The sequence below is a fragment of the Candidatus Eremiobacterota bacterium genome (assembly GCA_031082125.1).
GTDB lineage: Bacteria > Vulcanimicrobiota > CADAWZ01 > CADAWZ01 > Ess09-12 > Ess09-12.
The window spans coordinates 1-57,671 of the sequence record JAVHLM010000014.1 but is presented as its reverse complement, the minus strand read 5'-3'; the positions used below and the strand labels follow the sequence as shown (position 1 = coordinate 57,671).

Sequence of the window (57,671 nt, the reverse complement as noted above, 5' to 3'; positions counted from 1 at the left end):
TATCTGCTGGACAGAATAGCCCCGGCCCATGAGCTTTGCACCCTCTTCGGCGAGGCTGTCTGCCACCACCTGATCACCCAGAAACTCTCGATACTGGCCGGATACCACGAGACTGCGATTGAAGTGGGCCTGCTGCCTGCCGCTACCTATCAGTGCAAGGATTTTCCCGAAGACAGGATATCGACACTGCTCACCTTCAGAGAGCTGCGGAAAAAAAGACAGATCATCCACATCCCTGAAGAGTACAGGGAGGCTCTGGCCTTTGTCTTCGACGGTATGGATCTGGACAGGGATTTCAGGGAGGGCGATCCTTCCATGCCCTCGGCAGAGACGGAGCTCACCACCCAATTCTTTGATGATGCTCATGTGGCGAGGGTCCGTGTGTCGGCTGCGGGGCGCAGCTTTGAGAAATCAGTGGGGAATTTTGAAGCCCTCGCTGCCAGGAAAGGAATAAGAGTCATGCAGTTCTGCCTGAACCTCGCGGACAGCGCTTCAGGATATGCCGTCAAAGTGCTCCGCTCACGGGGCTATTTCCTCGGAGGATTTCTTCCCCGCTGGTTTGATACGGACGGGCTGCTGCTCCAGAAAGTGCTCGATCTCCCGGCTTATGACTCGATAAGGCTCGCGTCTGACAAGGCACGGAGAATTCTAGAATTGATAAAAAAAGACGCGGCAGAGAATCCCGCCTGCGGCGAAGTGGCAGGAAAGTGGTAAAGCCCCTACCTGTCGCGCTCGACACGCCATCCCGGCTTTGAATAATCCCGGCAGTTCGTGCCGGGAAGTGTCGGGTAAAGAGTGCCGTTATCCCACCTGAGTCCCGGCTTGGAATAGTCTCGGCAGCTGGTCCCGGGAAGAGTGGGATACATTGAGCCGTTCTCAGTCCGCCATCCCGGCCTGGAGTAATCACGGCAGCTGGTCCCGGGAAGAGTGGGATAGACCGAGCCTTTATCCACCTGCCATCCCGGCCTGGAATAGTCACGGCAGCTTGTCCCGGGAAGGGTAGGATAGACCGAGCCTCTGTCAATCCGCCATCCCGGCCTGGAATAATCGCGGCAGCTTGTCCCGGGAAGGGTGGGATAGACGACACAATCATCGCTGCACGCGCACTCCCCCAGTGAAACTAACAGCAAGAGCATGACAAGAAACACTCTCATGGCTCCTCCTTGGTGACGGCCCTTCCAGGCCCATACTTGGATAACGCTTTTCCGCAGAGAGCGAAATCCTTTCATATATAATTATACTCCCGCCGGCAAAAAGTGACAGGCTGAATAACTGATGCGGGCTGCTGTGCCTCGAAGGGCAAGCGTATCCGGGAGCCGCCTGCCCCGGGGCAGGCGGTTTTTTTTACAAAATGTTATCCTTTTTAAAGATTTGTTCATAATTTTCCCCTCCCTGCTTTGCTATAATGATACCAGGGATTTCATGCTTGTTTTCCGGGAGGGATTGCAATGGCAGACGATGATATGACAGTGGGAGAAATAGGCAGCGGCAGCTCGGAAAGCTCTTCGATACAGCGATCCAGTACCCCGTATGAAGGGAGCCCTGCAGGAGGTGTCTCCACGGCAGGCGGCGCGCTGGAGACGGAAAGCGGCTCCGGTGAGTATTCCCCCTCGCTGAGCTCAGGAGTCACCCTCTCCAGTGAAGCCCGGAACGGAGAGAGCTCCACAGGCTCGCCGGCTCTTTCCAGCTTCGCGAGCACCTGGAACGACGCGGTCAGGTCTCCCGGAGAGAATTCCGATAAAAAGGTGAATGAGTCAAAAGAGGCGGCAGAGGCGCAGAACAGCGCATCTGCGCCTTACCAGTCCCAGTCACCGCCATCTGCCAGTGATATCTCCGCCGACAAGAACGCCTCCCAGGCCCGCAGCGAAGCCGGAAAAATCTCTGAGATAGATAAACAGGGCGAGTCGTCACAAAGCACCGATTCAACGAGCAGGGGGCTCTTCAGCAACCTGAGACAGAGATTCCAGGGGAGAATGCAGGGCTCTTCTTACCAGTCAGGCTCTTCCGGGGGCGGCGAGGCTGGGAGCTCCTCTCAAGGCATCTCTCAATCCGTAGGGGCGGCTGCAAGCGGAAGCCCAGCCTCCATACTGGGCGCCGCAGGCGGAACTACCGGTGCGACAGGACTTTCTCCTTCTTCCGCCAGCGCTTCAACGGCAGCAGGCATTCCAGGCACCGCGCAGCAGCAGGCTTCTTCATTGCGGGCCGCGGCGGCATCCGTGCAGAGCCAGGCATCGGCATTATCATCTCATCCTTTTACTGCACCGATGGGTGCAGCGATGAGCGCTCAGGCCGGGTCCATTGAGAATAAGACAGCCTCCGTGGAGCCAGGGAAACAGGCGGCGGAGTAAGTGCTGATCAAGCACGGCGCCGCCCGAAAGGAGAAAAGCCCCGGATTCCTGCACCGGCATCATCACTCAGGGCTCCTCCTGGGATGCCTGCTTATTATGCTCACAGCCCTTCGATCAGATGTTTTTGCAGACGACAAGGCCCCTGAAATATTTCACTTCACCGATGCCCACCGCGCCATGCTGCGGGAAGCGAGGATGGTCTGGGATCCCACCGAGAACGGGGCGCCGACGGTCCACCCTGCGAAGCCCTTCGGCTCTGAAAATCTATATGGTGACATAGCCCGTATATGCGGCCTCACAGAGGATCGGGGCAGCCTTAAATCATCCGGCACTCAGCACCCGGAGACTCGAGCGAAGGCTGAAAGCCTTTTCACCGGGCTTCTCCCGGCAATGCAAATATTGTTAAGCCATGGGGCACTGAAGGAAGGCACCTACACCCTCCGCGTGAGAGAGCCGGTGCTTCTTGTGGAAGGCCTGACGCAGGTCGATTTCGTGCGTTCCGAGGAAGCCGGCAAGGTAGTCGCCATGCCTGTCCCCCGCCTTCGAGACAAAAGCAGCTTTCACTTCACAGACGATCACAGGAGGCTTGTCGTCCTGGCCTCTTTCATGCTTGAGCCGAGCCGCTGGGCGGAAGATAGCCCTGGAGTCTGCCATCCCGTTCCTGCCCTTGACCCGAAGCGACCTTACGGCGACATGACCTATTATCCTCTTGATATCGAGGCGGAGCTCAAGATTCCCCTTGACAATCCCAGGTATGATGACAATACTCTGCCTTTCAGCATTCCAAAGCTCAGGAGGCTGGTGAAGCTCCACCTGGACATGCTTGCGGCACTGCATCTCTACCTGCAGGAGGCAGAGGTCAGGACCGGAGAATATGTGAGAAAAGAAGATTCGGCGGAGTGGCGGAAGCCCTGAAAGCCGATGAGACAATCGAAAAGTTCACAATATGGCAATCCCCCCGGAAGCCTTTTTGTGATATACTGGAGAAGCAATAAGTGTGAGGTATTGTTCTCATGGAGATAAAGGGAAGCTCTTTTCATTCCCCTGCGCCTTTGCCGAAGGTCATTGAAGGCAGTTCCGACGGCGAGGGCCTTTGCATCCGTCAGGACTCGGTCTCCCTGGGAGCCGAAAGCCCTGACGGCAGCGCGCCATCCTTCCTGAAGAAAGCTGCCGGCATCCCCGCCACGGGAGGCACATACACGGGAGACGTCAGGATCTTCAATGACTTTCACTCTGAAATCCTCGGCAACGACAGGAATGTCTATGTCTATCTTCCTCCCGGCTATGAGCAGCACCCCGGAAAAAAATACCCCGTCCTCTACATGGCCGACGGCCAGAATGTCTTCAACAGCGGGACGGCTTTCGGAGGGGTAGAATGGGGCGTCGATGAGACTGCGGAGCGGCTCATCAGGGAAGGAGCCCTCAAGGATGTGATAATTGTTGCCGTGAGCAACACCAAGGACAGGATGAGCGAGTACACCCCCGTGCCCGATCCCGTCCATGGCGGGGGAAAGCTTCCCCAGTACGCCAGGTTTCTCACCGAAGAGCTCAAGCCCTTTATCGACAGCACCTTCAGGACGTCACTGAAACCTGAGGAGACGGGGATAATGGGCTCGTCGCTGGGAGGCCTTTCAGCACTCTATCTCGGGTGGAAATACCCCGCTACCTTCGGCCTCGTGGGAGCCCTCTCGCCTTCGATATGGTGGGCCGGGAAGCAGATCGTCGATATGATAGCGGAAGACCCCGCCTCGAAAGGGCCCTCAAAAATCTGGCTTGACATCGGCACCAGGGAGAGCGACCAGGATGACAACCAGAACGGCATCTGCGACGCCGTCGAGGACACGCGGGATATGGGGAACGTGTTCCTCAGGAAGGGATATGCCTTCGGCAAAGAGCTTTTTTACTTCGAGGACCCCGGCGCCACTCACAACGAATGGTCCTGGTCACAGCGTGTCGATAAGGCCCTCACGGCCCTCTATGGCAGGGAGCAGGAACAATAAGGCCTGGGCTTGCCAGGCAAGCGCTGCCCGCGGCAGGAAAGCCGCGGCAGTAATTACGGGAGGAGAGAAGTCATGGACCCTATCAAGCCTGTCAATCAGAAAACAAGCTGGCCGGCCGGAACCCTTCAGGGATTTGGAACCCTCAGGGAAGGGCCTGCTGAAGATCCCCGCGACATCCTGGAGAAGGGGCAGCCTTCACCCTATCCGTCAAGAAGTGAGATTCTCCGCTACAAAGCGGCCCATAAGACCGCATCCTCTGAATCCGAGGGCTTCCACCTCTATTCCCACCGCTCACACATGGCCTGCCTGGGTCTGGCGCTCGCCCTCCTGGGCTTTGCCGGTGTCGGCTGCGCCCCGACTGCGCAGGCTGCACCGCCACAGGGGCCCGCGCCCCGCGAGCGGGTTATTGATATGAGAAACCCGGTGACCTCCCAGAATCCCAATAGATTCCAGGCCTTCCCCCAGGAAGCTCCGCCGCTTGACCCTGGCCCTGCGCCCCGATGGCCCTCAACGATAAACGTCCCCTCGATGCCCTCCATGGAGCTGCCACCAGGCATGGAGATGCCACCCGGCATGGAGCTCCCGCCTGACATGCAGGACTCAGCCAGCTTCCTCCAGCAGATGATGAAGGCCAAGCAGGATGCCCTGAGGCGCGCCGCCGAGGCCAACGCCACCAATCCCGTGAAACCTGACAAAAACGAGGCAAAAACCGGTACTCTCAGCGTGAATGCCCATGGCTACGAGCAAAACGGTGAATATCATCCCGTGAAGTCAATAAAGATAACGGAATATGGCAACTACAAGAACAGGACCTCCGAGCAGTTCAGCAACTACGGCCATAATCCCGAGCAGAGCCTCTCCCTGGGAACGGCCAAGGAAGGCAAATGGTACACCGTGACGGTGAATTGGGAAGGCGGCGCCTCGAGGACATACGATGTGAAGATGGACGGCACCTCGGAGACTTTCAACGCGTGGTATAACTGACAGGAGAAGGCTTCACCGGGTATCCTTCTTCTTTATCTTCAGGCCACCGATGATCAGGAACTGGTCTTCTTCGACAATCTTTTTTTCATCAGGCTTTTCCACGGGCCCGGCCTCTGCCATCTCAAGCACTCTTTCCCTGAAGTATTCGGCCTCATGGGGATTTGAAAGCTCCGCCGCGATGCTCTCCCTGGTCTCGCCATCCCTCCTGGGATGCATGAAATAGAGAGAGCCGTCGCGATCCCCGGCGAAAATGAATCCGCCTTTGGGCGTGATGGCGGGTCCATGCCACTGGCCCAGTTCCCCGAGGGGAGCGCTGTCCTCCCAGAGGGTCTTCCCATCGGCGCCAAATTTCCTCATGAACACCGTCTTGTGGTCATGGCCCTGAGAGAGCGTGTAAATCTCGTCGTTGATGACCCTGAAGTCCAGCAGGTGGGAATCTTTTGCATCCTTTTCCCACAGAACACTGCCTGTTTCAGCATCGATCTTCGCAAGCCTGTTCCTGGACCACCCGTTGTCAATGCCATAAAGGGAGCTGCCGTCCCTCGAGGGCTGGAAGCCGTAATATTCCTTGCTGGTGATGGCCCACTTCTGAGTGTAGTTCCCCGGCTTCCTGCTTGAAGGGGTGAGGGCTCTCACGCCGCCCCCCTCGATGTTCATTACCATGGTGGCGTCCTTCTGGAAGACGATATCCCGGGGGCGCCCTTCCATGGCCATCACACCCTTTTCCTTGCCGTCGCGGGAGAATTTATGGAGCGCAAAGGCGCCATGATCATCGGTCACGGCGTAGACGCTGCCGTCGGGGCCCTCGAAGACGCCGTGCTTCTGGAGGTGCGGGAGCTCCCTGTGCCAGAGGGGCCTGTTGGTCGAGGGCTCGAGGGCCACGAGGTAATCCTTGTCATCGGAGGCGTTCTGTGGGGAGAGCACGAAGGCATAATTGGCTTTCACCCCGCACCTGAAGTCGTTGACCCTTCCGAAGTCGGCATGGTACGAGGCAAGGTCCATGTCGGCAACAAAATCGAGGCTTTCATCGAAGGACTTCACGTGGGAGGAGAGGCCGTCGGTGATATAGGTCCTCGAGCCGTCGAAAGATGCGGTGATCCTCTGGGCATACTGCTGGCCTATCTTATTCACGTCGGGCTTTTCAATGACTCCCTTTTCTGGGCTCACGAAGACTGCAGTCCCCTTGAGTGTGCCGCAGTTGTTCCTGAGGGGGAGGATCAGGACCTTGTCGCCGCCGGCGCATATGATCTTTTCATACTCGCCTCTCTCCCCTTCCTCGAGGAGCGGGGCTTTCCAGCCTGCTGAATTCCCGAAGAGCACCGGCGTGCTGGTAAACTTCCTGTCGTTTTCCAGAGCCTTCTCGTACTCCTTTGCTGTGGCCCCGAAGAGGCCCGAGGCTGCCGACGCCGCATCCCGCATCACCGCCGCCGTGCCCGGTGTAAACGAATCCGAAGGCGCGGGCGCTGCCATGTCCTGCCCGGGAGGCTCTCCCTTGGGAGCAAGGGGCGGCATTGCCATCGACGGGCTGTGAGCGGTGCCGGGGGGATAGAGTTCCATGCAAGCCTCCTGGTATCCATATTATATGAATTCCCGGAAAAGATCAAGCCTTTACCGCGGAGAGCCGCTGCATATAGTCCCTTCCAGAAATCTGCTGGGGCCCGTGTAATTGGGCTACCCATCTGAAGCGATCATGCGATTGTAGTCTTTGTATCTCCTGCAGGTGATCCATCACTCCGCGGCCGGCATCCCCAAAAGGCCTGGTGAAAAAGCGGGAACAAAGGGAAAGGGGGAGAACTCTTTCACCATGGGGAGCCTTTTCGTGAGCAGCAAGAAGAGGGAGGCCTGCCTCGCCGAGGGGCTTGAGCGCCTCAGCAGGGAGGACTTCGACGGGGCCATCACCTGCTTTGACCGCTATATCAGGGTCAGGCCCCGCGATGAGCTTCCCTACTGTTACCGCGGCTATGCCCATTTGAAGAGAGGATGCTATGACCGGGCCGTCAGCGATCTTACCAGGGCTATCTCGCTCTGGGACTTTCGCACCTTCATGGTGAGCCTTTATTATGACAGGGGCCGAGCCTTTGAAGGGATGGGCGACCTTGAGCGCGCGCAGGCCGATTACGAGAAGTACCTGGAGTTGTCCGATCCGGATAATTCATGGGATGAGAAGGCTGTGGCTGACGCACGAGGCCGTCTCAATGAAATCTACCGGAAAAAGGGCTGGAATCCTAAGTATCCTTCCTTTTCCTGAAGGGGAAGAGGGACTCCAGGCGGATCTCCTTCAGGAATACCCCGTACTTTTTCATGGAGCCCTCTGGCTTTCCCGTGAGCTCGCAGAGAATTCCCCTCACCTGGGCGGCGCTCTGGTTCTGCGCATACCGCATAAGGGCTTTCAGCCCGATATCCCGCCTTTTTCCTCGCACCGACGCACCGCTTCCCGGAATTTTTCTCTCTTTACCCCCCTTTCACCGCTTTCGCCGGGAAATTTCTGGACTTTTCCGGAAATTTCTTGTATAATTCCTTCGGAAGCCGCGGGGCGCCGGGATCTCGCTTCCTATCCTCAATATCGGGATTGCTTATCTCAAAGGGGCCAGAGGTAAACGCCTTAACTGACGATGGAGTGATGCCTCTCCACGAAGCAGCCAGAGCAATGTTTTTCCGGAGTGAAAGTCACCACAGTTTAAAATCAAGCGAGGAGATTGCCCTATGAAACTTGATAAATCGCTGCTTACTTTGTTTTTAGTCTTTCTTGCAGCGCTGCCCGTCTATTCATTCAGCACATTCCGCCCGCTGGGAGGCACGGTGCATGAGAGCATTACCAGAGCTGCAGTCGGCTCTTATTTTACCCAGGAGACATTCGGTTTTATTGATACAGGAAACACCGATCAGGACAGAGTACCGCATTATTTAATGGCGCCGACGCATCATTTCGATGACAACAGCATAGACGGATCGCTTGATTATGCTGATACTCAGTATGTAAACGCGATATCTGCCGCGGGTTCCGCCGATGAAAGCATCACGGGCAGAAATAAGGCACTTGAATATCTGGGCCATCTTTTTCATACCGTTCAGGATTTTTACGCGCATTCCAATTATGTGGAGCTCTGTCTTAAAAAAGGCATAAAGCCGGAAAACATAAAACCGCTTTATCTATTTGGCACACAGTTGAATTCCCCCCCGGCGGGCCTGAAGACCGGTTATTTCTATTTTTCAAACGTTTACAGCAACGAAAAGCTGAGGCCGCGCAAGGTATGTATTGACGGCCTGCGCGCAGAGCATCCTCGCCTTAAATTCGCCGATGACGCCGAATACAAGCTCCTTAACAATTCTTACAAAGGCGCCATCGATTACATGACAGGCGATTACACCCTCATTCACGAGGATGTCAATAAAGACGACGAGTCCACAAGAGAAGGCGCGCTAAAAGTGCCAGGCTCAAATTATACCCTTTATGCTATCGCCAGAAAAGTAGCAATAGAAGAAACGCGCGCGCAGTGGAACAGGTTCATTGAAGAGATAAAGAAGGAATATCCAGGCAAGGCCACCGCCATTATCAACGCGCTCACCGGGAAGGCAAAACCAAAACCGGCTGCGTCTCCGGTTCCGACGCCGGTGCCAACTGGCGGCAGTACGCAGATAGAGGGGGAAAAGCATCTTTCGGTCGCTTTATCTGCAGCAAAGACAACCATCAAGCCCGGTGAGAAAGTCACGGTGAAGGCGAATGTTACGGGTGGGAAGCCGCGCTATGAATATGCATGGATTTTGGACAACAACCCGCCAAACACCAAGCTGAATTCTATGGATCAGATTGATATCACTGTGGGGGGGCCGGGGAGGCATACGCTTCTCGTCATCGTCAAGGACGCTTCAAATCCACGTCTTGAGGCCCGGGATACCGTCGCATTTACCACCCCGGCGCCGGAAACAAAGCCTCTCGCGGTGTCGTTATCTGCAGCCAGGACAACGGCCCGGCCCGGCGAAAAAGTCACCGTGAAAGCAGGTGTCTCCGGGGGGAAGCCGCCCTATGAATATGCATGGACTTTCAGCGGTGTGCCAAGCACTGGATGCAACGTGCCTTCAGTTGATATTACCTTGCCGGGGCCTGGCAAACATACGCTCGTGGTCATTGTCAAAGATGCCTCAAGCCCCCGCCTCGAGGCCAATGGAGCAGTGACGATCACTGCCGTTGCGCCTGCGGCCAGGCCTGAAACAGTGCCTGAGACCAGGCCGGAAACCAGGCCTCTCTCTGTCACTTTATCTGCAAGCAAGACCACGGTAAAACCTGGAGAGAAAGTCGCCTTCACTGCAAAAGCGCAGGGAGGGGTTAAAGATTACAGCTATTCATGGTTTCTGGATGGAAGACTCGCTACAGGAGCACAACACAGTCTTACAAACAACAAAGCCGTTTTCAAGAATCCAGGTGACCATACGGTAAAAGTCCATGTGCAGGACGAGGCGGACTCCGTCCAGGAAGCATCTGTAGTTATAAGGGTAAAAGCGGCTGTACCTGCTCCGCCCGTTGAAAAGCCTCTAAAAGTGACGCTTTCAGCCGGGAAGGCCAGAGCACAAGTCGGCGAGACAATCCAGCTTTATGCCAAAGCGACAGGCGGCTCACAGAAATATACCTACAGGTGGTCGGTGAATGGAAAAACTTACCAGGGAGCAAAACACGAGCTTCCAAGCAACAAGGCCAAATTCAAGAATCCGGGCAAATACACTGTTGCGGTATATGTCACTGATGCCAGGGATTCTGCGATTACTGCAGAGGATGCTGTTGCAATCGATGTGATAGAAGCGCCTCAACCACCGCGGAGAACTCCCGCACCCCCACCGGCACAAAATCCAGACTCGGTATGGAGTCCCTTCGCGGGCCAATGGACCGGTTATTCCAAAGTGGTAAGAAGCAGCAATAAAAGCGATATCGGGCAGAAATTCAAGGCCACCTTGAGCATAGTCCCCTACAAAGACACCTATGCAATTTATATTGGAAGCGACCGATTTGGAAGCCCGGAAGGATACAAAGTGAGCGGAAGCGGCAACACGCTCACTGTCGCATATAAAGGACCTGTGACGGACACTACAGGAAGAACGCACAAGGAAGTCTATTGTGATGCCACACTCAAGTTGACTGTTAATAAAGACAGCCTGACAGGAGGACAATGGATGACAATCACTGATGACTCCACAACTTTCAATATGGTGCTCTCATTAAGCTTTGCAAGATCGAAATGAATAACCTCAGTGTTCCTGAAATAAAGATCCTCTTGCCGGGGCTGAAGGGCTCTGGTTCTGCGCATACCGCATCAGGGCTTTCAGCCCGATATCCCGCCCTTTTCCTCGCACCGACGCACTGCTTCCCGGAATTTTCTTGTATAGTATCTGCGGAGGCCGGGGGGTGCCGAAATCTAGCTTCCTATCCCCATCTCTTCGATTGACAGGACCAGATACTTAGTCTATAATTGAATCATGAAGCGAGTCAACATTCATGATGCCAAGACTCATCTCTCAGAATATATCGATAATCTGAAGGAGAACGACTCACTTATTCTCTGCAGGAGAAACAAGCCAATCGCCGAGATTAAGCTGCTGCAGCAGCCAAAAGAGGGAAAAAGGCCGATGGGACTGGCCAGGAAAATCTTCCATGTTCCTGAGAGCTTTTTTGAAGCTCTCCCTGACGATATCCTGCAGTCCTTTTCAGGAGAGGCTCATGAAACTGCTCCTTGACACATGCACATTCCTGTGGATTATCTCGGGGAGCACGGAGATCTCCCGCAAATGCCGCATCCTGTTCACAGATTCCAGTAATGAGATTTACATGAGCTCTGTTTCTGCATGGGAGATCATCATCAAGAACTCCGCGGGAAGACTGCCTTTGCCCTTGCCGGCAAGGGATTTTGTCCCTCACTACAGGGAGCTCCACGGAATAACGGAACTGCCACTTTACGAAGAGGCAGTTCTTCAACTTTCCAGGCTTCCCGCCGTGCATAAGGATCCCTTCGACAGGATGCTGATATGTCAGTCTATTGCCCACAGCCTCCCGCTGCTTACCCCGGACCCCCTGATCACCCAGTATCCCGTGAGAACAATCTGGTAGCCTGTGAATCCTGCCGTGCCCTCATGAGAGGAGTACCTTCACAAAAGGGGAAGTATCTCCCAGAAAGGCTTACCGGAACAGGGCATGAACCAGGCTCACGGAACTCAAGAGACAAAGGCGCGGCAAAGGCTTCCCTGGAATGCTTTCACAGGGAAGGGCCACCTCGCCGCCGCCATCCTTCTCGTGATCATGCATTTCTTCTTCCTCCTCTCCTTTCTTGAGCCTGCCATCTCGACGCCTGACGCCAACGGCTACCTGGTCCAGGCAAGGCTCATTGCCCGCGAGGGGAGGACTTTTCTCACCACCGAGTCTCCCGTGCAGTATGTCGGTTTCCACTGGCTCTATGACGGGAAGAGGCGCTACTTCAGCAGATATCCCCCGGGCCTTCCGGCGATAACGGCCCCCTTCTACAAAGCCTTCGGGCCGGAGCGGGTGCTTGTGCTCCCTCTCATCATGGCTTCACTGACCCTCCTGGGGCTTTTCCTTCTTTGCCGATCCTGGATTGGTGAATCATGGGCGCTCCTCGCCGCCGCGCTGATGGCGGTAAATCCTTTTGCCAACGAGCATGCCCTTGTTCACGACTCCCATACCTCAGTCTCCTTTTTCCTTGTATGGGGTCTTTACTGCCTCTTCCAGTGGAGGAAAACCTTCTCCCCCCTCTGGAGCTTTACCGGCGGGCTCTTTCTGGGGATAATCCCTGCCATACACTATCCTGAGGCACTGTTTCTGCCTGCCCTTGCGGTATATATGCTGGTCACGGTCAGGAGCCCCGGGCAAGATCTGAAATCCCTGGCGGCATGCCTCTCCGGCGCCGCTCTCCCCCTTCTGCTGCTGGGTCTTCGAAACCAGGGAGCCTTCGGCGCTTTCTGGAAAACAGGCTACGGACTCTCAGATCACCTGGCGGTGTCTTTCGGCATCTCCTTTTTCCTCCAGAACTTTCTTCCCTACCTGCAGAAGCTGATGAGCGAGGGGTGCGGCCTCCTGTTCGTGCCGGGCTTCCTTGGAATCGTGGCCATGAGCGCTCAGGAGGATACCTGGAAAGAGGGGCTCTTCTTCAGCCTCCTTGTGGTCCCTGTCACGGCGCTCTACATGGCATACAGCTTCAGGGCCGATCCTCAGTCAATGCGCTTCCTGATCCCCACTTTCTATCTCTACACGGCTGCGGGAGTGTGGTTCCTGAAGATGGCCTGTGACAGGAGCAGCCTCGCCGCGGTGCCTGCAGTCTCGGCGCTCCTCGTGCTCAATACCCTCTGGGGAATCCCCCTTTCCCTGCATTCGCTTGAGCCACTCCGTTTCAGGAGCGCCATCCTCGCCGGAATAACCACCGTGCTTGAAAAGCATGCCGCGCCGGGGACCGTGGTGATAGCTCCCGATGGCATCAACCAGCACCTCGATTTCCTGGGCCGCTGGCACCTGGCTGACGGAACTTCCCTCACAGACCGCACAACCTTTCCAGAGCCGTTCTATGGCCACTTCACGCCCCGCAGAGGCCCTGAACTGTTCAGGAACGAAGAAGGATTGAAAAAATACAGGGATCTCAAAGGGAAGAACCTCCGGGACGCTTTTTCCGGCGATCTGTGGAGCTGGGCCGGAGGCACCGGCAGGGTCTGCTGGCTTGCCAGGGAGCACGAGCTTGAGAGCCTGAGGCCCTCCCTCGGGGAAAATGAGAAGATGACCGTCATTGAGAGCATTCCCATCCCCAGGGTGCCTTCCCACAGCGACCCTGCCGCAGCGGGGGGACCGCCCGGGCCTCCCCCCGACATGCCCGGGATGAGGGCAGGACCGCCTGGCCCCGTGGGGCCGGGAAATATTTTTGACCTCACCCTTGACGGGAAACCCCTCCTGCTGGTGAAGTGGGAGCGGTAACAAGATGTGAAAATCCTGGACAGCTAAAGGGTTTACAGGTTTTGCAAGGTGAGAAGAACAAGCCGGGAGCAGCTATGGCCTTGACATGTCCACAGTGCCGGAGAGAAAATGACCCTGAAAGCCCTGCCTGCACAGGGTGCGGCACCCCCTTGGTGCTCTATACCCTGGAAAACCGCTACCATGTCCACAGGATTATCAAATCGGGCTCCATGGGGTGCGTGTACCACGCCTGGGACTCAAGGCTCAAGACACCGGTTGCCCTCAAGAAAATGCTCTCTACCTTCGCAACGCCGGAAGAACGGCAGTACGCAGAGGAGCGCTTCAGGGACGAGGCTACGCTTCTCTCGCGCCTCCATCATGGCGGCCTTCCCAGGGTCATCGACTACTTTACTGCGCCCGACCCCGATTCCCCGCAGGCCGCCCACTACCTGGTGATGACTTTCATCGAGGGGAAGGATCTCGACACCCTCATCAGGGAGCGGGGCGGCAAGCCCTTCCCCTTCGACGAGGCAAGGCGCCTCTTCGCGCAGGTCCTGGAAATCCTGGAGTATCTCCACCGGCAGGACCCTCCGGTGATCTACCGCGATATCAAGCCTTCAAACGTGATGCTCCGCGAGGACAAGGTCTTTCTTGTGGACTTCGGTATCGCGCGCCTCTTCATCCCGCAGAAAAAAGGCACGGCCATCGGGACGCCGGGATATGCCGCCCCGGAGCAGTACAAGGGGCAGGCCGAGCCCCGGAGCGACCTCTATTCCCTGGGGGCCCTCATGCATTACCTCTTCACCGGCCTCGACCCCGAGGGAAGCGCGGCGACCCTCTTCACCTTCGAGGCCCCGTCGAAGCTCAACCCCGCTGTCCCTGAATACTTGAGCGACCTCGTGCTCTCTATGGTGGACCTGGTGCCACAGAACAGGCCCTCATCGGCCCGGGAGGTCTTGGCCATGCTCGCGGGGACCTTTGTGCAGCCTGCAGGCCCACCCCCTTCAGCCCTCCCTGCCCATCTCCCCCTGGTGACAAGGCAGATCGCCATCGCCAGGCCGGGAGGCGGCCAGAAGATAACGACCATCATCTATAAGGATATCTTTGATGCCGTGAGGAGAAGGGACCTCGAGGCCGTATCGGAGTTCCTTAACAGGAGCATCCCCGTGAACATCGGCGATCGCGAGGGGCGCACCCCCCTCCATATAGCGGCCTGGTACGGCCAGCTGGCCATTGCGGAGCTCCTCCTCTCCCGGGGCGCCGCCCTCAACAAGTCCGACAGGGAAGGAAAGACGCCCCTCCACATGGCAGCGTGGTACGGCCATCCCGACACGGCAGCCCTTCTCATTGAAAAGGGCGCCAAGGTGAACGCCGAAGATTCCTCAGGGTGGACGCCCCTGCGTCTGGCAGCACAGAACGGCCTGCTGGAAATTGTCGAGCTCCTGGTGAGCAGGGGCGCCAAGGTGAATATTCTCGACAAAGAAGGGCTCTCGCCACTTTACTGGGCACTCTGGACCAATCACAGGGAAACGGCGGAGTTTCTCATCGGCCACGGCGCTGATGTGAACTGGAAAAATGATGAGGGAAGAACATACCTTCACCTGGCGGCGCAGCACAACAGGTGCGACATGGCCGAGGTGCTTCTTTCCCGCCATGCCGAGGTGAATGCCGCCGACCCCCTGGGAACCACTCCCCTCCATCTTGCCGCGAGGGGAGGCTTCACCGTCATTGCGGAAACACTCCTGCTCCATGGAGCCGCCGCTGCACAAGGAGACGGGAGCGCCGTCACTCCCCTCCACGTGGCTGCAGTGTGGGGCCATGAAGACTTCGCCGCGCTGCTCCTGAAAAACGGCCATGAGGTAAATGTCCGCGACGATACAGGGAGCACGCCCCTCCACAGGGCGGCTCAGAACGGCCGTAAGAAAATCGCTGCCATCCTTATCGCAAAAGGTGCCGATATTCATGGGAAAGACAGGGAGGGCAGGACAGCCCTTCACCTGGCGGCGGCTTGCGGCACCAGCGATGTGGCGGCCCTTCTTCTGCTCAGGGGCGCCGACTTCAGCATACCCGACCGCATGGGCATCACTCCCCTCGCCGCGGCAGAGCAGGAAGGCCACAGGAATATCATGTCCCTCATGCTTTACAGCAGCCTCTCCCTCTCAGACAAGGAGATCCCCTTCAACGAGAAAATCACCTCCATGATCATAAAAGGGCAGATGAAGCTCACCGATTTTCTCTCACAGCCCCATATGACTGAGAAATACGCAGCCCTCATCTCCCGGGGGAAAGACCGCTTCATGGCCCTGCTCAAGAAATACCTTGAAAAACAGCCGAAAGAGGGATAAAAAAAGCCCCTCCCGTGAGAGGGGCCTGCTTCAATGAACGGGATAGAAACTATCGCAGAACTTCCTTGAGATTATCGATGACAAGCCTCCCATCGGGGCCGCGGTGTGTTGCCACATCGACGGTAAACTTCCAGGAGCCTCCCAGATCAGAGCCATAGGCCACCACGCGGTGAGTGCCCTCCTTATCTTCCTTGAGGTCATGTTTCAGGCCCCTCTTGAGATCGGCAAAGGAGACTACGCTCCCGCTCTTTTCAAACTTCTGTGCGAATTCCTCGCCTGCCCTCACCTTGACACCGTAGCGCGACGTAATTCCACCCAGGAGGTCGTGCTTTGCCGTATCCGTCACCAGGTGCGCCACACCGTCGCCAATTTTTCCGCCGATATGGGCTCCCGTCTTCGCACCGCCAAGGCTCCCCTTGAGGGCGCCTTTGATTCCCGTATAGAGGCCATGAAGGGCCGGCACCAGGGCCGAGCCAAGGGCGGCACCGGCAATGGGGCCTGCCACGAGGCCGGCGACAGCGCCGGCAGCGCCGGCCACGAAAGCCCCGGCAACGGCGCATGCAGCAATGCCGCTCACCGCTCCGGCAGTACGGAGCACCTTCGAGATATTTGCGGCAGTCTTGGGCACGTCGGCGGTGGCGCTTTCTTTCACGGTGCCGCAGGCCGCGCCGGGCACCAGGCCCGCCACGCCGCCGGTGAGCTTTCCGAGGCCGTAAAGGGCTTTATGGATAAAATTCCTCCCGCCGGGATCTTTCCCTATGACAACGCTGTCCTGTGATTCAGCGGAAGCTCCTTCTTTTCCAGGACAGGCGGGGGTGGAGTGAGCGGGGGTTGGATTGGCAGGGGCGCTTGAGACTGAATGGAGAGAGATCATGCTATACCTCCTGAATGTTTTCTGATCCCCTCCACTTATTGGCAGTTTTTACTGCTCTCATCTTTGTCTGTATATTTATTATAGCACATCCCACTCCGGATGTAAAGGGATTCGATAAAATTTAACAACTGGCGCACTCAGACGACCTGCCGGAAAAGCAGCGGTCCTTCAGGCCAAGAAGCACCGGCCACGTGGAGGGATTCTGCTCCCCGTAAGGAATATATCAGGGAATAACGCCCGGGGAGTCCTGAGAGCAAGCCCGGGAGGAAAATCCCGCACCCTTAAGGAGGAACTTCCATGAGAACCCTGATTGCGCTGTGCACCCTGTTCCTTTTCCTCACCTGTGCCGTTGCCCATGGCGGTACCATAAAAGTCCTCAACGAAAGTGATCCCGGCAGCAAGGTGGACATCGAGAAATACGTCACCAGGGGAAAGATCACCATCTTTGACTTCTTTGCCACATGGTGCGGGCCCTGTAACGACATTGCGCCGTACCTGGAAAAACTCCAGAAGGACCGCCATGACGTGCAGGTCCACAAGATTGACATAAAAGAATGGGGCTCTCCGGTATGCACGCAGTACGACATCAAGTCGGTGCCCAACTTCAGGGTCTACGATTCTAACGGAAAGCTTCAATACCAGGGCAAAGAGGCCTACCAGCAGGTGATACTGATGATCAAGGGCGCCGGGGGAAAATGACAGGAAAGGATCGTTAAGCAATGCTTGACAGTGAGCAGTTAAAAAGAGGGGCCGAAGCCATTGCTGAAGCCGAGGCCATTGTCATCACCGCGGGAGCGGGAATGGGCGTGGACTCGGGCCTCCCCGATTTCAGGGGAAACGAGGGCTTCTGGAATGCCTACCCGCCTTACCGGCACCTGGGGAAATCCTTCATGGAGATGGCCAATCCCCACTGGTTCTCCAAGGATCCCTCGTACGCCTGGGGGTTCTATGGCCACCGCAGGAACCTCTACCGCGCCACAAAGCCCCACGAGGGCTTCAGTATCCTTCTTGCATGGGCCTCTTCAAAGCCCCTCTCGTACTTTGTCTTCACCTCAAATGTGGACACCCATTTCCATAAGGCAGGCTTTGACGGCGACAGGATCGTGGAGTGCCATGGCTCCATAGAATGGGACCAGTGCTTCGAGGACTGCTCCAGTCACATCTTCCCGGCAGCGCCGGAACCGGTCATCATCGATGAAAGCACCATGCAGGCCCGGCCGCCCCTCCCCTCATGCCCTCACTGCAAAGGGCTCTCAAGGCCCAACATCCTCATGTTCGGTGATTTCGGGTGGCTGAGCCACAGGGAGCACGAGCAGTACTCTCGCCTCGAAGAGTGGCTCCGCGCCGTGAAAGGAAAAAAAATGGCCGTCATCGAATGCGGCGCGGGAATCAGCATCCCGACAGTGCGCCATTTCAGCGAATCACTGCTTGACCGGGCCGAGAGCACGACTCTCATAAGGATAAATGTCCGTGATCCCCAGGCTCCCTACGGCCAGGTGAGCCTCCCGGGAGGGGCTCTTGCATCCCTCCAGGAGCTTGACACCCTCATCAAAGCATAAGCCTACCGCTTGCCGCCTTTTTATGGCATCTTGTCGGAGGATATGCTATAATGACGTCAACCTGCATGACAGGAATTCCCTGCCAGCACGCCGGGACTCCGGCAGGAAAAGAACCGGGAGGTAGCTGATGATAAGCCAGTCCGTCACTTCACCGTCTCTCCATGCTCAATCCCTGAATTCCGCGGGGGCCCCGTCACCGTCGCCTGCCGAGGGCCAGGCAGCCCTGAAAGGCGACAGCGTCGCTCTCAGCGGGAACGTCAGGGAGGCCGAGACAGGGCTCATCAAGTACGCGAAGCCTGCGGCGGGGATAGCTTCACTGGCCGCGATGGGGACCATCATGTCGCAGCAGGCAGTCATGCTCCCCGGGACGCCCGCTTCGGTGGTGGCCGGAACTGTAGCGGGGGCCGTGGGAGGCCTCGCGGGAGGCTCTTCCTCCAAGGCAGTCCGCATGCTCACCCTCGCTGTCGAGGGCGCCATTACGGGCGCTGCGGCAGGCATCCGGATAGGAGGATCCCTCGTCTCCGGGATGGAAGCCCTTGTGACCGCCTCGATAGGAGGCGCCGTAGGCCTCGTGGCAGGAGGCATCTCAGGAGCCCTCATCGGCCGCAAAGCCGGGAAAAAGGCGGCGCAGGCCATTGCTACCGCGGGAGGAGCCGTAGCGGGAGGCATTGCGGCTTACTCGGGCATGACTGACCTTACCTTCGCCAAATTCGGCTTCGAGGTGATGGGCAGAATGATCACCGGCCATTAGGACCGCTCTTCACGAACAAAAAGCCCCGCCGCATATGACGGGGCTTTTTTATCAGCCTTTCTGGCGGGCTCCTCTCGCGCTAAGCCTTGACGCCCACTATCTCGTCGGCTTTCCCCGCCGACCCGAGGACCTCGGTATTCTTCCTTATGATCATCTTCACGAGCTCATCCCTTGCCGGCCCGAGATACTTTCTGGGGTCGAACTCCGAGGGCTTTTCCCCGAAAACCTTCCGTATCATCGCCGTTATCACGAGCCTTCCGTCGCTGTCGATGTTCACCTTGCACACGGCGCCCCTGGCGGCCCGCCTGATCTGCGCCTCGGAGATTCCCACGGCATCATCCATCTTGCCGCCGTACTTGTTGATCATGGCCACGTACTCAGGAAGTACAGACGAGGCGCCGTGGAGCACGATAGGGAAGCCGGGGATGCGCTTCTCCACCTCTTCCAGGATATCAAAGCGAAGCGGCGGGGGCTCCTCACCGGGCTTCACCTTGAACTTGTAAGCGCCATGGGAGGTGCCTATTGAGATGGCAAGGCTGTCCACGCCTGTCTTATGGACAAACTCCTCAACCTCTTCGGGCCTTGTGTAATGGGTCTTCTCGTGGGAGACTTCGTCTTCGATACCCGCGAGGACACCGAGCTCGCCTTCTACGGTCACGTCGTGGCCGTGGGCGAACTCAACCACTTTCTTCGTGAGGGCAACATTGTCCTCGAAGGAGTGGGACGACCCGTCTATCATGACTGATGAAAAGCCTGTCTCTATGCATGACTTTGCAAGCTCGAAGGTATCGCCATGGTCAAGATGAAGCACCACGGGGATGTTGCTCCCGTAGTCATTGCGCGCCATCTCGACTGCCCCCATGGCCATGTAGCGGAGAAGAGTCTGGTTGGCATACTCCCTGGCCCCCTTGGAGACCTGGAGTATCACGGGCGACTTGCTCTCGGCGCATCCTTTTATGATGGCCTGGAGTTGCTCCATGTTGTTGAAGTTGTAGCCGGGAACGGCAAAACCGCCGGTGATGGCGTGCCTGAACATCTCCCTGCTGTTGGTGAGCCCCAGCTCACGGTAGCTTACAGCTTTTGCCATAGTATCATACCTCTCTTTCCGGGGAATCAGGGCTCCCCTCCCTTATTTTGCAGCGTTCACTTACTTTTCGCGTCCTTCAGATGAGAACAGCCTGATCAGCTCGCTGTGGCCCAGGCGCTTCGCCAGGGCGAAGGCCGAGTCACCGGCGCTGTTCTTGAGGGAGGCATCAGCGCCCCCTTTGAGAAGGAGCCACACGATCTCCTTATTTCCATACCGCGACGCCGTGATGAGGGGCGTAGAGCCGGTGATCTTTTCCGCCGCATTCACCTCGGCGCCATTTTCGATAAGAAGCCTTGCTATCTTGTTGCGGCCGTATTTGGCCACATCGTGGAGAGGCGTCATGCCGTCCCTGTTGATTGCGTTCACGTCGCTCCCCCGCTTCACGAGAAGCACTGCTGAATCATAATGGCCCATATAAGCCGCATGGTGAAGGGCTATATTGCCACTGTTGCTCCGCATATTCACGTCGGCGCCATGAGCAATGAAGAGGGAGAGCACCTCTACAAGCCCATGGAGGGCGGCATTGTGAAGAGGCGAGCGCCCGAAATTATCCTTGTGGCTTATCAGCGAGGGATCCTTGGAAAGCATGGCCTTCAGCTTGATAAGGTTATTCTCCAGCACGGCCTCGTCAAGCTCGTGATGAAAAGTGGTTCCCCATATCTCGGTATGCTGCTCCCCCTCCATGACTCCTCCTTGCCGTGCTCTGCCTTCCAGTAAATATTCAGCCACAGGCCTCGAAAAACCTGTCGAAATGGTAACATTTGCTTAATTGCATTAGATCATCACGGGGTGGTATCCTTATAAGGGAGATTTTTATTTTACTGTGTACAGGGGAGAGTGCCGCCATGATAAGAGACGTATCGCAGAACTTCCAGGACCGCGCAAAGCCCATCGAAAGCCCCAGGAAGGAAGCGGCAAAAGAGGGAGAGCCCGCCGAGCCGCAGGATTCAATACTCATCTGTGACGGAAAGGCTCTTGGCGAGGCCGCCGGGCAGGCCGGCACCGCGGTGAGCACCGCAGCTCCCACGCGGCTCCAGCGCCTTGGGACGGCCATAAGTGAAAAAGCCCACTCCCACGCGGAATTCCTCGATGAGCACAAGGTCCTCAATGACTCCCTCGCCACCATGGAGACTATTGCCAAGGGTATCAAGGCCTTTCCCAAGTTCATCTACCCTTCGTTTTACAAGATGACCTCCCAGGAGGCGGGGTTTGTGATGAACACCCTCGACAAGCTCCCTCTCAAGGATGTGAACTCCGTCACCAGGATGGAGATACTGCCTGACCTCCAGGACGCCGCGGGCCTTGCCTACCGGAGCCCCGCCGATCCCCTTATCCAGCTCTCGCGCTCCCAGATGGACCTCTCCCCCCACTGGGCAGAAACGGTCACCATCCACGAGACGGGCCACACCAAGGACTACGGCACCGCCCTTTTCGGCCTTTTCGGTCATGAGAGCTCAAAGAGCCCCCTGTGGGGAAAGCCCCCTTACATCTCCGATTATGCCAAGACCAACCACTGGGAGGACTTTGCCGAGACTTACGCCAACTACCACCTCCACCCCGAGACGCTCAAAGAGCAGTGCCCTGAGAAATACGCCCGCATGGAGGAACTGGAGAAGCTGGGCACCTTTGACAAGCTCATCGACCAGAAAGCCTTCAGGGAAACCGGGAAATACATAGGCCAGAAGCTCGGAGGGATCCCCTACCTCCGCACGGGAGTGAGCCTCCTCTCCTACATGATTGGCTTCATGCAGATAATAAAAGGTGTCGGCGAGCTGGAGCAGGCCCACAAGTCTGGCGACGTGCAGAAAAAGATGGACGGGACCCTCAACATCGCCGCAGGCGCGTGCTTCGCTTCAAAGCTTTTCTGCGTCGCAGGCCTTGCCGTTGACGGTGCAAAACAGGCCCTCGACAGGGCCATCACCAAGGGAGAAATCACTGCCGAGCAGGGCAACGCCGTCGTGCAGAGCACCGTCGGCGCCATAGGCGGCCCCCTGGCGGCAATTGGGAACTGGATCAGGGAGAAGATATTCCACCATGCTCCCCACCAGGGAGAGGCCCCGCAGCAGAAGCCCCCTCAGGAGGGCAAGGATATCACCATCGGCACGCTTGCCAAGGCGGCAAGCATAGGAATCGGCGGTGCCGCGGGTTCTCTCGCGGGCGGAATCGTGGGCCCCTACCTGGGAGTTATGGCAGGATTCAGCGTGGGAGGCCCCCTGGGAGGCGTCATAGGCCTCCTTGCCGGGACGATGGTAGGGGTTTATACCGGGAACAGGGCCGGCGGCGATATCGGAGGCCTTATCGGGGATCTCATGGTATCCCACAAAGCTGCCAGGGAAGCGCCATCACCGGGATAAAGCCACCCCGGGGAATCCTTTCAGCCCTCGAGAGGGATCGAAGGCAAAGCTTCATCGGCTGCAGTGCCGTATAAAAGCACGGGCTTCACTCTGCCCGGCACAGAGAGTATCCTCACAGAGACCCCGAAGACTTCCTCTATGATCTGCCCCGTAAAGACCTGCTCCACGGGGCCTGACTCTCTCACCTCGCCGTGTGAAAGAAAGACAAGGCGGCTGCAGTATGCCGAGGCGAGGTTCAGGTCATGGAGCGAGGTGATGATGGTAATTCCCTGTTCCCGATTCAGCTTCTTGAGCAGTTCCATGAGCTCGAGCTGGTAGCGGATATCGAGATGGGACGTGGGCTCATCAAGGAGAAGAATTGACGCCTCCTGGGCCAGGGCCTGGGCAACCATCACCCGCTGGAGCTCTCCCCCCGAAAGGGCTGTCACGGCGCGGTCAGCGAGCTCCCGGGTCCCCGTAAAGGCCATGACCTGCCTTACCACCTCCTCGTCGCGGGCCGTGGCAAATCCAAGGGCGCCCTGGTGCGCGAAGCGGCCCATCATGACAAAGTCGCGGCAGGGAAAAGGGAACTCGCCGTAAAAGTCCTGGGGAACAAAGCTGATGAGGCGCGCCCTCTGCCGGGGGCTCAGAGCCGACACGGCAGCCCCGTTGCAGGCGACCTCTCCCCGGGCGGGAGCGGCCACGCCTGCAAGAAGCCTCAAGAGCGTTGACTTTCCCGAGCCGTTGGGGCCCAGCACGCCATGGATCAATCCCCCCTCAAAGCAGAGTGTCACGCTCCTGAGGGCTTCGTGGCGCCCATAACGGAAATCGAGATCTTTCACCTCAAGCTGTCCCACGGCAACCTCCTTACCCCTCGCGTCGGTCCCTTCTCATCTTCATAATCCAGAAAAATATGGGTGCCCCGCAGAGTGCCGTGATGACTCCCACGGGAATCTCCTCTGGAGCGAACATGGTGCGCGCAACAGTGTCGGTAGCCATAAGAAAGACGGCTCCTCCGAAAAGGCTTGCCACGAGGAGCAGGCGGTGATCGGGCCCCACAATCCTCCTCATCACATGAGGTATCATGAGGCCTACGAAGCCCACGAGGCCGCACACCGACACCGCTGCCGCCGTCACTAGAGAAGCGGAGAATATGATGATGACTTTCGCCTTCTCCACGGGAAGCCCCCTGCTTGACGCCGCTTCATCTCCCATGGAGAGCACGTTGAGGTGGTGGGAGCACCCGTAAAGGACGAGAGTCCCCAGGAGCCAGTATGGCGCCATCAGTGCGACGTAGCTCCAGCTCTCCCTCCCTGAGAAGCTCCCCATAAGCCAGAAGACAATCCGCGGGAGGTCCTCGCCTGCGACTGTCATGAGAAGAGAGATAAGGGCCCCGGCAAAGGCTCCCACGATGACGCCGGAGAGCAGAAAGGTGTCAAGGGGGAGCCTCCCTTCCCTCAGGGAGATCCCGTACACCAGAAGCATGGCGCCAAGGGATCCCAGAAAAGCCATGAGAGGGACCGCAGAGATCCCCCCTATGGGCTGCCCGAAACCCCATACAATGGAGAGGGAGGCTCCAAGGGCGGCACCCGACGAGGTGCCGATAATATAGGGATCGGCCAGCGGATTCCTGAGGAGGGCCTGGAAGGCTGTCCCCGCCATGGAGAGCGCAGCGCCTGCAAGAACGCAGAGGATGATGCGGGGAAGGCGTATCTGGAAAAGAATGACGCCATGGGGGCTCATCGCGCCCCGTTCTCCGTGCAGCCAGGCACCAAGAAGGCCTGCGGTTTCCTGAAAGCTTATGGGCACCGTCCCCACCGTGAGGGCTGCAGCGAAAACCAGGGAAAAAAGCAGGAAAAAGAGGACAGAAAAGGCGCCGATTCTCAGCCAGAGAGGCCTTCTCTCCATATCATCACCTCATCTTCCGGGTATAGCTGCACTTCGGGGGCAGGGGGGATTTCCTGTCCTGCAGTAAGGTCTTCTGGGGAGGGGTGATCCAGAGTGCCAGGAGCTCCAGGGCCTCGATCATTCTGGGCGTGGGACGGGCGATTATGTCGGGATCGATATGATGGACCCTCCCGCTCCGCACGGCTGAAACAGACTGCCAGGTGCTCCTCCTGAGGACCTCCTCACGCTGCGAAGTCGTAAGAATTATCACCTCGGGGTCCTGCTCCACGACGAACTCAGCACCCACCCTGGGGTATGGCGAGGCTGCCGAAGCGGCGACATTTATCCCGCCGGCACGGGTGATGAGATCATGGAAGAAAGTCTCTTTTCCCGCCGTCATGAGAGGTGAGTCCCAGATCTCCACGAAGACCCTCACGGGCACCCTGCCCCGGGCAGCGACCTTTTTTTCCACGAGCCTTATCCTCCTGTCAATGTCCTGCATGAGGGCCCGGGCCCTTTTCCCGTTCCCCGTGGCACTTCCCAGGATCTCCAGGGACTTCCTGAAATTCTCTATGGTATTGCACTTGAGGAGCAGCACCGGCATGCCGAGCTCCTTGAGACGCCTGGCCGAATCGGGGTTCATTGAGGCGTCGGCCACGACAAGGTCGGGCGAGAGCTTCACTGCCTGCTCCATGTTGACGAGCAGGTCGCCGATACGGGGCAGTCCGCGGGCTTCAGGCGGATAATTGCAATGTCTCGTCACTCCCACCACATTCTTACCCGCGCCCAGGGCAAAAAGAAGCTCTGTAATGCTGGGCGCTGTCGATATTATCCGCCGGGGAACAGAGGGAAAGGCGAGAATATTCCCCGAAGAGTCTTTCACCGAATAGCCTTTGCCCGCGGGAATGGCCATACCATGGAGCGCCCATACCAGCACCAGGACAAGCACTCCTATTCTCACCGCTCTTCCCGGGATTGTACTCCCGGCCCACCTGCAACCCATAAGCCTCTCCATAAAACAAGAATCCCCAGCCTTCACTGAAAAAGCCGAGGATCGCAATAATCCCTCAACCTTTTCTCCGAAGGTCCTCCGGGCACAATCCAGGCAGGTTTCCTGACTTATGGATCACCACGGGCCTGCGCCTTCCCCTGCCGGCAGCACCGAGTGCTGCCTTCAGAGTGGCGTGCTGCAGGCCCCCTCCCCATTTACAGTGGCGGGAACCGTGTTGGACTTAAACCAACTTCCCTTTTCCCTCTCCGGCGACGCCGATCGCCGGAAAGGCACCTGAACTGCCGTGAAAAAAACTCCCTTTATATCCTCTCCTTTATACAGACGCAGATTGCACACCGCTCGGTGTTTACAATGATGACGCCTGGTATGCTCTCTACTGACCTATCTATTGTCGCGGCGCGGCGGGCGCCCCCTGTCGCGGTCGCCCCTTGGTCTTGAAGGGCCCCTGTCCCTGCGGGGAGGCCCCTCCTCGAGGTTATCCGGGGGGATGTTCTCCTCGGGGTTCGCCGAGAGCCCCCGTGCCGTAAGGTTGATTCTCCCCTGGTCGTCTATCTCGATGACCTTTACCGTGATCTCGTCGCCGATCTTGACGGCATCCTCAACGCGGGGGATGCGGCGGTAAGAAAGCTGCGAGATATGGACGAGCCCCTCCTTGCCCGGGAGAAACTCCACAAAGGCGCCGAAATTCATAATTCTTGAGACTCTTCCCAGGTAGATCTCTCCAATCTCTATGTCCCTGGTGAGATCCTCTATCCATTTCCTTGCAGCGTTCCCCGACTCGGGGTTCACCGCCGCAATGAAGACGCGGCCGTCATCTTCGATGTCTATCTTGACGCCGGTTTCCGCTATGATCTTATTGATCATCTTTCCGCCGGGGCCAATGACATCCTTGATCCTGTCAGGGTTGATCATGAGGGTGATGATCCTGGGAGCGTACGGTGAGAGCTCCTCGCGGGGCGCGCTGATGCATTCCTCGATCTTGTTGAGAATGAACATCCGCGCATCGCGGGCCTGGGCAAGGGCTCTCTCCATTATCTCAAAGGATATGCCCTTGATTTTGATATCCATCTGGAGGGCCGTGACGCCTGACCGCGACCCCGCCACCTTGAAATCCATGTCCCCCAGGAAATCCTCAAGGCCCTGGATGTCGGTGAGGACGGCAAAGCCGTCGCCATGCTTGACCAGGCCCATGGCAATCCCTGCGATGGGAGCAGTGATCTTTACCCCCGCGTCCATAAGGGCGAGAGTGCTTGCGCATACACTTGCCATTGAAGTGGAGCCGTTTGATTCCAGCACCTCAGAGACAAGCCTCAGGGCATAAGGAAATTCCTCCACCGAGGGAATCATACCCACGATTGCCCTCTCTGCAAGGGCTCCATGGCCGATCTCCCTTCTCCCGGGGCCTCTCATGGGCTTCACCTCTCCTACGGAGAAAGGAGGGAAGTTGTACTGGTGCATATAGCGCTTTGATTCATCTCCTCCGATACCATCGAGGATCTGCTCCTCGCTCATCGTGCCCAGCGTGAGAATATTCAGCACCTGCGTCTGTCCCCTTGTGAAAAGCCCTGAGCCGTGGGTCCTGGGAAGGATTCCCACCTCGCAGGTAATGGGCCTTATCTCAGTGAGGGTTCTCCCGTCGGGGCGGATCTTTTTCTCCACGATGAGGCGCCTGAACTCCTCTTCCTCGATGGTCTTTTTAATCTGGTCGAAATCAAAGTTCCTGCTGTCGGTGAGGAGCTCCACAAAGGGAGCGCGGGCCTCTTCATCCATGGTCTCCTGGAGAATCGCGAGAAATGCCTCCCTGTTGATGGCTGCCATGGCATTCTCATGGGCTTCCTTTTCTGCAATGATCATCACTTCCGCCACCTTGGCCGTGAGGAGCCTCCGCATCAGAGCTTCAAGCTCCTTGCTGGGCTGATAGACGGGGAATTCACGCTTGGGCTTCCCCACTTTTCCCGCCAGTTCCCCTATAGTGCGGATGACCTTTTTAATCTCCTCGTGGCCAATCCTGAGAGCCTCCATGAGAAGTGATTCTGATACCTCTTCCGCTCCTGCCTCTACCATCATGATGTCTTCCTTTGTCCCCGCCACCACAAGATTGAGGGCGCTCTCTTCCCTCTCCTTGTAAGTGGGATTCACAAGGAAAACGCCGTCCCTGTAGCCGATCCTCACGGCGGCTATCACTTCAGGGAAAGGAATGTCTGAAATGGCGAGAGCCGCCGAGGCCCCGATGATTGCCGGGATATCGGCGTCGTTCTCCTGATCGGACGAGAGAACAAGGGCTGTTATCTGCATGTCATTCCTCAACCCTTTGGGAAACAGGGGCCTGATGGGCCTGTCGATAAGACGGCTCGTGAGAATCGATTTTTCAGAGGGACGGCCTTCCCTCTTGATAAAGCCACCCGGTATCTTTCCCGCGGCATAGAGCTTTTCTTCATAGTCAACCATGAGGGGGAAGAAATCAACGCCTTCCCTGCACCTTTCCGAGCACACTGCCGTCACAATCACCACCGTATCGGCATAGCGAACCATTACGGCGCCGTTTGCCTGCTTGGCCACTTTCCCCGTTTCCAGGACAAGTCTTCTTCCTGCCACATCCACTTCCATGACGCATTGCTTTTCTCCCATACTTTCCTGCACCTTCACTTATTGCTTTCCTCCAATACAGATATAATCGTCACCTGAGTCTCTCCACAGGCAATAGCCATGTCCCGGAACTTCCGATACATGGCGGCATGCAGTGGCATAAGACAGAGGTAAAAGTCTTCAGCTATCTTCTCAGGCCGAGGTTCTTCACCATGGCGCGATACTGCTCAATGTTTCTGCTCATCAGGTAGTTGAGAAGCCTTCTTCTCTGGCCCACCATCATGAGAAGGCCGCGGCGGGAGTGGTGATCTTTCTTGTGCACCTTGAGATGGTCGGTGAGATGATTTATCCTGCTCGTAAGGAGGGCAATCTGCACCTCGGGCGAACCGGTGTCCCGCTCATGAATCCTGTATTTCTCAATAATGCCTTTCTTTGTAACTTCCTCCTGTGCCATTCCCATTCAATCCTCCAATCCAAAATGGTATAAAACTTACATTATTTTAAAGGTGACAGCCTTGTGTTTATAAAACTATTCATTATAATAGCATATCTTGTCAATATTGTAAACAGGAGACGGGGAAGAGGACCAGGGCGCCGGGGCCTTGGTATATTGAGAGGAGAGGGGACCTGTGGCATGGTAAAGGTAAAAATATGCGGCATCACCACTCTGGAGGACGCCCTCATGGCAGTGGAGGCGGGAGCCGACGCCCTGGGATTTGTCTTTGCCCCGAGTTCCCGCCAGGTGACGCCTGAGGAGGCGGCGGCCATCATCAGGAGCCTCCCCCCCTTCCCGGTGAAAATCGGGGTCTTTGTGAACGAAGATCCCGCCGTGGCGGCAGATATCATGAGGAGGTGCGCCCTCCAGGCTCTCCAGTTTCATGGCGACGAGAAACCTGAGGAGGTTGCCCCCTTTTTCCCGCTCTCCATCAAGGCATTCAGGATGAAGAAGAGGGAGAGCCTTGAGGCGATGAAGGCATACAGGGTCGGCGCGGTGCTCCTTGACTCCTACAGCCCGGACAGTGCGGGAGGCACCGGGAAGACCTTTCACTGGGAATGGGCACGCGAGGCGGCCCGGGGCGGCATCCCCCTTATACTCTCGGGGGGCCTCACCGCGGAGAATGTAAGGGAAGCCATCAGGACAGTCAGGCCTTTTGCCGTTGATGTGTCAAGCGGCGTGGAGAAAGGCCCGGGGAAAAAGGACCCGGACCGCGTGAGAAGCTTCATTGGAAACGCAAAAAATGCGCTGGGCACTGACTGAGAGGAGGTATTCCCGCCCGCAAAGAGAATGGTATGATAGACTACACAGCGAGAGTCGGGGTGATTCCTATCAGTAAGCTTTGGGCATTCTTTTTACTAGGCGCGTTGCTTCTTTTCCCGCTGACAGGCTGCGGAGGCTCCGCCAGGCAGGTGGAAAAGCTGGTACAGGCGGGAACAGCGGACCTGGAAAAAGGCGAGGTGGACCAGGCCATCGGGCAGTTTGACAAAGCCCTCGCGCTCTCACCGGAAAATGCTCCTGCCATGTCAATGAAGGGCCTCGCCCTCCTGGAAAAAGGCGAGATCGCACAGGGCTTCGATCTCTGCAAAAAGGCCCTCATCAAGGACTCCAAGAAAGCCAAAGTGAGAGCCAATCTCTCCGAGGCTTTCTATGCCCGGGGGAAGTATGACAGGGCCCTCGCCGAGGCCGAGCGCGCCATGGAGCTTGATCCCTCACTTCCTGAAGGCCCTGCGCTTGCAGGAAGGGCCGAGCTTAGAAGGGGTAATATTGAGGCTGCCAGGAGCCTTATTAAAAAAGGCATAGAGCTCAACGGGGGAAATGCCCGCTTTTATGTCTACCTGGGCGAAACCAACGTGGCAGAGAAGAACTGGACCGCTGCCAATGAGAATTACCGCAAGGCCATCGACCTGACTGCGAAGCTTCCAATCGCCCAGCTCGGCATCGCTCAGGTTCTGCTGGAGCTGGGCGACAAGGAGGGGGCTTTCAAGGCGGTCAGAGAGGCGCTGGAGATCAATCCCAAGATGGCAAAGGCATATGTGATCCGTGCCAGGACTTTCCTCGCTTCGGGAAGCCTCAAAAGCGCCATGGAAGATCTTGATAGAGCGGTGGAGATTGATTCAGGCGACGGCGAGGCTCATGCTCTGCTGGGAAGGGTCCTGATGGAGAGAGGTGAAGCCCAGAAAGCCGAGTTTCACCTCCAGAGGGCCATCGACCTTAATCCCCGGAACGGCGATGCATACTGCAACCTTGCAATTATCAATCTCGCCCTGGGGAAGAAGGACCAGGGCGTTGAGCTCCTGAAAAGGGGGATCGCCGCCTCACCAGAACATTCTCTTGCTTACAGCATCCTGGGGCAGACCTATATCACCGAGGGAAACTACCAGGAAGCCCTCAAGGTATTGAAAAAGAGCATAGAGCTGGACAGTGGAAACAGCCTTGCATACTGCTATCTTACGCGGCTCTCGCTCCTCACGAAAAACACCGGTGAAGCGGAAAAATACATCAGAGCCGCCCTCAAGCTCGACGCCCGGGATGGCCTTTCCCTCTATTACCTTGCCTGCACTCAGGCCCAGCAGGGGAAGACCGCCGAGGCGCTTGCCACGCTGAAAAAAATCGTGAAAGGCGGATTCAGGGATTTCCGGAGAATCGAGAATGACCCGCTGCTGGCCCCGGTGAGATCTTCCGCGGGTTACCGCGAGCTATTGAGGGGAAAATAGGGGAAAGACCTATGCCTGGTGCTTGTTCTGCATGCTCTTCTGCCTGTCGCTCCTGAATTTCTGAAGGAACGCGACAATCATTGCGACGGCGATCTCGTTATAGCCATGGGGCACTATGATATGGGCCTCTTTTTTTGAAGACTCCACGTAAAGGCTGTGCATGGGCGCCACGGTCTCCCGCCATTGCTCCATGGCATCCTCGTAGGTTCTCCCCCTCTCCATGACATCCCTTACAATCCTCCTTATGAGGCGCTCGTCGGAGTCGGTATCCACATATATCCTTATATCCACAAGATTCTTAATGGCAGGGATGGCATAGATAAGGATGCCCTCGAGTATTATTATCTCCGTGGCATCGACATGCACAGTGTCCTTCCTGCGGGTATGGGTGACATAGTCGTACATGGGGCGCTCTATGGGCTCATCACGCTTGAGCATCTCAAGATGCCGGGCTAGCAGCTCTGCCTCTATGGCTTCGGGATGATCATAATTGATTTTTTTCCGCTCTTCGTATTCAAGGGTGCTCCTGTCGTGATAATAGGCGTCCGAGGGGATCAGCGCCACGTCGCCGCCCAGCATCCTTATGACCTCGTTCACCAGCGTGGTCTTCCCTGATCCTGTCCCGCCGGCGATCCCTACGAGAATGTTCTTGTTTTCCCACATGGCTCACTATTCCTTTTCGGAAAAAATCGAACGGAGGGGCGTCTTCATCATAAACTCCCCTATCCTTGGCCGGGCTTGCTTGAGTGCCTCCTGGTGCTCGAGAAGCACCTTCTCGATTCCCTCAGTGGCAATAGCCTTGCAGTCGCGGCACATCTGCTCACCACCGAGACAGCGCTGCCTGAGTGCTCCCGCGGCTTCCCCGTCAAGCACATGAAAGAGAATCATGCCAAAGACGGAGCACACGTCGGGAACCCCCCCATGCTGCTGCTGGTACTTAAGGACAGGGCTTCCGCCCGTGTAAGCCGTCTTTATTTTCTGCTTCACTTCCTTGACCTCATCGGTGACATATATGCAGGTGCTCCGGTCCGAGGCGGCCATCTTTGTGCGGGGGCCTCCGAGGCTCGGGAGAAACCTCAGGTTGAGCTCCCCCGGGGGGAACATTCCGGCCTTGCGCGCGTAACGGCGGGAAACCTGAATATAGGGGTGCTGATCAATCCCGACAGGTACCACTGTGGGCTTGGGCCCTCCAAACTCCTCAAGCTGCGGCAGCAGGATATGGGCCATCTGCACGCCTCCCATGTAAAACACCACCCCTGCATTGATATCATCGCTGAAGCCGAAGACCCCCTTGATCTGGTTGAGGGAAAAATGCCGCGCGATATGCAGGGCAAAGCTGTAGATGGAGGGGTAGTCGGCGCCGGTGAAAATATGAGTCTTTCGTGGATCAAAGCCCAGGGCGATGATGCTCGGGATTACATGCTCATAGGCGTTGAAACGGGCCTTTGCAAGGCTTGGCGCCTTGTCGAAGACGTAGCTCTCATCTTCAGAGATGGGGATGAAGAGCTCGGCGCCGAGCTTCTGAAGTGCCAGATTCTCCTTGAAGAGGGCAAGATGCCCCAGGTGGAGCGGGCCAGAGGGGTTGATCCCCGAGACGACGGCCCATGGCTTTCCGGCCTTGATTGCCTCGACAATACCCTGGAAATCCTTATGGGAGAATATGATACCTTTCTTCATCGAAGGTGTGGCCTCAGGAAGGCTCTTGATGATGTCATCGATGGGCTCGAGGCCGAATTCCTCCCTCTTGGCCTTCAGGTGGTCCTCCTGCTCCCTGAGTATCTCGAGCTTTTCGCTCCTGTCCTTGTCACAGAGTTCTTGCTGTTCCGGGGTTATGCTCATTGGTGGTTATCCTTTTCGTGCGAAATGGCCTTTTCACCTCTGAAGATTCACCAGATCCGATGATTTTCCTCTCGAAGGAGCGCCCGGCCACAGGGCAGACCTCACAGGCCGCGGGGAAATTTCCTGTCCATGCCAGGTCCCGGGACAAAAAGGATTTTTCAGAGAGACGCCGTATTGATACCTGCTTTTTCAATTATCGCTTATCTCGAGGAGGTCGATACTCATGGTGGCACAGACCACAGAAGCCATAATAAAGGAAACTGAATCATACAGCGCGCACAATTACCACCCCCTTCCCGTGGTGCTTGTCAAGGGAGAGGGTATCTGGGTATGGGATGCGGAAGGCAGGAAGTACCTCGACATGCTGAGCGCCTACTCGGCTCTCAATCAGGGGCACCGCCACCCCGCCATACTAAAAGCTCTCGTGGAGCAGGCGGAGAAGATAACCGTCACTTCAAGGGCTTTCCATAACGAGCTGATGGGAAAATTTCTCGGGAAGCTCTGCGAGCTGTGCGGGCAGGAAGCGGCCCTTCCCATGAACACCGGTGCCGAGGCCGTCGAGACGGCCATCAAGGCGGCGAGAAAGTGGGGCTATTACGTAAAAAAAGTGAAGCCTGAAAAGGCCCATATCATAGTCTGTGAAAACAACTTCCACGGGAGAACGACCACTATCGTCGGCTTTTCCTCGGAGCACCAGTACCGCGACGGTTTCGGGCCTTTCACGCCTGGATTCGAGGTGATTCCCTACGGCGATCTGGAAGCCCTCCGCAAGGCCATCACGGCCGATACGGCGGCCTTCATGGTCGAGCCCATCCAGGGGGAGGCGGGGATCAACATCCCGCCCGAAGGGTATCTGAAGAAGGCCCGGGACCTTTGCCGCGAGCGCAGGGTGCTTTTTATGGCCGATGAGATCCAGACAGGCTTCGGCAGGACAGGAAAGCTCTTCTGCTGCGATCATGAAGAGGTGAAGCCCGACGTGCTCATCGTGGGCAAGGCCCTCGGCGGCGGAGTGTACCCTGTCTCGGCGGCCCTCTCATCCAGAGAGGTGATGGATGTCTTCAAGCCCGGCGACCATGGCTCCACCTTCGGCGGGAATCCCCTCGCCTCGGCAGTGGCGATGGCCTCCCTGAAAGTCATCATCGAGGAGAGACTCCCCCAGCGCTCGAGCGACCTTGGCGCCTTTTTCCTTGAAAGGCTCAGGAGCATCAGGAGCCCCCACATCAGGGAAGTCCGGGGCAAAGGGCTCATGATAGGGCTCGAGATAAAGAAAGAGTCCGGGCCTGCCCGCCCCTTCTGCGAGAAGCTCCAGTCCCTCGGCATCCTGGCCAAGGAGACCCACGGTCAGGTGATCCGCTTCGCGCCGCCCCTGGTAATCAAAAAGGAAGACCTTGAGTGGGCTTCCTTGCAGATAGAAAAAGTGCTGACGGAGTAAATCAGGCCTTCGGCGGCTTGTCGGGCCAGGGTATCTCGTTCTGGTGGTCCACGACCCAGTCCACAAAGGTGTTGCAGAGCTTGTCAAGCTTCTTGCAGGTAGGCTCTATGTCCTTTTCGGAGGGCTGGAAGGAGCGGGCCATTTCAACGGTGAAGGTCATGCGCTTGTTGACATGGTGCACGTTTTCCGACGAGCCCGAGTTGGGATAGAGATCGCAGCTCTGCATCACGCGGTAGCCCCCTCCCATGGAATCGTTGAGCTTCTTGCCCAGGGCCTTGTAGGTCTCCACGTTCTCGACGGGCTCATCGGTATGGGCCCAGGGATAGAGAATCATCTCGCCGTAGGCATGAAAATCAATGACGCCCTTGATGTTCTTCCTGCTGAGCTCGAGGTTCATGACGGACTTCACTTCGCTCTCCGAAGCGCCGTCAGGGCCCCGGTAGGTATCGTCGCGCGGGTCGTCGCTTGTGGCTGAGAAATCATCATAATAATTGTCAGGCAGATCGCCCTTGGGACGCCACAGCTCGAAATGGGCGGGATTGCCGTCATGGAAGTTCCTGTTCAGGTCCACGCCTATGGCCACGGGCTGCTGAGCGCCGGCAGGGGTGAGGTTCCCCTCGAAATTGTGCTCGATCCCCTCTTTGTAAATGGGGTTGCGGTTCTTGCGCCACCAGCTGTCCTCTTCACGGGAATATTCATACCCGTCGGGATTCACCATGGGGATGACCCAGATCTCGCTGCTGTCCACACGCTTGCGCACCTTTTCATCGCCGTCGTAGCCTTCCACGAGGCCTTTCGCAAAGTAGAGGGGCACTTCCAGGGTGATCCATTCGCGGGCATGGGTGACGCCGGTAAAGATGACACCGGGCTTTCCGCTTGTATCGCCACCGGCGCCCCTGCTTATCTTGAGGGCCCAGATATCCTTGCCTTCGGCGGATTTCCCCACCGATTCCATCTTGCAGAGGTCGGGCCGCTTGTCGGCCAGGGCCTTCATCTCCTCTACTGCCTGGTCATAGGTATGGTAAGCTTTGGCCTGTGCCAGGGGCTTGTTCTCAAGGTGATCCTTGAACTCCCTAATTATCTTCTCTTCATCGACGCTGCACTTTTCAGGGTCCCGCAGGATATCCTGCTTCTTCAGATAATCGCGGAGCTCCCTGTCATCGATGACACCGTTCTTATTCAGGTCTATCTTGTCGGCAATGTCAATCTTCGAGGGGTGGACGTCCTTGATGCCCTCCCCGTCGACATACTTGAAGCCCGATACGTTCTGCGGGCCGCCCGAAGGTGAAATCGGTGATGAGTTCATAGCTTTTCTCCTGCTCCCGGAATCCCCTCAACTATAATACCACAATACCGGGGGAAGGCACAACCTTTCCATGTTACCATTTGATTAATTTTCAGACAGGGACATGCTTAGTCTCCATGAAGGAAAGGAGGCCCAAGGGGTGAAATGATACAGGTGAGGGAGATGAAGTCACGCAAGGAGCATAAAGGTATGAACTTCAGAGAAGCTGCAATCACTATCCTGCAGGAAGCAGGCAAGCCTCTCCATTACGAGGAGATAGCACGGCTCGTCATTGAGAGGGGCTATATAGAGCCGAAGGGCAAGACACCCCAGGACAGCATCAGCACAGAGCTCAGCCGCGATCTGAGGAAACAGGGGAGCAACTCAGTGTTCATCAAGTACGGAAAAGGCCTGTACGGGCTGAAGGACTATGGCAGCCGCCCCGTGATAGAGCCTGAAGTCCCTCCTGAAAGCCCTCCCGATGAGACTCCCCAGGTGCATATCAGAGTGCACAGCTCAAGGGTGTACTGAGAATCCCGGCCTTATCTGCCGGTGCCGCCGGGAGCACTGTCACACTCTGTGAAGAAACCTTCAATGGCCTCCTCAAGTGACGCTCCCGAAGTGACTTCAAGGGCGTTCAGGTTCCGGTACATGACGTACCGTGCCGAGGGGAACACTCTGGTGAACTCCGGGAGCACCGTCTCGATTCTCACTTTCCTCAGCACATAGATTCTTGTTACCGTCTCCGCTTCTTCCATGGAGGGAGGCTCCAGGGTATCAATGATCCCGGGGGGACCGACAAAAAGAATATTTCCCCGGAGGCGGGCGGCAAAGCCCGTTCCTTTGAGGACAAGAGGGAGGCCCTCTTCGGCCGTCATGTCGGAGAGCTCCACGCTTTTAGTCCCCTTCACCTGGGGCGACGTAATGAGGTCGCGGCCCATTTTGTCGGCAAGAAACTTCAAAATCTTGCCTATCTCTTCATTTTTAAACTCTATACGAAGGCTTTCTCTCTTCTCCACAGGGATCAGTGCCGCCACGGCGGGCTTGCCCTGCTTTTTCAGGGCTGGTGACGTAAGAGCCGGCACCGTCCTTGGCTCACCTGCCGTGGCGCCGTATACCAGGGAAAGGTTCTCCTTGATATTTCTTTTTTTGTCAGCCACCGGCACTTTTTCAATGGGGAGCGCCGGCTCACCACCTCTTTTCACCGAGGCGTCCAGCATCACTGCCATGTCCTCGAGAACGCTCTCACCGGGACGGTATCTCCGCACGCCTGCCACAGGCCCGCCTTTCTTCCCTCCAAGAAATATGTTCCTCTCCATGATCAGCACAAGCCTCTGTTTTCCATTTTTCTCATGGACGGCATATTCGGGGAACGAGACGACATCAATGGCGATGAGGAGGGACTGCTCCTTCTCCCTGGGAGAGAAAGTGAACCTTCTTATAAGGCCGGCATTGACGGAGATCGATTTCTTTGCCTGGCGGTCAAAGACGACGGGTGAGATGAGGAGCACAATGGCCTTCTGGGCCTTTTCCCTGAGCGTCAGCTTCCAGGAGAGGGGCACCGACGAGTCCACGGTGAGCTTCACTGCCGTTGGACTGGTTTCGATCTGCACGTGAGTGACGGTTTTTGCCTGGACCGGCCCTGCGGCACCAGGCAGGATACCACAGAGGATCAGAAAGAGCGCCCATATGAGAATGCCGGGGGACAATGCGATTTTTTTCATTTCACTTAAAAAATTCGCACGCTTTGCTCTTTATCCTCTGAATATTCCCAAAAGGCTTCATCTGTGGTATACTTAAGGGCGGGAAAAGAGGATAGCGCAAGGGGGGCCTCGTATGGCGAAGCATGAACCGGTGATACTCGGCGGTGAAGGGTATATCCCGAAAGAACTCCTCGAGGAGGTGCAGACCCACAGGATACCAATTACCATCAGCTTTCCTCTCAATACCCGGTCAGAGGTGATGGCAAAGGACTTTGCCCTCTCCTTTTACCGGGAGCTCAGAAGATTTGGATTTTCCGAAGCGCAGATTGCAGATTTCTCAACAGAGCTCCTGAAATGCCTTACGGAAAAACTGGAAGCCTACGTGGAAAAAATCACCAGAAAAACAGAGCTGAGGTGACGGCCGTTGATACTCTCTTTTAACCCTGCGGGGCTTTCAAGCAGCGCAGAGTGCGTTGAATTCCTCAGGCAGAAAGGCCTTGTCATAAGCCAGAAACTCGGAGCCAGGATTCTTGCGCTCTCCGTGAAAGGAGTGCAGTTCTCCCTGGCAGCCCTCGAGGACGCACCGCCCGGATCGGCAGGGGAGAGGCTCTTCCTCTCCAGGGAAATGGTCGATGCCTCACATGAGAGGGCTGATGCATTAAAGTTGCTCATCGCGGCATCTGGTATGACCGAGACTTTTTCGGTGAAGGAAGAGCAGGGACTGGTAAAAATCATCTCGCCCTTTGAAGAGGAAATCATCCACCCCTCTCCCGGCGGCACGATGGAAATCGTGCAAACACAGCAGTTCACCACGGCGAACCTTCTCGCCCCCACGTCCATCTCGCCTCACAGCATCCTCTCGGACAGGCGCTATCTCGAGGAGATGGCTCTCAATTTCCTGGACTCCGACGATCCGACCGTCATCGTTGAGAGCCTCAGGAAGCTCACCAGGATAATCCTCCTCTCTTCAAGGGACCCCAGCGCCCTCTTTGTGGCAGCCTTTTCCAAGGACAAACCCGAGATATGGCGGGCCTGCGCCACGGTGATAAAAGAGACCATTGACGGCGATTTCGGCCTCATGCTCGAGCAGTTCCTCAATGAGAATGATTTTCACCGGAAAAAAGAGCAGTTCGGGTTTATCCTTCAGGAGGTCCTCTCGAGAAAAGAGCCTCAATGGGGAGAAATCCTGCTCCTCCTCCTCACAAGGCTCCTGGGAACCGCCGAAAACCTTCCTCTCCTGATGGAGAACCTGCGGGAGCTCTCGTCACTCATCGCCCACTACCCTCAGCAGATGAAGGCGTTCATAAGAAATATCCTTGCCCATAGCGCCTTTTACTCCCCTGAAGAGCTCAACGCCGTAAGGGACCTCCTGCTCTCCGCGGGGGGGGAGTATCCCCTCCTCAGCGCCACCCTTCTCGCTGAAGCGGAGAAGAACAACCCCGCGGAGCACCGCATCGTGATCCTGTGGTTTCTCTCCCCCCTTTCCCTCACGCCTCCCCAGGGAGACCAGGTGATCGCCATTGCAAAAAAACTTGTCAGGAACGGCATAAGGCACCCCCATCTGCAGAACATGCTCAAGACGGCAATGCTGCGCCTTGCTCCCCGATCGCTGGCCGCCATGTCCTCCGATGATTTTTACAAAATCCTTGATCCCGAGATGAGATTCTTCATCATCGAGCTCTGGAATGAATACTATTGGTTAAAAAAGGGTATTATAGAGGGAAAGGAGGCCTTTCTGAAGATATTCGTCTCAGAGATCACCTCTGTTGACCAGGTCACCCTCAAGAAACTCCTCCGCCTGAAAATACTCCATGACAGAGAGGTGCTTTCCCAGGCAATCGCCGACCCGATGGCCCTCATAGAGGCCTCGGTGTGGACCTTCACCTCCTACCAGTACGACGAGGAGCGGGATGCCCTTTTTTCCGTCCTGATAAAGCTTGCACCGCAGGCAGTAAGGATATGCTTCGAACTGGTGAAGAAGCGTTATGCCCTTGACGAGGAGATCTCGGATCACCTGATCTTCCTCGGAACCCTCATAGCCCATACTCATGGCAAGAATTCACCCCCCCCCGCCGATATCATACAATTCCTGCTCATGCTCTCGAGGGAGAGGAAAGCCTTCTCCACTGTTGCCTTTGAGACCCTTGGCATCATATTCCGCTCCGCCCCGTGGAAAAAGACCGAGGTGACGGCCTTCCTGAAACGGGCCCTCCAGAGGCTCACCCTTCCATTCACCGTAAAGATAAGGATACTGTTCCAGCTCTTCGATGCCGCGTGTCTCACCGACAGGGGAATTGCCTTCGGAGAGCACTTTATCCTGGAGAGGCTGAAGCTGAAGGATATCCGCTCCGATGAGCTTTCCGCCCTGCTGGAAGAGCTCAATCTCTTCCTGGGGAGGGGAAGCCTCACCTGCACCGGAGAGCTTGTAGCGCTCTTTTCCCGGGAAATCGCCCTTAAGCTCACCTCCCCCACGATAGGGGAGATAATGAGGAATGACGCCCTGGCAGGCGAATCGTCCCGGTTCCTCGGGGAATACGAGAGAAATCCATGGAGCTGGGATGACGTGGCGCAGACTCTCTTCATCCTCACCAAGATTGCAGGGAAGAGAGACCAGCACGGCTCAAGGGAGAGCATTCTCAGCCTCTTTGCCCATGTGGCAAGACACTGGCAGGCTTCCAGGACTTTGAAAGAGTCCCGGTTCCTGGTTCCTGACGCAGTGCTTTTCAGAAATCTCAAGGAAATGGCAGAAATGGGGGGACATACACCCCGGGAGCTCTCATTGCTCGGCTCCATCACCGAATCGCTGCTCCTGGTCCTGAAAAAATCTCAGGAAACTCCGGCCCTCCCCCTACACGACGATCTTCAGGACTTCCTCTTTGCCGTATGCACCTTGTGGAAGGCCATCACTGAAGGCGAGCCCGCAGCTTTGGCCCTCGATCCGCCCGGGGAGACCGTGAGATATCTTCTTTCAGCGTGGCGCAGCGGCTCATCTCACGCCGCGGGCTTGCTGGAGAGGATTGCCGGCGCACCATGGGCCGCCGGGGAACTGAAAAAACGGATCAGGAACGCCCTCTCCTGAGGGATCAAAGGTATTTTTCCCGCCACATCTGGAACATGAGGAGATTATAGAGCCGGTAGCCGAAATCTGCGGTTCCCTCCTCATGGGCGCGCACCATAGGCGTGACAAGGCTCCCGTCAAGAAGGCCCTCCCGTTTCAGCCTCGCGGCATCGAGATATTCATCGACAAGGAACTTCAGCTCACCCCTGAGCCACTGTGAGATCGGGATGCCGAAACCCTGCTTTGGCCTCTTGAAAAGCTCAGGTGAAATCCTCTCGTAGAGCAGCTTTTTCAGAAGGTACTTGCTCTCGGAACCTTTCTGCTTCAGCGAGAACGGCACCGATACGGCAAATTCCACGATGCGATGGTCCAGGAAGGGAACCCTCACCTCGAGGCCCCACGCCATGCTTGCCCTGTCAACCTTGGTGAGGATGTCTCCCACGAGATATGTCTTGAGGTCAACAAGGGCGCAGCGTGCGGGATCACCTTCATGCTGCCACATCTGCCCATACCGGTAGAACATGGTGCCCCGGAGGTCAAAGACACCGTTGAAAAGAAGCCTCCGGGCCTCTTCAGGGCCCCATATCCTGACCAGTCCGAGATACACGTCGAGAGCGGATCTTCCCAGCGTCCTCGCAAGCTCCCTGATGCGGTCCGGATCGGTGCGCACTTTGAGCCTTCCGAAAAAAAGCCCTTTCAAAGCCCTGCCAAGCAGGGCCAGGACTGAATCGGGAAGCTCCGCCACCAGGGAGGCGGCCTCTTTCGCAAGCGGCATGGACTCCACCATTTTCCAGCGCCTCATCAGCTCATACCTGTTATAGCCCCCCATAAGCTCATCGCCCCCGTCTCCCGAGAGGCACACCTTCACCTCCTCACTTGCCATCTTTGAGACAAGGTAGGTCGGTATGGCTGAGGAGTCTGAAAAAGGCTCGTCATAATAACGGGCAAGGGCAGGGATGACTTCATAGGTCTCCCGGGGAGTCACATAGAGCTCCTGGTGATCGGTCCCCAGGCAGCGGGCCACTTCCCTCGCGTAGGGAGCCTCGTCATAAAGGCTTTCCTTGAATCCTATGGAAAAAGTCTTCACCGCCATGCTGTTCTGTGCCTGCATAAAGGCTACCACGGTGCTTGAATCTATCCCGCCGCTCAGAAATGCCCCTACAGGCACATCACTTATCTGGCGCAGCCTCACGGAGTCGTCAAGAAGGGCATTGAAGCGCTCCTGAAGCTCATCCTCGTCAACGCTGCCCTCATGGCGGGGAGAGAGATCCCAGTAGGGCCTTATCTCTATCTCGCCGCGGCGCAGCACAAGGAATGAGCCTGGAGAGAGCTTGCGGGTATGGCGGTAGATTGTCCGGGGATCGGGCACATACTGAAACACCAGGTACTCGTACAAGCTCTCCATATCAAGCTCCCGCCTGAAAAAGGGGTACCTGAGAAGGGCCTTCAGCTCCGAGGCAAAGACGAAATGCCCCCGGTGGTGATAGTAATAGAGGGGCTTCACGCCGAGGCGGTCCCTGGCGAGAAAGAGGGCCTCGGCCTTCCCGTCCCACAGGGCAAAGCTGAACATGCCAATAAAGCGCGAGAGGCATTCCCTGCCCCATTCACGGTATGAGGCAAGCACCACCTCCGTATCGGATGTCCCGCGGAAAGAATGGCCAAGAGCCTCGAGCTCGCAGCGGAGCTCCATGAAATTGTAGATCTCGCCGTTCAGAATCAGCACGAGCTGATCCCCGGGGCATTCCATGGGCTGCCTCCCCGTAGGCGACAGGTCAATGATGGAAAGCCTCCTGTGGGCAAGCCCCAGGGCTTCCCTGTAAAAAAGGCCCTCCTCATCAGGACCGCGGTGGGCCAGGGTATCATTCATCGCCGCAAGGTCCTCACGGGAGGCAAGCTCCTGATTTTCTCCGTAATAGTAAAAGCCTGTTATGCCGCACATCTTTGCTTCCTGTCACTGATATTTACCAGCCTCCACCTATTTCCCTCTTAATGAGACCTCAATGAAGGTAATTTCATGAAAGCCGTAGAAGCAGGGAAGGCCGGGACTCGAGAGGCGAGCGGCGCAAGAAACCGATTTGCCCCGCAGGTGGGAGATGAATACCTTTTCGCTCAGGAGAACGCTCGAATGGATAAAGGTAAACAACCTCTTCCGCAAGATCCTCATGGTCGTGATCCTTCTCATTGCCGACAGCGGCGCCTTTCTGCTCTCATTCCTGCTGGCCCATCACCTCCGTATCCACGTCATCCCGCAGAATTTCAGCCGGGCGCCCGTGTACAGCTTCTCACTCTATGACTACGCGCCCCTCTGGTGGCTCATTGCCCCTCTCTCAATATTTTTCTTCATGGAAGGCCTTTATTTTAAACGGAGGCCCTTCCAGCTTGAGCTGAAGCATATCTTCAAGGCCCTTATCCTCTATATGGTCTTCACCCTCGCCCTTATCACCCTTGTGCACCTCACCGGGATAATATCCCGCGTGGTCTTCGTATTCTCAATCGTCTTTGCAGCACTCTTCATCCCTGCCCTCAGGTATGCCACAAAGACGGTCTCCTTTGACGGGGGGCTCTGGAAGAAGCGGGTGCTGGTCCTGGGCGCCGCGAAGACCGGCGGCCTTGTGGCGAAGAGCCTCAGGAAGGATAAGTTCCTTGGCTACCAGGTCATGGGATTTCTCGATGACGACCCTGAAAAGGCGGGAGCCCTCATCGAGGGAATCAGGGTGCTGGGAAAAACCAGCGATATCAAGGAGACCCTCAAGGACACCACGGCCCTCGACGTCATCATCGCCATGCCCGCCCTCTCGAGGGAGAGGCTGATAGAGATCGTGGAGCTCTGCGAAAACTACGTGGAAAGCATCAAGATCATCCCCGACTTCTTCGGCGTGGCCACCATAGGCGCCGAGATAGAGTCCATCAGCGAGTTCCTGATGATCAACATCAACATCAACCTGAAGAAGCCCTGGAACATTTTCATCAAGAGAACGATAGACCTTGTGCTCTCCACGGTGGTGCTCATTGCCGGGGCCCCTTTCTTCCTTCTCATCGCCCTGGCCATAAAGCTCGACAGCCCCGGCCCCGTGCTCTTCATCCAGAAGCGCCTGGGGCAGCGGGACAGGAAGGGAAGGTTCCCCTGCTTCAAGTTCAGGACCATGTACATCGACGGGCCCGAGAGGCTTCAGAAATACTTTGACGAGCACCCTGAAAAGCGCGGGGAGTGGGAGAAATTTGCAAAGCTCAGGTCCGGTGATCCCCGCGTCACCGCCGTGGGCAGGTGGCTGCGCAAGACGAGCGTCGATGAATTCCCCCAGGTATTGAACGTGCTCAGAGGCGACATGAGCCTTGTAGGCCCCCGCCCCTATCTCCCCTCTGAGATAAGAAAGATGAACCGCATGGAAAAGACCATCCTGGTGGCCAAGCCGGGGATAACGGGCCTCTGGCAGGTAAGCGGCCGCAATGAGCTCTCCTTTGAGGACCGCTGCAAAATGGACATCTATTACGTGAGAAACTGGTCGCTCTGGATGGACCTGGTGATCCTGGTAAGGACGGTCTTCATCGTCCTCTCGAGGAAAGGGGCTTATTAAGAAAGAGGCGCGGCCTGCCGGTACCAGGCCACCGTGTATTCCAGCCCGGTCTTAAAATCGACGGAAGGTTCATAGCCAAGGAGGCTCCGGGCCTTGGAGATGTCGGCGAAGCTGTGCATCACTTCCCCTGAGCGCATGGCCTGGAAAGAGGGGGGAATCTCTCTTCCCAGCAGGCAGGAGATGCGGTCGTAAAGCTCAAGAAGGGTATGGCCACCGCCACAGGCAATATTGAGGGGATCGCCGAAAGAGGCAAACCCCGGGGTACATGCCTTGAGGTTCGCCTGCACCACGTTATCCACGAAGGTAAAATCACGGGTCTGCGTTCCGTCACCGTAGATAACGGGCGATTGACCCTCACAAAGAGCCGTGATGAAGCGCGGAATGACGGCGGCATACTGGGACATGGGATCCTGGCGCCTCCCGAAGACATTGAAGTAACGGAGAATCACCGTCTCAACCCCGTACACCTGGTGAAAGATCCTGCAGTAGAGCTCTCCCACATACTTGGAGACTCCGTAGGGAGATATGGGCTGGCACGCCATGTCCTCCCTCTTGGGGAGCCCCGTGGCACTCCCGTAGACCGACGACGACGAGGCATAGACAAAGCGCTTCACACCGACCCGGGCGCTCTCGTGGAGCATCAGGAGGGTACCGTCCACATTCGCGCTGTTGGTTTCAAGAGGATCGGCTATGGAGCGTGGCACAGAGCCCAATGCTGCCTGGTGGAGCACGAAATCGGCGCCTTCCAGGACTTTACTCACTGCCGCCCGGTCGCGGATGTCTCCCCTTGTAAGCTCAATCTTCCCGCGAAGGTGCGCCAGGTTCTCTTCCCTGCCATTGGAGAAATTGTCAAGCACCCTTACCTTCTCACCGGCAGAGACAAGGTGCTCCACGATATTGGAGCCTATGAAGCCGGCCCCGCCGGTGACAAGATATAGTGCCATAGTTCTTCTTTCCGGCCCGCGGCGGGCTCATTTCTGGGCAAGCTCCTCCACGATGTCCATCATATACTTATGGAGGAGCTTCTCCTGGGCAGCGTTGAGCTTCACGAACTCAACGCCTTCAATAGGCGTCTTGTCCCTCTTTGAGTAGCCGTTCCAGGTGATCGTCCCCCTCAGGTAAAGAATGGGAAGCTTATGGGAAGGTCCCAGCTCGAAATCAAGGACCACCTGCTTCTGTATCTCCTCATGGGTGAGCATTGAGAGGCCTCCCAGCGAGAGGTCCACCAAGGTCCCCCATCCGTTGTAATAGCCCCGGGGCTCAATGTACTTCACTTTGATGGACGTGGGGTAGCGGATTACCTTTCTGCGCTGCTCCGAGTATTTCACCTGGAACCCGTAGAGGCCCAGGAGGCCGAAGACCCAGGAATCCCTCAGATTGATCCTTGAATCGGCGAACCTCACCCCTGCCGCGTAGATTTCAACATTTTTCTTTTTCCGCGTCCAGACCACTCTAGCCTTCACCGTGTCCTGGCTGAACCTGAACTTGCTGAAGACCCCCTTGTCCTTGGGCACTATGATATCAACCTGCTCATCCTTCCTGAAAGGCTTTGAGCACTCCATGCCAAGGCCGTACACGGCAATATCCTTTATCACCGCGGGAATACGTTCCTTCCCGTCCTTCAGGAGGGTGACATCAATGGAGCAGTGCCGACGGTCTACGAACCTCTTCTCTTTGATCTTCTGTTCTGGAAGCTTCCCGGTAATCTTGGAAAGAAAATCCATACCATCACCACCCCGTAAGTATCCGCCAGAATGAATTCGCGACAGAACTCCTTTATCCTTCGTATCCTCCTCGAAAGCCATGGGAATGACCCCCATGATTTTGTCATGAAAGGGCACCCATGGAGAGGATTTTTCATGGTTTCCAAGAATTCTTCTCAAGACCTCTCTGGAATAAAATCTGCCATTTCACAGATACCAGGGGAGTCTTTCCTCTCATCACGTGAGAACGATACCTGTAAAAGGACAAGAAAGGAGCACAGTATGAGAAAAAGAACGTTATTGAGCCTCCTGGCTCCCCTTCTCTGCCTGCTTGCCATCGGACTCGTAATCAACGGATGCAGCAGCTACGGGAGCGGAAGCCCCTTCAATGCCACTGCCTACACCGTTGACGAGGGAGGAGGCGGCGGTGACATCACTACGACACTTTACGGAAGGGTGCAGGGCGAGAATGGCGTCCCCGTGTCAAATGCCACGGTCACTATCGCAAGAACTTTCGTTGATGCCAACGGCAACTCATGGACCACCACCGCCCGCACCAACTCACAGGGAGATTTCACGGCGACCCTTTATACCCTTGTCCCTTACAATGTGAACATCTCGGGCGGCACCTGCGGCGGATCCCAGAGCCTCGGCACGGTGAACGTCGCTTTCACCCCCACCAGCATCAATCCCGTGAGGGTATTCTCCAAGCCTTCAGGCGCCGGCACCACGACAATGACCATTCCCCAGCCTGTCACCTGCACCGCCTCGGCGAGGGGTACAAAGGCAACCTCCGTGGCCCTTTCGTGGAATGCCTCATCGGAGCCCGGTTTCTCATGCTACCGGATCTACCGCAGCACCACCAAGGGCGCGACAGGCATTGATGCAAACCTGGTGACGACCATCACGACCCAGGGAACGACGGGCTTCACCGACACCCCCGGCAACGCGGGTACTTATTATTACAGGCTCTATGTCTATACAAGCCTGGCGAATAATCTTTACTGCGGGGCTGCAAGCGACGAGGTGAGCGCCACCATCGACACGGCCACGACCCTCCAGGCCACGTCAGTGCTGGGATTCTATGCAACCAAGTTCTCGACGACAAGCCAGGGTGTCTATGCCCTTGTCTATCCCCACACTTCAACAGGCATACCGTCGGGAACCTACACGGTGGCTCTCCCGGGCGGAACGACGGAGAACCTCGCGGTGAATGCCTATGCCGGCTATAGTACAATCGTGGGAAGAACTTACTATGGTTATCCCATCGTCGGCTCATACGGCTCGAAAACCACCACGGAAGAGAGCTACCAGGTCAAGTCAGGGATGAACCCTTCACCGGCCACAGGCTCCTACACCATCACCTCTCCCCTCGGCGACGCACCAATCACCGCCTCCCAGGGGATCCCTTCGGCACTCGAGGTGACGAGCACGGTAAATAACGACGGCACTATCAGCGTGAGCTGGACAAGCCTCGGAAGTAACTACCGCTATAAAATCATGGCCATCACCGAAGGGACGACCACGCCGGGAAGCACCGAGACCACCCATCAGGCCCGCTGGTGCAACGTCGATCCCGAGATGGTCTCCCCCATAAATAAACCCCAGGAGTTTGTCGCCACCGGGAAGGATCAGCTCTCCCAGGCCACGTCATGCACCATCCCCGCCGTCTTTACCAACAAGAGCAAGGTATATGTACAGGTCACCGCCTATGACGTGAGCGCCACCACCTACTCGGCGGTGAGCAGCACCATGGGCAAGATGGCCCTTTATTTCTCTGAGACCACCACGGGCCCCCACACCATCGTGGGCGGCCCCTCCGGAAGCGGCGGCATCTATGCCCTCTTCGTGGGCATCAATAAATACACTGACCCCAGTAATGATCTCGGGGAGTGCGTGAACGACGTGAACGGGATGAAGGAATCCCTCACCCAGAGCTCCCTCTGGAACGGTGCCACCGTCGAGACCCTCACCGATTACGATGCCACCAAGACGGCCATAATGAGCAAAATCTCGTCACTGGGCGCCCAGGCAGGCTCAGGCAGCCTCTTCTTCTTCTATTACTCAGGCCACGGCACAAATGACGGAAGCCAGTCCTACATCGTCCCCACTGACGCCTCCAGTTACAGCGGCTGTATCGGGGCAAACGAGCTGCAGACTGCCCTGAGCAGCGTGTCAGGCAACAAGTGCATCATCTTTGACTCCTGCAACTCCGGCGGCTTTGTCAACAAGGCAAAAGGTGACAAGGTGCGCTTCATGAGAATGGCTAAGTCGCAGGAGCGCTTCTCAGGCACAGACTTTGCAAAAGCTCTTGAGCAGCTCTCAAACCTGGTATTCATGGGAGCCTGCAAAGGAAGTGAGCTCTCCGTCGAGAGTCCGAGCCTCGGCCACGGTGCTTTCACCTATTACCTCATCCAGGGACTCGGGAGCGGCAGCACCATTGGCTCTGCCGACTCCAACAAGGACGGCACCATATCGGCCAGCGAGCTATTCAATTATTCGTCGCCCCTCACCACGGTATACAACCCGGATCAGAACCCCGTGCTGCAGAACAACTACAGCGGGGAACTCGAGATAAAACAATAGCAAAACACCTGCGGGAGGGGAAGCTAGCCTCTCCCGCTTATAACAAAAAGGAGGAAAAGCTTATGAAGAACACTAAGAGCACTCTGCTCCCGGCCCTCGTGGTGATTCTGCTGCTCGCCGGCCTCGTGGCAGGCTGCGGGGGAGACTACAACAAGGGCAACAATTCCTATCCCTATTACGGCCCCACTTCATCGACTTCCACCACCACCCCGAGCCCCATTGTGACCGGCGTCACCAACAGCTCGGGCGGTGCGACCATCTCCCCCGGCAATGACTGTACCGTGAGCGGTGTGGGCTTCGGCAACACGCGCAGCGAGTCGGTGAGAGCTTCAAGCTCCGTGAGGTTCGTAAAAACTGACGGCACCTATGTGGAAGCCACCGCTTACAAGTCATGGAGCAATACGTCGATTACCTGCACCGTTCCTACAGCCCTCCAGTACGGTGAGCAGTATACCGTCGTAGTGATAATAGTGACGGCAACAGGAGATCTCTCTTCAAACACTACGGCATCAGCGGCGAATACCGTGGTGCCCTCATCCTCGAACCCTCCGCAGATCACCAGCATTTCGCCGCAGACATCGGCGCAGGGCGCATCGCTCACCATCACGGGCGTCAACTTCGGCTCTTCACAGGGCAGCGGCTACGTGAGGTTCCAGAAAGGCACCGACACGCCGGTGAGCCAGAGCACCGTCACCTCGTGGAGCGCCACCCAGGTGGTCTGCATCATCCCGGGGACCGCCCCCACAGGAAATATAAGCGTCTATGTGCGCTCAAACACCGGTGAGCTGAGCAATGCCGCATCCCTTACCATAGCGAGCAGCACCTCGCCCATCATCACCTCGATCACCCCCTCCACCGTCACCCAGGGCGCCTCAACATCCATCACCATCACCGGCAACAACTTCGAAAGCACCCAGGGCTCAGGCTATATCGCCTTCCAGAAAGGCACCGACACGGCAATACAGCAGACCACCACGAGCAGCTGGTCTACGACCGCCGTGGTATGCAAAGTGCCCTCGGCGGTCTCATCAGGAGTGATAAGCGTCACGGTGCACACAAGCGGAGGTGTGACAAGCACCGCTCAAAACATTACCGTCACGAGCAGCTCCGGCCCAAGCATTACCAGCATCTCGCCCAGTTCCATCTCCCAGGGCTCTGCAACGACTCTCACCATCAACGGCGTGCGCTTCGGCAGCCAGAAAGGCTCTGTCTCCTTCCAGAAAGGCACGGAGACACCCATCACGCAGAGCACCACCATTTCCTGGACAAGCACAAAAATCACCTGTGCCACGCCTTCTGACGTGTATTCCAATTCAGGCACTTACAATGTGACGGTGACAAGCTCTCAAGGCGAGTCGAGCGGCGCCGCCACGCTCACCGTGGGCGGAAGCACAAGCGGCAAGATCTATGCCCTCTTTGTGGGCATCGATGCTTACCCGGACAGCCCCCTCAATTACTGCGTCAGCGACATAAACGGCTTGAAGAGCTGCCTCACTTCGAGCTCCACCTGGAGCGGAGCCGACATCACCACCCTCACCGATGCCGCGGCGACAAAGAGCGGCATCCAGAGCGCCATCGCCACCATTGTGGGAAAGGTGGGCGCAAACGACATGTTCTTCATGCAATACTCGGGCCACGGCTCAAACTCAGGAAGCAACTACTATATCGTGCCCGTTGACGGTGACAGTGCCGCGACCTGCATCAGCAACACCGAGCTTGACACGTGGCTCACCCCTCTGAACAGCAGCTCCAAGAAGTGCATGATCTTCGACAGCTGCCACTCGGGCGGCTTCATAGGCAAGGGCCTGCCCCCGGGAACAAGGATAAGGTACAAGGCCATCAGGGGCTCTGACCCCAATTTCAAGGGGCCCGGCTTCACCAAAGCTCTTCAGTCCCTCCCGAACCTGGTGTTCCTTGCGGCCTGCCAGGGTTCGGAGCTCTCCCTTGAAAGCTCCTCCCTCCAGCACGGCGTATTCACCTACTACGTGATGCAGGGGCTCGGTGACGGAACGACCATCGGCCCCGCCGCCGCCATGGGGGCGACCACCATAAGCGCACAGGACGCCTTCAACTACGCCGATCCGCTGGTGAAAGCCTACGTGGACGACGGCTCCCAGAATCCCCAGATGCAGAATAACTACTCGTCGGGTCTTACGATAAAGTAAGAGCCAAGGCATACCCAATAAAAAGGAGAGGCATCGCGCCTCTCCTTTTTTCATTTCTTCACGAAACCCTCAGGCTCCTCACCCCTTCTTTAATCCGGCGAGGCTCTCTTCCATGGCCTCGATGACCCGGGAGATTTCCCCGTCGGTGAGCTTTGGATAGAGGGGAAGCGAAAGGGTGGAGTCCCCTATTCTCTCGGCCCGGGGGAACATCCCCCTCTGAAAGCCGAACGTCTCACGGTAGTAGCTCATCAGATGAATCGCCCTGAAATTGACGGCCACGCCGATATTGCGCTCCTGGAGAGCCCACAGGAGCCTGTCGCGGAGGTGCGGATCAACCTGGATGGTGAAAAGGTGCCTGCCGCTCCGGGCGCCCTGAGGCACATGAGGGAAGCTCACTCCTTCAAGACGTGAAAAAGCCTCTTCATAACGGGCGGCTATCAGTGAGCGCCTCGCGAGATACTCCTCGGCACGGGCAAGCTGCGGAATGAGCAGCGCTGCCTGGAGGTTATCCATGTTGTATTTCCACCCGAGAAGCACCATGTCATAGTGGCGGTATAAGCGGGTATAGCGGTCATGGGCATCAGACTCTATGCCGTGGGAGCGGAGCATCTTGAGCCCGCCGGCACACCTGCCGTGGCGGGTCGCCACGGCGCCTCCCTCGCCGCTCGTGATGCTCTTGGTGGCATAGAAGCTGAAGACGGCCGTGTCACCGAGGTGGCCCACCCTTACCCCGTCACGGGACGCTTCCAGGGCGTGGGCACAGTCCTCTACAATCACGAGGCGATGCCTGTCGGCTATTTCCCGAAGGCGCCTCATATCGCACATGGACCCGTAGAGGTGCACGGGGAGTATGGCCCTTGTCTTCTCCGTGATGGCGCCCTCCACGAGGGAAGCGTCAATGTTCCCCGTCTCATCCTCCACATCGACAAAGACAGGCCGCGCCCCTGCCATCAGGATTGCATTGGCCGAGGCGACGAAGGAGAGAGGCGTGGTGATAACCTCGTGGCCGGCACCGACACCAAGGGCAAGAAGGGATAGATGCAGGCCTGCCGTGGCGCTTGTAAGGCCCACGGCATGGGGGAGGGCCAGGTATTCCGCAAGCCTGGACTCAAAGAGTGATACTTCCTCGCCCGTGGTGAGGAAAAGGGAATTGAGGACCGCCATGGCCCTTGCGATCTCCTCGTCCCCTATGTTGTGACGGAAAAACTCCACCTTGTGCTGCATCCTTTTCTCCACCGCCTCATCTTAATAGCTCAGGGAATAAATGTTCCCGTCCAGGGTATTTCCCCTGGAGCCGATAAAGTCCTACTCACCATGAGAAGGAATTACCTTGGTTCTGTAAAATTGTACTAATTACTTACCCCGGAGAAGGAGAGACGCCCCTCAGGTTTCCAATTGCACTGCAATTGTGTCACATATAACATTACCACAAGGAGGAGAATGATGAAAAAGCGTACTCGGCATCTTGCAGCACCAATGTTTCTGGTGATGCTCCTTGCATCGTGCCTCATCCTCAGCGGATGCGGCGGAGGAAGCGGCGACAGCGGAGGAGGATACTACTATGGCGGAGGAGGAGGAACCGTAACGAATCCCCCCGTGGTAACGAGCGTAGCCAACAGCCAGGGAGGCACAAGCCTTGCGTCCGGCAATGAATGTGTCATCAGCGGCACCGATTTCGGCTCCACCCGCGGGCTGAGAGCTGACACCACCAGGAGCAAGGTCACCTTCATGAGCACCACCATCGGCGGATCAAGCGTTGATGCAGCCGTTTACAATTCATGGAGCACCACCCAGATCAAGTGCATAGTGCCCGATCTTACCATAGGGCAGAAATATGTGGTCGTGGTCACCATAGTCACGGGAGGAGAATCGATAAACTCCTCTATAACAGAATCAACAGCCAACACGATCACGGCCATAGCGCAGAGCGCGCCCATCATCACCGCCCTTTCACCCAATGCAGCGACGGTGGGCACCACCACCACCCTCACCATCACGGGCAACTACTTCGGGACCACCCAGGGCTCCGTCACCTTCCAGAAGGGCACGGAGACGCCCATCACGGTCAGCACCTTCTCACAGTGGACCAATACTTACCTCGTGCTTACCAGTCCTTCATCTCTGGTGCAGGGAACCTATAACGTGACGGTCACCAACGTGACGGGCACGAGCAGCGCCTCGTCATTCCAGGTGCTCCCTTCGGGATCGCCCCTCATCACCTCAATCTCGCCTTCATCAATCGCCCAGAGCAGCACTTCAACAGTCATCCTCACGGGAAGCGGCTTTGGTGCAGCCCAGGGAACGGGGTACGTCTCCTTCCAGCGCGGCACCGAGACGCCTGTCACCGTCACGACAGGTCTCAGCTGGGCAGATACACAGATCTCATGTCCCGTGCCCGCCGCCATTGCCGCAACGGCAAGTACGGTGAATGTCTCCCTCATGAATGGGAGCAGCCTCCCGAGCAATTCGGTGCCTCTCACCATAGGGAGCTCCGGCCCAGGTAAAGTATATGCGCTCTTCGTGGGCATCAATGATTACCCCACAAGCCCCCTCAACTGGTGCGTGAACGATGTGAACGGCCTCAAGGGATGCCTTACCACGAGCGCCCTCTGGAGCGGCGCTTCCATGACGACCCTCTCCAACAGCGCTGCCACCAAGAGCGCCATCCAGAACGCCATAAGCACGATGGCAAGCCAGGTCACCGCCAGTGACATGTTCCTGATGTACTATTCAGGCCATGGGTCAAACTCTGGGGGAGGAACTTATATCGTCCCTATTGACTTTGAAGGGCAGGCCTCACGGTGCATCAGCGCAACGGAGCTCAACACGTGGGTATCTGCCGTCAACACGAGCGCAAAGAAAGTCATCATCTTTGACTCCTGCTATTCAGGGGGGTTCATCGGAAAAGGCAAAGGTGCCATGAAGTCGCGCTACATAGCGCTCCCGGGCTCAGCTGAGAACTTCCAGGGCAAAGACCTCGCCCGCCAGCTTGAATCCATCTCCAACCTGGTATTCCTTGCCGCAAGCCGCGGCTCGCAGACTTCGCTGGAGAGCTCAGGCCTTGAGCATGGCGTGTTCACCTACTACCTCATGGAGGGCCTGGGGAACGGCACAACCATAGGGCCCGCCGCAGCAACGGGGGGATCCTCGATATCAGCATCTCAGGCCTTTAACTATGCAAGCCCCAAGGTGCAGCTCTATGTCGATGACGGGAGCCAGACACCGCAATTACAGAACAACTATTCAGGGAGCCTTATCATCAAGCAATAGGGAATCCCTGCGAAGAGAGAGAAAGAGAGGCTCATGCCTCTCTTTCTCATTCATTTCCACTTATGACAGGGAGTATCCATGGAAGAACTCACCATCGCCTGCCGGAAGCTTCCCCCCCATCTTTGCGAAACGCTTCCCCGCTATCAGACCGAGGGGTCATCGGGCATGGATCTCCATGCCAATATCGAAGCCCCCATAGTGCTCCATCCCGGTGAATACAGGCTTATCCCCTGCGGGATTGCCCTCTCGATTCCCCGGGGGTTCGAAGGGCAGGTGAGGCCCAGGAGCGGGCTTGCGGCGAAGCATGGCATCACCATCCTGAATGCCCCCGGCACCATAGACAGCGACTACCGCGGGGAGGTATGCGTCGTGCTCATCAACATGGGGAAAGAGGACTACACGGTGAAGCCTCTTGACAGGATAGGCCAGATAATTTTCACCCCTGTGGCAAGGGCCCTGCTCGTGAAGCGCGAAATGCTCGATGATACCGCCCGCAGCGACGGCGGGTTCGGCCATACGGGGATCGAGGGCACCCCCCCGGAGGCCTAACAGGCGCCGCCCCTCTCCCTGCAGTGATGAAAAAGGAAGGCCATCAAAAGACTCGCCACGAGCGTCGCCCTGCAGCTGTTTAAGAGCACGTCGGGAAGATTCATCAGAAAGAGGGCAAGAAAGCTTCCCCCAAGGCCTGCCGCCAGGGGTGCAAAGGCTTCCCCGGCGTGCCTCTTGAAAAAGATGAGCCCCCTGGCTATCTTTACCATGATCCACAACAGGAGCGCCAGCCCCACGAGCCCAGTGAGGACAAGCACCGTGAGAAAAAGGTTGTGGGCATGGCCGTACATGAAGCCCGGAACAATCTTCTCGCCATGCTCCATGAAGGTGTTGACTGAAAACCCCACACCCAGCAGCAGATGGTCGCGGATCATCTGAAACGTGCACTGCCAGCACTGGATACGGAGCAGAAAATCATTGTCATGCCCTATGTTGAAGAGCGTCATGAACCTTCCATGAAGATGGGGGAACATGACAAGAAAGGCAAGCACGGCAAAGGCAAAGAGCCCTCCGCAGAACAGCTGCAGGGGGCGCGAAGGGAATGCCCAGAGAAGAAAGAGGAGAAGGGGGAAAAGGGTGAACCACCCGATGCGGGAATTGGCAAGGATCATCCCCAGGAACATCACCACAAGGGCACTGCGATACCACCATTGACGGCTCCTGTCCATCACGAGGAGCGCAAAGGTCACCGGCATCACGGCCAGGATGATCATGGCAGTGATGGTATGATGCTCCGAAGCGGTACTCATCACCGTGGGATCGGTGAGAAAATTCCCCGTGGCATCGGCAGGCCCCCGAAGAATGAGAAGGACCACGAAAAGCACGAGGACCCTCAGGTACTCAATGCCGTCACCCCGACCCTTCTCCAGAAGATAGCGCAGCATGTAATAGCCAAGGAGCGCCGGCAGCAGGTTATCGGTGAGAAATACCAGATCAGGCCTTGTGGCCCAGAGAAGGGAAGCGGTACAGAACAGGGTAAAGACCGTGAGCGGGTCTGAGAGAGACCTCGCCCCCTGGAAATCGCGGCGCAGCAGCCTCGTGATCAGGTAGAGGGCAAAGAGCCCGAATATCAAGCACTTGGTCTTTCCCCCGATGCTGAGGCTGATGTGATAGGCGAGCTCTATCTGGATCTTTCCCCAGGCGATAATGATGAGAGAGGCAACGAAAAGGCCTGAGAGAAGGGGAATAAGCCTGTCTTTAAAAGTGCCTTGCATCCCCGCCCTTTACACTCTCTCCAGCCTGAGGGCTGTGAGGGTCACGAAGCCGTAGAGCATCTCGGCAATGGCCTTTGAAAGCTCGTTTTCCGCCAGGGTGATTCTCTTTCGCAGCGCCTGAAGCAGCACCTGGATAATGGTCCTGAGAGTGTAATCGGTGCAGGGGTTGTTGAAAAAAATATCAGCAATCTTATCCATGTGGTTCCGCGAGCGGCTCTTTACCTCTTTCCCGATGAGGATCAGCTCGCGCTCAAGCTCCTCCGGCGGGGCAGCGCTGAGGGACCTGAGCATTTCCTCCCTGTCGCGGTAGCCCATCTCCCGGGCAAAATCCTCTACTGTTCTCCTGAATCCTTCCCTGAACCTCTCAAGCTCCTGCTGAGAGAACTTCCCTTCGAAAGTGAGGGCTTCCTGGAGCATACCGGTGAGTCTTTCTGCTTCGCTTGCGGTATTCGTCACCATGCTGTTTCTCCTGATTTTTATTTTCCCAACCCCTCGCAGTTTCATGGTAACACAGACTCGCTTTTCATGCCAGAGGAGCCTGCCAAGAGGTAAAATGAGCCCCCTAAGATGCAAAGAGACCTCCTGAAAAATAAAGGGACCCTCTCTGCAAAGAGAGCAATCCCAAAGATTTCAAAAACTTTGATGAGGTGAGGCCTCTTTCAGCGGCAGGCTCTTAATGGTGCCTTTTTCCCTTTTTATGGTAATTCTGGCCATCCTGGTATGAGCCGCCGCCGCTGTCCCTGTGGCCGTTCAGGATCTCCTGCACGGCGGGATCAGCCTTCACGGTGTGAGAGCTCGCGGGGAAGGGGGTGAATTCCACATCGACGACCTCTTTGCTCTTTGGATCATACTCTATGGTGGTGAGTCCCACATTCTTGCAGTGTGAGCCTGATTCCACGATGTAGGTCTGGTTGGGGAACTTGCCCACAGTGATAGGGCTCTGGGTTATCTGATGGTCATGGGAGGCAAGGATCACGTCTATCCCGCTCACCTGTTTTGCCATGGAGGGGTCGTCATCAATTCCCTGGTGGGAGAGCACGACGATCACGTCGGCTCCCTTGGCCTTCACCTCGGGGATGAGTTTCTTGAGCGTGGCGCCAGGATCGAGCTTGAGCACGTCGTGGCCCACGTTGGGATGGGCCGAGGTGGCCATCCTTGGCTCAACGACGCCGATGAAGCCAACCTTTACGCCGTTCATATCCTTGATCAGGTAGGGCTGCACGCCGGGGAGATACTGCTTGGTCTGCGGATCGAGCACATTGGCGCAGAGCACATCACAGTTGAGCTTTTTGACGAACTCCTGGTCGAGGTCCTCTTTGTTCCACTGGAACTCATGGTTCCCCAGCGAGACGAGATTGTAGCCGATCTGGTTCATCACGTCGGGCATGGGCTCATAGTGGTTCCTGTCTGAATAGGGGGGGTTGTAGCATACGTCACCACCATCAACAACCATGGCGCCGGGGTTCTGCTCCCTGAGCTGGTTGATGAGCCCCGCAATGTTTGCCATGTTCTTGAAATAGCCATGCATGTCATGGGTGTTGATTATTGATATCTTGATGGTGCCCCCGCTTCCCGAAGAGGGCTTCTCCTGGCCGTTTGATGGCGATGCGGCTTCATAGGCCTCGCGGGAATATGAGGGCTCCTTCCCTTTTGAGATGGTCACCGAGTCGTCATAAGACTGGCTTCTCTCCGCCTGGGGCTCATGGCGCTTGCCATGCATCTTCCTGTCTCCATGATGGCCTTGGACGCCGTAGTTCTGGTGTGAATAATCGCCTGATATGCCTGTCATAATGAACCCCTTTCAATCTCCAAGTAGTGTTGACCCACTCTCATAATATCATATTTTTTCCGGTGAAAGCCAGCGAATAGTATTAAAACTTTGTTAACAGGCCGACGGAAAAGGGGGGGGACCGGGGATTCAAAGGTCAGTGGATTCAACCGCGGCGGGGGAAGATGAAGGTGAGGTGGTGGGGCGCCGTGCCCCTGATTTTGAGGTGGCCTTCGTGGAGGCACCTTAAATGGTGAGCGAAGCAGAGGGCGATTCTGTTGTGCAGCTTATCGCTGCCGCCATGGGAGCGGAAAATGATGTGATGAGAATGCAGATTGCGCCGGCACCGGCAGCCGGGAGCCTGGCACTGGTAATTGTCCCGGGCAAGGGTGCGGCTGTGGATATCCCTTTTTTCGGGGAGATCCCAGGTCTCAAGGAAGCTGTCAAGGAGGGCCTCGATGAAGAGGGGGAACTCCTGCCCGCTCTTGGCGGCTTCTTCTGCCCTGCCGGCGGCCCAGAGCCTCACGGCGTGATTCCAGAGAGGGATGAGATCTTTTTTGAGAAAGAAGCGGATGAGGGCGCCCCTCTCCTTGGGGTTTGACCCGAAGGTTCCGTCTTTGTGGGAGTCCCCAGAGAGGATTGACAGAATTTCGGGGAGTTCGGGGTGCTCACCGCCCTGGGTGACCTGCCAGATGACGGCTCCCCCGGAACTATGTCCCCCTTCCCTTGTTTTTTGCTGTGCGGAAATCTGGACTGCGACATCCAAACCCTTATCCCCACTGGGTTCCGTGGCATTAGAGATTGCGGGGGAAACCCTTCTGACGGACCTCCCCATGACGGCCACCTCGAAGGCCTCGGGATGGATGTCCCACTTTTTGTGGACAGCCCTCTTTGCGAAGCGGAGGAATCCCTCGACCGAGGCCATGAGGGTGGCGACAGGGACTTCCTGGGCGTAGGAGAGCCACGCCCCCTGGACGCGGGTCCCCTCAATGAAGACCCTGGTAAGATGTCGCGCCTGCTCGGGGCTGAGCTTGCCCACCTTCACGAGGTCCAGCATATCGGGATACTCTTACATGAGAAGGCTACTTTTTGTCAAGACCAACGTGG

General features: G+C 56.9%; 49 protein-coding genes and 1 riboswitch (1 of these 50 running past the window's edge). Of the genes, 26 read left to right on the top strand and 23 right to left on the bottom strand.

Translation table 11 applies throughout. The features are described from left to right. A protein-coding gene (locus tag RDV48_16130; protein MDQ7824331.1) for a hypothetical protein crosses the window boundary here: on the top strand, positions 1 to 714 show its 3' portion. The gene continues 360 nt to the left of window position 1, outside the view; only the last 714 of its 1,074 coding nucleotides appear in the window; its start codon lies beyond the left edge, outside the window; it ends in the stop codon at positions 712 to 714. A gap of 5 nt (positions 715 to 719) precedes the next feature. On the opposite strand, the gene RDV48_16125 is transcribed toward RDV48_16130, so the two are convergent. Further along, positions 720 to 1,154 (bottom strand): hypothetical protein, encoded by a 435-nt coding sequence (locus tag RDV48_16125; protein ID MDQ7824330.1) that lies wholly within the window; start codon positions 1,152 to 1,154, stop codon positions 720 to 722. 294 nt (positions 1,155 to 1,448) lie between these two features. Between RDV48_16125 and RDV48_16120 the strand changes: the two genes are divergently transcribed. From RDV48_16120 to RDV48_16105, 4 genes are all read left to right on the top strand, one after another. Beyond that, the gene (locus RDV48_16120) at positions 1,449 to 2,348 is read left to right on the top strand and encodes a hypothetical protein (GenBank protein ID MDQ7824329.1); all 900 of its coding nucleotides are present in this window, start codon (positions 1,449 to 1,451) and stop codon (positions 2,346 to 2,348) included. Beyond that, positions 2,349 to 3,263 carry a hypothetical protein gene (locus tag RDV48_16115; protein MDQ7824328.1) on the top strand — a complete coding sequence of 305 codons (915 nt, stop codon included), beginning with the start codon at positions 2,349 to 2,351 and terminating at the stop codon, positions 3,261 to 3,263. Positions 3,264 to 3,361: 98 nt separating this feature from the next. After that, positions 3,362 to 4,348, top strand: a complete 987-nt coding sequence (locus RDV48_16110; protein MDQ7824327.1) for an alpha/beta hydrolase-fold protein — start codon at positions 3,362 to 3,364, stop codon at positions 4,346 to 4,348. Between the two features lie 72 nt (positions 4,349 to 4,420). Beyond that, the gene (locus tag RDV48_16105) at positions 4,421 to 5,332 is read left to right on the top strand and encodes a hypothetical protein (GenBank protein ID MDQ7824326.1); all 912 of its coding nucleotides are present in this window, start codon (positions 4,421 to 4,423) and stop codon (positions 5,330 to 5,332) included. A gap of 12 nt (positions 5,333 to 5,344) precedes the next feature. Here the strand turns inward: RDV48_16105 and RDV48_16100 are convergent, their stop codons facing one another. Next, positions 5,345 to 6,889 carry a PQQ-binding-like beta-propeller repeat protein gene (locus tag RDV48_16100; GenBank protein MDQ7824325.1) on the bottom strand — a complete coding sequence of 515 codons (1,545 nt, stop codon included), beginning with the start codon at positions 6,887 to 6,889 and terminating at the stop codon, positions 5,345 to 5,347. Between the two features lie 262 nt (positions 6,890 to 7,151). Here RDV48_16100 and RDV48_16095 point away from each other — a divergent pair, with 262 nt between their 5' ends. Further along, positions 7,152 to 7,580 carry a tetratricopeptide repeat protein gene (locus RDV48_16095; protein ID MDQ7824324.1) on the top strand — a complete coding sequence of 143 codons (429 nt, stop codon included), beginning with the start codon at positions 7,152 to 7,154 and terminating at the stop codon, positions 7,578 to 7,580. Here RDV48_16095 and RDV48_16090 read toward each other — a convergent pair. Continuing rightward, on the bottom strand, positions 7,558 to 7,752 hold the full coding sequence (locus RDV48_16090) for a hypothetical protein (protein MDQ7824323.1): 195 nt from the start codon (positions 7,750 to 7,752) through the stop codon (positions 7,558 to 7,560). The genes RDV48_16095 and RDV48_16090 overlap by 23 nt on opposite strands. 283 nt (positions 7,753 to 8,035) lie before the next feature. Here RDV48_16090 and RDV48_16085 point away from each other — a divergent pair, with 283 nt between their 5' ends. The 5 genes from RDV48_16085 to RDV48_16065 all read left to right on the top strand — a co-directional run bounded on the left by RDV48_16085 (position 8,036) and on the right by RDV48_16065 (position 15,616). Next, positions 8,036 to 10,564 (top strand): PKD domain-containing protein, encoded by a 2,529-nt coding sequence (locus tag RDV48_16085; GenBank protein ID MDQ7824322.1) that lies wholly within the window; start codon positions 8,036 to 8,038, stop codon positions 10,562 to 10,564. Positions 10,565 to 10,798: 234 nt separating this feature from the next. After that, on the top strand, positions 10,799 to 11,056 hold the full coding sequence (locus tag RDV48_16080; protein ID MDQ7824321.1) for a type II toxin-antitoxin system Phd/YefM family antitoxin: 258 nt from the start codon (positions 10,799 to 10,801) through the stop codon (positions 11,054 to 11,056). Next, positions 11,040 to 11,426 carry a type II toxin-antitoxin system VapC family toxin gene (locus tag RDV48_16075; GenBank protein ID MDQ7824320.1) on the top strand — a complete coding sequence of 129 codons (387 nt, stop codon included), beginning with the start codon at positions 11,040 to 11,042 and terminating at the stop codon, positions 11,424 to 11,426. The genes RDV48_16080 and RDV48_16075 overlap by 17 nt, the downstream gene beginning before the upstream one ends. 84 nt (positions 11,427 to 11,510) lie before the next feature. Further along, positions 11,511 to 13,292, top strand: a complete 1,782-nt coding sequence (locus RDV48_16070) for a glycosyltransferase family 39 protein (GenBank protein MDQ7824319.1) — start codon at positions 11,511 to 11,513, stop codon at positions 13,290 to 13,292. 74 nt (positions 13,293 to 13,366) lie between these two features. Next, a complete protein-coding gene (locus tag RDV48_16065; GenBank protein ID MDQ7824318.1) occupies positions 13,367 to 15,616 on the top strand; it encodes an ankyrin repeat domain-containing protein in 2,250 nt (749 codons plus the stop codon). A gap of 49 nt (positions 15,617 to 15,665) precedes the next feature. Here RDV48_16065 and RDV48_16060 read toward each other — a convergent pair whose 3' ends face one another. Beyond that, positions 15,666 to 16,490 (bottom strand): hypothetical protein, encoded by an 825-nt coding sequence (locus tag RDV48_16060; GenBank protein ID MDQ7824317.1) that lies wholly within the window; start codon positions 16,488 to 16,490, stop codon positions 15,666 to 15,668. A 297-nt stretch (positions 16,491 to 16,787) separates the two neighbouring features. On the opposite strand from RDV48_16060, the gene RDV48_16055 reads away from it, so the two are divergent. The 3 genes from RDV48_16055 (at position 16,788) to RDV48_16045 (ending at position 18,800) form a co-directional block, all read left to right on the top strand. Continuing rightward, the gene (locus RDV48_16055; GenBank protein ID MDQ7824316.1) at positions 16,788 to 17,189 is read left to right on the top strand and encodes a thioredoxin family protein; all 402 of its coding nucleotides are present in this window, start codon (positions 16,788 to 16,790) and stop codon (positions 17,187 to 17,189) included. 20 nt (positions 17,190 to 17,209) lie between these two features. Then, a complete protein-coding gene (locus tag RDV48_16050) occupies positions 17,210 to 18,049 on the top strand; it encodes a Sir2 family NAD-dependent protein deacetylase (GenBank protein ID MDQ7824315.1) in 840 nt (279 codons plus the stop codon). A gap of 127 nt (positions 18,050 to 18,176) precedes the next feature. Then, entirely contained in the window at positions 18,177 to 18,800 is a 624-nt protein-coding gene (locus RDV48_16045) for a hypothetical protein (protein MDQ7824314.1), read from the top strand. A 79-nt stretch (positions 18,801 to 18,879) separates the two neighbouring features. On the opposite strand, the gene RDV48_16040 is transcribed toward RDV48_16045, so the two are convergent. Together RDV48_16040 and RDV48_16035 are read right to left on the bottom strand one after the other, a co-directional pair. Continuing rightward, complete coding sequence (locus RDV48_16040; protein MDQ7824313.1) at positions 18,880 to 19,887, bottom strand: class II fructose-bisphosphate aldolase; 1,008 nt, start codon at positions 19,885 to 19,887, stop codon at positions 18,880 to 18,882. Positions 19,888 to 19,947: 60 nt separating this feature from the next. Then, positions 19,948 to 20,571: an ankyrin repeat domain-containing protein gene (locus tag RDV48_16035; GenBank protein MDQ7824312.1), complete on the bottom strand. Its 624-nt coding sequence runs from the start codon at positions 20,569 to 20,571 to the stop codon at positions 19,948 to 19,950. A gap of 161 nt (positions 20,572 to 20,732) precedes the next feature. Between RDV48_16035 and RDV48_16030 the strand changes: the two genes are divergently transcribed. After that, positions 20,733 to 22,241 (top strand): hypothetical protein, encoded by a 1,509-nt coding sequence (locus RDV48_16030; GenBank protein MDQ7824311.1) that lies wholly within the window; start codon positions 20,733 to 20,735, stop codon positions 22,239 to 22,241. Positions 22,242 to 22,261: 20 nt separating this feature from the next. On the opposite strand, the gene RDV48_16025 is transcribed toward RDV48_16030, so the two are convergent. The 5 genes from RDV48_16025 to rpsO form a co-directional block, all read right to left on the bottom strand. Further along, on the bottom strand, positions 22,262 to 23,077 hold the full coding sequence (locus RDV48_16025) for an ABC transporter ATP-binding protein (GenBank protein MDQ7824310.1): 816 nt from the start codon (positions 23,075 to 23,077) through the stop codon (positions 22,262 to 22,264). 10 nt (positions 23,078 to 23,087) lie between these two features. Continuing rightward, complete coding sequence (locus RDV48_16020; GenBank protein MDQ7824309.1) at positions 23,088 to 24,128, bottom strand: iron chelate uptake ABC transporter family permease subunit; 1,041 nt, start codon at positions 24,126 to 24,128, stop codon at positions 23,088 to 23,090. A gap of 4 nt (positions 24,129 to 24,132) precedes the next feature. After that, positions 24,133 to 25,110, bottom strand: a complete 978-nt coding sequence (locus RDV48_16015; GenBank protein ID MDQ7824308.1) for a cobalamin-binding protein — start codon at positions 25,108 to 25,110, stop codon at positions 24,133 to 24,135. A gap of 83 nt (positions 25,111 to 25,193) precedes the next feature. Continuing rightward, positions 25,194 to 25,411, bottom strand: a riboswitch (cobalamin riboswitch). A gap of 89 nt (positions 25,412 to 25,500) precedes the next feature. Further along, positions 25,501 to 27,747 carry a polyribonucleotide nucleotidyltransferase gene (pnp, locus tag RDV48_16010; GenBank protein MDQ7824307.1) on the bottom strand — a complete coding sequence of 749 codons (2,247 nt, stop codon included), beginning with the start codon at positions 27,745 to 27,747 and terminating at the stop codon, positions 25,501 to 25,503. A gap of 142 nt (positions 27,748 to 27,889) precedes the next feature. Further along, positions 27,890 to 28,159 (bottom strand): 30S ribosomal protein S15, encoded by a 270-nt coding sequence (rpsO, locus tag RDV48_16005; protein ID MDQ7824306.1) that lies wholly within the window; start codon positions 28,157 to 28,159, stop codon positions 27,890 to 27,892. Between the two features lie 180 nt (positions 28,160 to 28,339). Between rpsO and RDV48_16000 the strand changes: the two genes are divergently transcribed. Then, positions 28,340 to 28,963, top strand: a complete 624-nt coding sequence (locus RDV48_16000) for a phosphoribosylanthranilate isomerase (protein MDQ7824305.1) — start codon at positions 28,340 to 28,342, stop codon at positions 28,961 to 28,963. A 149-nt stretch (positions 28,964 to 29,112) separates the two neighbouring features. Next, entirely contained in the window at positions 29,113 to 30,417 is a 1,305-nt protein-coding gene (locus RDV48_15995) for a tetratricopeptide repeat protein (protein MDQ7824304.1), read from the top strand. A gap of 9 nt (positions 30,418 to 30,426) precedes the next feature. Here RDV48_15995 and udk read toward each other — a convergent pair whose 3' ends face one another. Beyond that, complete coding sequence (gene udk / locus RDV48_15990) at positions 30,427 to 31,080, bottom strand: uridine kinase (GenBank protein MDQ7824303.1); 654 nt, start codon at positions 31,078 to 31,080, stop codon at positions 30,427 to 30,429. Between the two features lie 6 nt (positions 31,081 to 31,086). Beyond that, the gene (gene trpS, locus RDV48_15985; protein MDQ7824302.1) at positions 31,087 to 32,256 is read right to left on the bottom strand and encodes a tryptophan--tRNA ligase; all 1,170 of its coding nucleotides are present in this window, start codon (positions 32,254 to 32,256) and stop codon (positions 31,087 to 31,089) included. A gap of 223 nt (positions 32,257 to 32,479) precedes the next feature. Between trpS and rocD the strand changes: the two genes are divergently transcribed. Continuing rightward, the gene (gene rocD / locus RDV48_15980; protein MDQ7824301.1) at positions 32,480 to 33,688 is read left to right on the top strand and encodes an ornithine--oxo-acid transaminase; all 1,209 of its coding nucleotides are present in this window, start codon (positions 32,480 to 32,482) and stop codon (positions 33,686 to 33,688) included. 1 nt (position 33,689) lies between these two features. Here rocD and RDV48_15975 read toward each other — a convergent pair whose 3' ends face one another. Continuing rightward, positions 33,690 to 34,994, bottom strand: a complete 1,305-nt coding sequence (locus tag RDV48_15975) for a M14 family metallopeptidase (protein ID MDQ7824300.1) — start codon at positions 34,992 to 34,994, stop codon at positions 33,690 to 33,692. Positions 34,995 to 35,183: 189 nt separating this feature from the next. Here RDV48_15975 and RDV48_15970 point away from each other — a divergent pair, with 189 nt between their 5' ends. Continuing rightward, positions 35,184 to 35,504: a winged helix-turn-helix domain-containing protein gene (locus RDV48_15970; protein ID MDQ7824299.1), complete on the top strand. Its 321-nt coding sequence runs from the start codon at positions 35,184 to 35,186 to the stop codon at positions 35,502 to 35,504. A gap of 11 nt (positions 35,505 to 35,515) precedes the next feature. On the opposite strand, the gene RDV48_15965 is transcribed toward RDV48_15970, so the two are convergent. Continuing rightward, positions 35,516 to 36,697, bottom strand: coding sequence for a hypothetical protein (locus RDV48_15965; protein MDQ7824298.1), 1,182 nt, complete (start codon positions 36,695 to 36,697; stop codon positions 35,516 to 35,518). A 112-nt stretch (positions 36,698 to 36,809) separates the two neighbouring features. On the opposite strand from RDV48_15965, the gene RDV48_15960 reads away from it, so the two are divergent. Together RDV48_15960 and RDV48_15955 are read left to right on the top strand one after the other, a co-directional pair. Then, positions 36,810 to 37,094, top strand: a complete 285-nt coding sequence (locus RDV48_15960) for a hypothetical protein (GenBank protein MDQ7824297.1) — start codon at positions 36,810 to 36,812, stop codon at positions 37,092 to 37,094. Between the two features lie 6 nt (positions 37,095 to 37,100). Continuing rightward, the gene (locus tag RDV48_15955) at positions 37,101 to 39,755 is read left to right on the top strand and encodes a hypothetical protein (protein MDQ7824296.1); all 2,655 of its coding nucleotides are present in this window, start codon (positions 37,101 to 37,103) and stop codon (positions 39,753 to 39,755) included. A gap of 4 nt (positions 39,756 to 39,759) precedes the next feature. On the opposite strand, the gene asnB is transcribed toward RDV48_15955, so the two are convergent. Further along, positions 39,760 to 41,673, bottom strand: a complete 1,914-nt coding sequence (gene asnB / locus RDV48_15950; protein ID MDQ7824295.1) for an asparagine synthase (glutamine-hydrolyzing) — start codon at positions 41,671 to 41,673, stop codon at positions 39,760 to 39,762. A gap of 154 nt (positions 41,674 to 41,827) precedes the next feature. On the opposite strand from asnB, the gene wbaP reads away from it, so the two are divergent. Continuing rightward, positions 41,828 to 43,309 carry an undecaprenyl-phosphate galactose phosphotransferase WbaP gene (wbaP, locus tag RDV48_15945; GenBank protein MDQ7824294.1) on the top strand — a complete coding sequence of 494 codons (1,482 nt, stop codon included), beginning with the start codon at positions 41,828 to 41,830 and terminating at the stop codon, positions 43,307 to 43,309. Here the strand turns inward: wbaP and RDV48_15940 are convergent. Continuing rightward, entirely contained in the window at positions 43,306 to 44,253 is a 948-nt protein-coding gene (locus RDV48_15940) for an SDR family oxidoreductase (protein ID MDQ7824293.1), read from the bottom strand. The two genes, wbaP and RDV48_15940, sit on opposite strands and share 4 nt — an antisense overlap. Positions 44,254 to 44,280: 27 nt before the next feature. Then, positions 44,281 to 45,033: a PilZ domain-containing protein gene (locus RDV48_15935; GenBank protein MDQ7824292.1), complete on the bottom strand. Its 753-nt coding sequence runs from the start codon at positions 45,031 to 45,033 to the stop codon at positions 44,281 to 44,283. A 261-nt stretch (positions 45,034 to 45,294) separates the two neighbouring features. Between RDV48_15935 and RDV48_15930 the strand changes: the two genes are divergently transcribed. Both RDV48_15930 and RDV48_15925 read left to right on the top strand, forming a co-directional pair. Continuing rightward, positions 45,295 to 47,598 carry a caspase family protein gene (locus RDV48_15930; protein MDQ7824291.1) on the top strand — a complete coding sequence of 768 codons (2,304 nt, stop codon included), beginning with the start codon at positions 45,295 to 45,297 and terminating at the stop codon, positions 47,596 to 47,598. 62 nt (positions 47,599 to 47,660) lie between these two features. Then, positions 47,661 to 49,763 carry an IPT/TIG domain-containing protein gene (locus RDV48_15925; GenBank protein ID MDQ7824290.1) on the top strand — a complete coding sequence of 701 codons (2,103 nt, stop codon included), beginning with the start codon at positions 47,661 to 47,663 and terminating at the stop codon, positions 49,761 to 49,763. 78 nt (positions 49,764 to 49,841) lie between these two features. Here the strand turns inward: RDV48_15925 and RDV48_15920 are convergent, their stop codons facing one another. Beyond that, the gene (locus tag RDV48_15920) at positions 49,842 to 50,987 is read right to left on the bottom strand and encodes a DegT/DnrJ/EryC1/StrS family aminotransferase (GenBank protein MDQ7824289.1); all 1,146 of its coding nucleotides are present in this window, start codon (positions 50,985 to 50,987) and stop codon (positions 49,842 to 49,844) included. A 216-nt stretch (positions 50,988 to 51,203) separates the two neighbouring features. Between RDV48_15920 and RDV48_15915 the strand changes: the two genes are divergently transcribed. Both RDV48_15915 and dut read left to right on the top strand, forming a co-directional pair. Continuing rightward, on the top strand, positions 51,204 to 53,033 hold the full coding sequence (locus RDV48_15915; GenBank protein MDQ7824288.1) for a caspase family protein: 1,830 nt from the start codon (positions 51,204 to 51,206) through the stop codon (positions 53,031 to 53,033). A gap of 78 nt (positions 53,034 to 53,111) precedes the next feature. Then, the gene (dut, locus tag RDV48_15910) at positions 53,112 to 53,582 is read left to right on the top strand and encodes a dUTP diphosphatase (protein MDQ7824287.1); all 471 of its coding nucleotides are present in this window, start codon (positions 53,112 to 53,114) and stop codon (positions 53,580 to 53,582) included. Here the strand turns inward: dut and RDV48_15905 are convergent. From RDV48_15905 to RDV48_15890, 4 genes are all read right to left on the bottom strand, one after another. Beyond that, complete coding sequence (locus RDV48_15905) at positions 53,579 to 54,796, bottom strand: O-antigen ligase family protein (protein MDQ7824286.1); 1,218 nt, start codon at positions 54,794 to 54,796, stop codon at positions 53,579 to 53,581. The two genes, dut and RDV48_15905, sit on opposite strands and share 4 nt — an antisense overlap. A 9-nt stretch (positions 54,797 to 54,805) precedes the next feature. Continuing rightward, on the bottom strand, positions 54,806 to 55,255 hold the full coding sequence (locus RDV48_15900; protein ID MDQ7824285.1) for a hypothetical protein: 450 nt from the start codon (positions 55,253 to 55,255) through the stop codon (positions 54,806 to 54,808). 214 nt (positions 55,256 to 55,469) lie between these two features. Beyond that, positions 55,470 to 56,585 (bottom strand): bifunctional UDP-sugar hydrolase/5'-nucleotidase, encoded by a 1,116-nt coding sequence (locus tag RDV48_15895; protein MDQ7824284.1) that lies wholly within the window; start codon positions 56,583 to 56,585, stop codon positions 55,470 to 55,472. A 145-nt stretch (positions 56,586 to 56,730) separates the two neighbouring features. Beyond that, a complete protein-coding gene (locus RDV48_15890) occupies positions 56,731 to 57,621 on the bottom strand; it encodes a hypothetical protein (GenBank protein ID MDQ7824283.1) in 891 nt (296 codons plus the stop codon). Positions 57,622 to 57,671: the final 50 nt, after the last annotated feature.

Coding starts and splice junctions, on each gene's coding strand:
- RDV48_16125 (MDQ7824330.1), bottom strand. CDS start 1,154: ATGAGAGTGTTTCTTGTCATGCTCTTGCTGTTAGTTTCACTGGGGGAG.
- RDV48_16120 (MDQ7824329.1), top strand. CDS start 1,449: ATGGCAGACGATGATATGACAGTGGGAGAAATAGGCAGCGGCAGCTCG.
- RDV48_16110 (MDQ7824327.1), top strand. CDS start 3,362: ATGGAGATAAAGGGAAGCTCTTTTCATTCCCCTGCGCCTTTGCCGAAG.
- RDV48_16105 (MDQ7824326.1), top strand. CDS start 4,421: ATGGACCCTATCAAGCCTGTCAATCAGAAAACAAGCTGGCCGGCCGGA.
- RDV48_16100 (MDQ7824325.1), bottom strand. CDS start 6,889: ATGGAACTCTATCCCCCCGGCACCGCTCACAGCCCGTCGATGGCAATG.
- RDV48_16085 (MDQ7824322.1), top strand. CDS start 8,036: ATGAAACTTGATAAATCGCTGCTTACTTTGTTTTTAGTCTTTCTTGCA.
- RDV48_16080 (MDQ7824321.1), top strand. CDS start 10,799: ATGAAGCGAGTCAACATTCATGATGCCAAGACTCATCTCTCAGAATAT.
- RDV48_16075 (MDQ7824320.1), top strand. CDS start 11,040: ATGAAACTGCTCCTTGACACATGCACATTCCTGTGGATTATCTCGGGG.
- RDV48_16070 (MDQ7824319.1), top strand. CDS start 11,511: ATGAACCAGGCTCACGGAACTCAAGAGACAAAGGCGCGGCAAAGGCTT.
- RDV48_16065 (MDQ7824318.1), top strand. CDS start 13,367: ATGGCCTTGACATGTCCACAGTGCCGGAGAGAAAATGACCCTGAAAGC.
- RDV48_16060 (MDQ7824317.1), bottom strand. CDS start 16,490: ATGATCTCTCTCCATTCAGTCTCAAGCGCCCCTGCCAATCCAACCCCC.
- RDV48_16055 (MDQ7824316.1), top strand. CDS start 16,788: ATGAGAACCCTGATTGCGCTGTGCACCCTGTTCCTTTTCCTCACCTGT.
- RDV48_16050 (MDQ7824315.1), top strand. CDS start 17,210: ATGCTTGACAGTGAGCAGTTAAAAAGAGGGGCCGAAGCCATTGCTGAA.
- RDV48_16045 (MDQ7824314.1), top strand. CDS start 18,177: ATGATAAGCCAGTCCGTCACTTCACCGTCTCTCCATGCTCAATCCCTG.
- RDV48_16040 (MDQ7824313.1), bottom strand. CDS start 19,887: ATGGCAAAAGCTGTAAGCTACCGTGAGCTGGGGCTCACCAACAGCAGG.
- RDV48_16035 (MDQ7824312.1), bottom strand. CDS start 20,571: ATGGAGGGGGAGCAGCATACCGAGATATGGGGAACCACTTTTCATCAC.
- RDV48_16030 (MDQ7824311.1), top strand. CDS start 20,733: ATGATAAGAGACGTATCGCAGAACTTCCAGGACCGCGCAAAGCCCATC.
- RDV48_16020 (MDQ7824309.1), bottom strand. CDS start 24,128: ATGGAGAGAAGGCCTCTCTGGCTGAGAATCGGCGCCTTTTCTGTCCTC.
- RDV48_16015 (MDQ7824308.1), bottom strand. CDS start 25,110: ATGGGTTGCAGGTGGGCCGGGAGTACAATCCCGGGAAGAGCGGTGAGA.
- pnp (MDQ7824307.1), bottom strand. CDS start 27,747: ATGGGAGAAAAGCAATGCGTCATGGAAGTGGATGTGGCAGGAAGAAGA.
- rpsO (MDQ7824306.1), bottom strand. CDS start 28,159: ATGGCACAGGAGGAAGTTACAAAGAAAGGCATTATTGAGAAATACAGG.
- RDV48_16000 (MDQ7824305.1), top strand. CDS start 28,340: ATGGTAAAGGTAAAAATATGCGGCATCACCACTCTGGAGGACGCCCTC.
- udk (MDQ7824303.1), bottom strand. CDS start 31,080: ATGTGGGAAAACAAGAACATTCTCGTAGGGATCGCCGGCGGGACAGGA.
- trpS (MDQ7824302.1), bottom strand. CDS start 32,256: ATGAGCATAACCCCGGAACAGCAAGAACTCTGTGACAAGGACAGGAGC.
- rocD (MDQ7824301.1), top strand. CDS start 32,480: ATGGTGGCACAGACCACAGAAGCCATAATAAAGGAAACTGAATCATAC.
- RDV48_15975 (MDQ7824300.1), bottom strand. CDS start 34,994: ATGAACTCATCACCGATTTCACCTTCGGGCGGCCCGCAGAACGTATCG.
- RDV48_15970 (MDQ7824299.1), top strand. CDS start 35,184: ATGAACTTCAGAGAAGCTGCAATCACTATCCTGCAGGAAGCAGGCAAG.
- RDV48_15965 (MDQ7824298.1), bottom strand. CDS start 36,697: ATGAAAAAAATCGCATTGTCCCCCGGCATTCTCATATGGGCGCTCTTT.
- RDV48_15960 (MDQ7824297.1), top strand. CDS start 36,810: ATGGCGAAGCATGAACCGGTGATACTCGGCGGTGAAGGGTATATCCCG.
- asnB (MDQ7824295.1), bottom strand. CDS start 41,673: ATGTGCGGCATAACAGGCTTTTACTATTACGGAGAAAATCAGGAGCTT.
- wbaP (MDQ7824294.1), top strand. CDS start 41,828: ATGAATACCTTTTCGCTCAGGAGAACGCTCGAATGGATAAAGGTAAAC.
- RDV48_15940 (MDQ7824293.1), bottom strand. CDS start 44,253: ATGGCACTATATCTTGTCACCGGCGGGGCCGGCTTCATAGGCTCCAAT.
- RDV48_15935 (MDQ7824292.1), bottom strand. CDS start 45,033: ATGGATTTTCTTTCCAAGATTACCGGGAAGCTTCCAGAACAGAAGATC.
- RDV48_15930 (MDQ7824291.1), top strand. CDS start 45,295: ATGAGAAAAAGAACGTTATTGAGCCTCCTGGCTCCCCTTCTCTGCCTG.
- RDV48_15925 (MDQ7824290.1), top strand. CDS start 47,661: ATGAAGAACACTAAGAGCACTCTGCTCCCGGCCCTCGTGGTGATTCTG.
- RDV48_15920 (MDQ7824289.1), bottom strand. CDS start 50,987: ATGCAGCACAAGGTGGAGTTTTTCCGTCACAACATAGGGGACGAGGAG.
- RDV48_15915 (MDQ7824288.1), top strand. CDS start 51,204: ATGATGAAAAAGCGTACTCGGCATCTTGCAGCACCAATGTTTCTGGTG.
- dut (MDQ7824287.1), top strand. CDS start 53,112: ATGGAAGAACTCACCATCGCCTGCCGGAAGCTTCCCCCCCATCTTTGC.
- RDV48_15905 (MDQ7824286.1), bottom strand. CDS start 54,796: ATGCAAGGCACTTTTAAAGACAGGCTTATTCCCCTTCTCTCAGGCCTT.
- RDV48_15900 (MDQ7824285.1), bottom strand. CDS start 55,255: ATGGTGACGAATACCGCAAGCGAAGCAGAAAGACTCACCGGTATGCTC.
- RDV48_15895 (MDQ7824284.1), bottom strand. CDS start 56,585: ATGACAGGCATATCAGGCGATTATTCACACCAGAACTACGGCGTCCAA.
- RDV48_15890 (MDQ7824283.1), bottom strand. CDS start 57,621: ATGCTGGACCTCGTGAAGGTGGGCAAGCTCAGCCCCGAGCAGGCGCGA.